This is a genomic window from Methylomonas rhizoryzae (assembly GCF_008632455.1).
Lineage (GTDB): Bacteria > Pseudomonadota > Gammaproteobacteria > Methylococcales > Methylomonadaceae > Methylomonas > Methylomonas rhizoryzae.
The window spans coordinates 2,593,135-2,649,854 of sequence record NZ_CP043929.1 but is presented as its reverse complement, the minus strand read 5'-3'; the positions used below and the strand labels follow the sequence as shown (position 1 = coordinate 2,649,854).

Below are 56,720 nucleotides of genomic sequence, written 5' to 3'. Positions count from 1 at the left end.
AGCACGGTGCTGAGTAAAATGCCGGCAATGGAATAGTTAGCGCGGGTTTTTAAGAATGGAATATTGGCGCTGACGTTTTTCATCGAGTGCCTCCGTTGGGTTTATACAGGTTCAAGACCAAGTGATGATAATCGTGGGAGCCGGTTTCTATCACGCGTTGTTTTAGATACTCCATGGATTTGTAGGGGGCGTCTTTGCGGTCGCTACTTTTTTCTATGGCGAGCATTTCGCGATACAAGGGTTCGATCACGTCCAAAGCCGAGCGCGGCGGGTTGCGCCGTACCGAGTAATAGCCCTGCAGTTGCCCGTTTTTATCCATATCCGGGGTGATGTTGGCGAATACCCAATAAAAGCTGCCGTCGGCACATAAATTTTTGACGAATCCGAAGAATTCATCGCCGGCTTTTAAGGCGTCCCACATATAGCGGAACACGCCTCTGGGCATGTCCGGGTGGCGAATCAGGTTATGTTGAACTCCCAATAACTCGCGCTCGGAGTAACCGGAAATTTGCATGAAAATGCGATTTGCGTAAGTGATAAGCCCGGTGGTGTCGGTTTTGGAGACGATAAAATCGTCGGGCGCCAATTGCTTTTCGTTATTATTAGGCGTGATTTTTGGTTTCATTTATCCATTCCGCATCAGATCCTTCGGGACCTCGTCCCTAACAGAGAAAAAGGTAAATTGAAAGAATTCGGCTAGCGCACCGGTAGCAATTCCGGCTAGGGCTAGTCGCTCAAAATTATGGACCGAAATCTTAGAATATGTTGGGATTCTAACGATCGATCACCAAGACAAGCAACCGGAACAGTGATGACGGTTTGATAGCCGCGAGGCTTTGTAAATCGCGGATAGGCAGTAATTCGAAGATGCTTGCCGGCTTGGTTCGTGTATTTGGCGGTTTACGATTGCCGCGGATTCATGGTTTTCGGTTAAAGCCTTCAACACAGAAAGGTCCGGGGTTGGAGCCGGGGTAAATCGAAGTCAATCAGGATGCTCGCGCACGTTGAAATTGACAGTCTGTCCGCTGTTCACGTATCATCCGCCATCTTTTTACCTGCTAGCAATTAGGCAAAAACTCATGAAAAGAACTTATCAACCCAGCAAACTCAAACGCGTCAGAACTCACGGTTTCCGTGCCAGAATGGCAACCGTAGGCGGCCGTAAAGTACTTAATGCGCGTAGAGCAAAAGGCCGCGCTTCTTTGACCGTCTAATTGGCGGCCGAAGAATTCTGTTTTCCCGATGCTTATCGGCTCAGGACGCCAGCCGATTACAAAAATGTCTTTACAAATCCGGTAAAGTCCAGCGACAGGTACTTTACCGTATTGGCCGTCAACAACCTTCTGGAGCATCCGCGCTTGGGTTTGGCGATTGCCAAAAAAGCCATCAAAAAAGCAGTCGCAAGGAACCGTATCAAAAGAACTGTCCGGGAAAGCTTTAGACTACAACGGCAACAAATCATCAATATCGATATTGTTGTTTTGGCACGCGGGGAAGCGGCCAACGCGGACCCGCACATTTTGAGGAAGTCATTGGAACGGCATTGGCTTAAATTGGTAGATCGATGCGATTCCTGCTCATAACCCTGATCAAGGTTTACAAATACTGCATTAGCCCCTTGCTGGGGCCGCGGTGCCGTTTTTACCCCAGTTGCTCAAGTTATGGCTTGGAAGCTATTCAACGCTTCGGCGCTGCGAAAGGCTCATATCTAACGCTAAGACGATTACTGAAATGCCACCCTTTTCACGAGGGCGGTATCGATCCTGTTCCGGAAAAACCGAGTAAATAACGATGGATAACATTAGATTTTTGCTGATCATGGCTCTGCTGATGATCTCTTATATGCTGTGGGAGTCGTGGCAGATCGATTATGGGCCGAAACCTCAAGCTATCGTCTCCGATAAGCCTTTGGTTGCCGATTCGCCCGAAGCAAGTTTAGCCATGGACGGTGGAGCCGCCGCTCAGGCCGCGGCACCGGCTAATGGCGCCGCCGTGCAAGCTAGCCGGAAAATCGTAAAAGTAGTCACCGACGTCGTCACGGTGGAAATCGATACCGAAGGCGGCACCCTGCTTAACTTGGATTTACTCAACTATCCGCAAGAGAAAGTCAATGGCTACGTGCAAAAAGCTTATCAGCTGATAGGCATGCAGGCACCGGAAAAAGACTTGTCCCCCATCCGGTTATTGAGCGCTGATCAAGACAAGATTTTTCTAGCCCAAAGCGGTTTGGTGTCCAGCGGAAATTCCGCTACGGCTCCGGACCATCACGCAGTGTTCGAAGCGCAACAAGCCGTTTATCAGCTTAAAGACGGCGAACAAGAGCTGGCGGTACCCTTGACTTGGAGCGATGCTAACGGTTTGCGCATCACCAAACTATTTACCTTCAAGCGCGGCAGCTATGCGGTCGAATTGACGCAAAAAGTCAGCAATCAATCCGGCACCGCTTGGACCGGGCGACAATATAACCAATTGCTGCGGCTGGAGCACAGCGATAAAAGCAACAACTTTATCAGAACTTTTTCCGGCGGCGCGCTTTATACGGATAAAGAAAAGTTCCAAAAAATCAATTTCGAGGACATGGCCAATAAAAACCTGGAGCTGACTGCGCCGGGCGGCTGGAGCGGTTTTATTCAACATTATTTCGCCAGCGCCTGGATTCCGGCGGCGGATCAAGAAAACCATTTTTATACCAAATCCTTGAATGACGCTCGCTTCGTAATCGGCTCTTATTCCCCGGATTTGACCGTTCCCGCCAACGGCGAGGGCGAATTTAGCGCGCAACTTTTTGCCGGCCCGAAAATACAACCTGTGATGGAAGCTTTGGCGCCGGGTCTGGAATTGACCGTCGATTACAGCTGGCTCACGGTCATCGCCAAGCCTATCTACTGGCTGTTGAACAAGATTCACGGCTACGTGGATAACTGGGGCGTGGCGATTCTAGGGGTCACCTTCTTCATCAAAGCGTTGTTTTTCAAGCTGTCTAAGGCCAGTTTCCAGTCCATGGCCAAGATGCGCAAAATTCAGCCTAAATTGAAGGAGTTACAAGAACGTTATGCCGATGACAGGCAACGTTTCAACACCGAAATGATGGCCATGTACAAGCGCGAAAAGGTCAATCCTTTGGGCGGCTGTTTGCCCATACTGGTGCAGATTCCGGTGTTCATTTCTTTGTACTGGGTGTTGATCGAAACCGTTGAGCTGCGTCAGGCCGAATTTGCCTTGTGGATTCAGGACCTGTCGGTGCAAGATCCGTTTTATCTGTTGCCGATTATCTACGGTATCACGATGAAAATTCAGCAAGGTTTGAACCCGGCACCGGTCGATCCGCTGCAAGCCCAAGTCATGAAAATGTTCCCCATCGTATTTACGGTGTTTTTCCTGTTCTTTCCATCGGGTTTGGTGCTTTACTGGATTTGCAATAACACCCTGTCCATTATTCAGCAGTGGTATATCACCAAGCATGTTTTAGAAGAAGACGCTCATCATCACCACTAAACATGCTGCAGGACGGCGACACCATAGCCGCCATCGCCACGCCGCCGGGTAACGGTGGCGTTGGCGTCATCCGCATTTCCGGCCCGCGAGCGGCCGAAATTGCTCGTCGACTGGCAGGTAAACTGCCTAAACCCCGATACGCCGTATTCCGGCATTTTCGCGACTCCGCTGCGGGCCTGATCGATTCCGGATTGATGTTGTATTTTCCGGGGCCTGCCTCGTTTACCGGCGAAGACGTGTTGGAGCTGCAAGCTCACGGCGGCCGGATCGTGCTCGACATGCTATTGCGGCGGGTATTGGAGTGTGGCGCACGCATGGCGGAACCGGGCGAATTCAGCAGACGGGCGTTTTTGAACAACAAAATCGATTTGGTGCAAGCCGAAGCGATAGCCGATTTGATCACCAGCAGTACCGAACAAGCCGTTCGCTCGGCCCAGCAATCCTTGCAGGGCGTATTTTCCCAACAGGTTAGCGAATTGGTCGACGAATTGATCGAACTGCGAGTGTTCATCGAAGCGGCGATCGATTTCGTCGACGAAGAAATCGATTTTCTGAGCGATGGGCTGGTTGCCGAGCGAATCAAGCGCTTGCGCGACCGGGTTCGGATCATTCAACTGAGTGCGCAGCAAGGACGCTTGTTACACGACGGCATTAGCGTAGTGTTGGCCGGGCGGCCCAATGCCGGCAAATCCAGTTTATTGAACGCGCTGGCCGGTTACGATGCGGCCATCGTGGCCGAGATGGCAGGTACCACCCGCGACGTGTTGCGCGAACGGATACAGGTCGACGGCATGCCGTTGCACATCATCGACACTGCTGGGTTGCGCGACAGCGACTGTACAATCGAGCAAGAAGGCGTGCGCCGTGCGCAACGCGAAATCCGGCAGGCCGACGTGGTATTGCAGTTGATCGATGCGAGTGACGATTCGGCTGTGCCCGGGGATTTAGGCTTGCCGGCCGGCGCAACCCTGGTCAAGGTATTCAATAAAATCGACTTAATCGGGCAAGCGCCCGGAATGCTCGAATCCGAGTACGGGGTAGAGATTCGGCTATCGGCAAAAACCGGGCAGGGCTTGGAGTTGTTGCGCGCCCATCTGAAACGTTGCGCCGGGTTTAGCGACGCAAGCGAAAATGCCTTCGTTGCCCGTCGCAGGCATGTGGCAGCTTTGCTTGGCGCGGAACAGGCGCTGGCGAACGCCGAGGCGCAGATGCAAGCTGCGGCGCCGGAATTGGTTGCCGAAGAGTTGCGGCAAGCTCAAACCGGTTTGGCGTCGATTACCGGCGAGTTCGGCGTCGACGATCTGTTGGGCGAAATCTTCTCCAGTTTTTGTATCGGAAAGTAAGTCGGTAATCAACTGAAAGCATCCGATAAACAAAGTAAAATATAACAATAGCTTAAGTAGGTAAAAAGCTATTTTGTTTTCCGTTTTTCTCCCTTTACTTTGCTAATTTTTACCCCTATATTACCCCTGAAGTGTTTTAGGGGGTAAACAGGGGTAAAAATGAAGATCACGATTGAGAAGCGGGCCAATAAGGACGGCGATAAGCAGTCACTCCGCCTGGTCTACTGGTACGGTAGCTTCACTGATAGCGCCGGCAAGGTTAAACATAACCGCAAGCGCGAACAGCTCGATCAATTCCTTTACACCAACCCCAAATCTAAGCCTGAAAAACAGCACAACAAGGAAACGCTGCAATTGGTCGAGGCCATCAAGGCTAAGCGATTGGTTGAGGCAGCTAGCGGACAGCATGGCTTTACCGATTCCAGCAAACTAAGCGCCAGCTTCTTCCGGTTTTTCGATCAGATAATGGAAACAAAAAACACTGTGACCGGCCGGGGTAACTACTCGGTTTGGCAAGGTTGCCGAGTTCAATTGAAGCGGCACTATCCGGACGAAAGTTTGACGTTTGAGCAGGTCACACCCGAGTGGCTGGATGGTGTACGCCATTACTTCGAGAACCAAGCCAAAACCAAAAGCGCCAACCAGATCAGCAAAGCCACCGCGTCGGCCTACTTCAACAAAGTGCGGGCAGTGGTCAATGCCGCCTATGCCAAGGGAATTATCAACCGCAACCCATTGGCGCAAGTCAAAGGCATTAAATCGGAATCGACCGAGCGTACCTATCTGACCATCGAAGAGGTGAGAGCACTGGTTAAAACCGAATGCCGTTACGACGTGTTGAAGCGGGCCTTTCTGTTTTCCTGCCTGACCGGCCTACGCTGGAGCGACATCAACAAATTGGATTGGGCGGAAGTGAGCCAACTCGATGGTGTGCATCGCTTGACTTTTAACCAGCAAAAAACCAAAACCCTGCAATATCTGGATATTACACAACAGGCTTTTGCGTTAATGGGCCAGCCGGAAAAACAAGGCCGCGTGTTCCAAGGGTTGAAGTATTCGGCATGGATGAATCTGGAGCTGTTGCGCTGGTGCATGGCGGCGGGGATCAGCAAACACGTAACGTTTCACGCTGGTCGGCATACCTTCGCTGTTTCCCTGCTATCTCGTGGCGTCGATATTTACACAGTTTCCAAGCTGCTAGGGCATAGCGAAGTTAAGACCACTCAGCTTTATGCAGACATCATTGACAGCGTGCGGAAAGAAGCTATGCACCGGATACCGGATATAGGATTATGACGGTTAGTTCGACTTGGACTTTTGATGAAGCGATGAGTGAGCAAAATAAATATGTCGCCGCAAACCCAAAAAGAGCACTAGACCCCTCAGGGCCACTGTTTCAGTGGTTTGCATTGAAGAATTTGGAAGATTATCAAAAGGGTTTTGAACAAGGGGACAAGCATCTTTTGATGGTGGCAATTAGTGAATGTGCGGTGCATGGTTTGGTTATGCCTGATTGGGTTGCAATGGGGTATTTGCGAGGATTTTATGCCGTATCTAACGCTAGATTGAAGTCTTGGGATGACGCTTTCGAACGACCATATCCTAAAGGGACTAATCTAAAAGCTGTAAGAAAAAAGAGAGAGTTGTCCATGGCGGTATTGAATTCCATAAATTCAATCTTGCAAAGCAATCCAAAGACACCAATCGATTCGGCCTTATTCGAACAAGTAGGGCAGGAATTTGATATCGGTAAAACACTGGCAGCTGATTATTACTACTACGCTAAGAAAATAGTCGAGAGTTGGTATCCAAGGCGTTCAGTTAATGATCCTTGACTTCCGCGAATTTTGAAAATTTAGCGGGAATACTAATCAACTATTGATAATTATATTTCGCCTTCCTTTTAACAAGTCTAAGGAAGTCGAAAAAATGCAAACAACCACGCTTCAAGACATCGCCGCGCGTCTTGATACCCTGACAGCGGCGGTTCTCTCCAATAAAACCGTTCTGACTATCGAAGAGGCTGCCGCTTATACTGGGTTGACGGTTTCGACGATTTATAAACTAACCAGCACTCAGCAAATTCCGCACAGTAAGCCGCGCGGCAAAATGTTGTATTTCGACCGCGCTGAACTGGATACCTGGCTCTTACAACGCCGAATTAAAACGGTCGACGAAATTGCTTCCGCTGCAGCGGATCACGTTGCCAAGATACAAGGCGGTGTGAAATGAAAACAAGCTCAGTCGCTAAGTGCGAAATCAATCGGATGAAGCAAACGCTTGTTGTAGCGGGGCTGGAAACCCCGGCTGAGCGTCGCTTGAAGTTGGAAATCGCCAATACCGCCGCGCGGTTTCGCGGTGCCACGCGCCTTCAGTATCCCGAAATCGCGGCCGCTCTGGTGCGTTTGATTGACGATTTGGAGATTGAGTCGAAAGTGCCGCCGAACTGCCCTGCATGCGGACGGATGTTAGACATTGAGGGCCACCACCATGACTAACGCCTTCGAGATAGTAGACCAATTCAAAGCCGCCATGCTTGACGCCGGTATCGAGCCGCCACCCTTGATTCAAGCCGATGGCGTGTTGCACCGTTTCTACATTGCGGGCCATAAAAAAGGCAGTCTGAACGGGGCCTATAAACTGCATTTGGACGGCGCCAAGCCGGCCGGATATTTCGAAGACTTCAAAAACGGCGTAAAGACCACTTGGAAGGCGGGCGGTCCGGTGTTGGCATTAACCCTGGCCGAACGTACCGAACTAGACGCCGCCCGCCGCCAGCGCGAAGCCGAACTTGCCGCCAAACGCGACCAAGTGGCCGCCATAGCCCGCCGAGAATACCGCAAGGCGCGGGCTTGGCCGTTCGAGCCGACCGGTTACATGGTTAGAAAGCAATTGCCAAGCGCCCACTGTGCCAAGCGCGGCCGCTTCGATAGGCGCGTTCGTTGCGTCGATGGCGTGGTTCGGCGGCTGGTGGTCGACGGCGTGTTGTTGGTGCCGGTGCTGGATCGGGCCGAGTGCATCCGGAATATTCAATACATCTTCGACCTCGCGCCGCCGCAAATCGGCCGGGATAAAACCTTTATCGCGGGCGGCGAGTTAGGTGAGTGCTTTTGCCGGATCGGCGCACCGAGCGACACGGTTTTTCTGGTTGAAGGCTTCGCCGACGCGGTGAGCTTGCATGCCGATACCGGTTGCCGGGTGTATATCGCGTTTTCCGCCGGTAATTTGCCGGCGGTGGCCTTGATCGTGCGCGAATTGCATCCGCAAGCCGCTGTTATCGTGTGCCGCGATAACGACGACGTAGGCGGCCGCAAGGCCGACGAGGCAGCGGCCTTAGTCGGCGGCAAGGTGTACGCACCGCCCTTTGGTAAAGATTACAGCGATTGGTTTGTCGAGCAAAGGAGGCTGGAACGTGAGCGAGGATAAGGAAAGCAAGGTGGTCGAAATTACCGCCGCATCCAAGCGCCCGGACGGTGGGAAGGTTAGCCGCAGTCATTCGGGGGCCAAATCCGGCGGCGGTGGCACAGGCAACGGTACGCCGGAACGGTTCGGCTGTTACGCGGTGAAAAACGGCTGTTTTGTGCAATTGAAGCCGACGACCAGCAAGGACGGCGGCTTTTCCGAAGTCGAAATCGTCCTAACCGACTTCACCTGCAAAATTTTAGAGGAAGTGAGCGCCGACGACGGGATAAACGAAGCCAATTTCTTGCGGATTGAAGGCCGGCGGGCGGACGGCCTGGCGCTGCCGGCGGTGGATGTGCCAAGCAAAAGCTTTTTCAGTGCTCAATCTAATTGGATCGGCGAATACTGGGGAACTCTGGCCTTTCTGTATCCGGGGCCGGCAAAAAAGGACAATTTGCGGGCGGCGGTTCAGTTGTATTCGTCTTTGAATGGCGATCCGCCGCGCCGCCGCGTGTATCGCTATACCGGCTGGAAGCGGATCGACGACCGTTGGCACTATCTGACCGGTTCCGGAGCAATCACCGCCGCCGGCTTGGCCGATACGGTCCAAGTAGACCTTGGCGCCGGTCATATGAGCCGCTATGCCTTGCCGCCGCCGTTAGCGGGAGCAGAACTTAAGCCAGCGGCGGAGGCTGCCTTGGGTTTGCTGGCGGTCACACCGGCCCGGCCGCACGTGGGCGCCGCCTTGCTGGCGGCCGTGGCTCGGGCGCCGCTAGGCGAATGCCAGCCGACCGATTTTGCCTTGTGGCTGCACGGCTTGACCGGTTCACGTAAGTCGGCGGTGGCGGCCATTGCGCAAGCCTTTTTTGGCGACTTCGGCAGCGGGCGAACCTTTCCCGCCAACTGGGCGGATTCGGCTAACGATGCTGAAATGAAGGGCCACCAAAGCAAGGACGCGATTTTCACGATTGACGATTACAAGCCGTCGGTTTCGCTGGCCGAGGCCGGGAAATTACACGCCATGGCCGAGCGCTTGATACGGGGCGTCGGCAACCAATCCGGCCGGGGCCGGCGCGATGCCAACATGAGCGCCAAGGCGGCGCCGCATTGTCGGGCGTTGATGCTGATTACGGGCGAAGACTTGCCGAAAGGTCAGTCGTTGTTAGGGCGCTTGCTGGTACTGGAATTGGGACGGGCCGACGTGGATAACGCGGTACTGTCTAAGCTGCAAGAGGCCGCCCGCTTAAGCTTATTTTCCGGCTTGATGAGCGCCTATGTGCAGTGGTTGGCTAGCCGTATGGACGAGTTTAAAACGGCATTCCCGGCGGCGGTACAGGCATTGCGCGACGGTGCGATTCGTGACGGTTTCGCCGCCTCGCACCCCAGAGCGCCGGAGATTTACGCAAATCTCGTGGCCGGGTTCGAAATGTTTTTAGACTTTCTGGAACAGGCCGGCGCCATGAGCTGCGAGCAGGGCGGCTCATGGCTAGACCAAGCGGAGACCGGCCTACGTGCGGCCTTTGCCGAACAAGGCAGCTATCAGCAAGAACAAGACGAATGCCGCCGCTTCTTTGAGCTGTTGCGGGCGGCACTCGCCTCGGGTAACGGTCACATTGCCAACCGGATCAACCAAGGCCCGCCCGCCACCAAGCCCTACGCTTACGGTTGGCGGGATGCAGGTTCGGACATCACCGGCGACCGCCAGTATAACCCAATGGGGGATTGTATTGGCTGGCACACCGACGGCACAGGCCACCAACCAGCCGAGGTTTGGCTACAGCCGGACGCGGCGTTTAAAGTGGCGCAAGACTTCGCCCGCCGCCAAGGCGATGCGTTTTTATTGTCTGCCCCGTCGTTATGGCGCCGGCTGTGCGACCGGGGGTTATTGCTGAAGACCGAGCCGGACGGCAAGACCGGCAAACCTCGGACCGCGATCAAGCGAGTGGTAAACAATGCGCAATCGGTCCGGGTATTAGTCGTCAATGCCGAATTACTGGTTGAGTCGTTTACGGCCGAACAATCTCAATCCAATGCCCGCTAACGCTGGAACCCGCGCCCGATGACCGACCGCCAAACGGTGGCTGTGGTATGGCGCTGGTCTGTTTGGGTTAGCGGTCGTTTGCTTAAATTTATAGGGGGATCATATTTGTAGTTGTGGATTTCGGGGAGATAGGCTTACAGCCCTTATTTATCAAGGCTTCCATGCTCCCCGAGCGATTAAAAAAGCTGGGGATTCTCCCAAAAAAATCGGGGGAGCAAATCTAATCCACGTTAAGGCGATTCATCGGCCGCGAGTAACTAAATAACCGTTCCCCGAGAAATATCCGGGGAGTTACCCGAAAATCCGAGGTGTCCGGGGAGCCTGTAGACCGCGCCAGATCTGGCCTAGAGGCCTATCTACCCAAATTCCCCGGTTTTCAGACATAAGAGAGGTAGAGAACTATTTTGTTACGGTTGCCGCAACGCATGTTTAGCGTTCGAAACGAACCAGTTAACGATTGCGCGGCTTGCCGCTCGGCTGAAGCGCGGCCGACGGTTATCCACAGCATTAGGGTTTTATGTGCTTAACAGCCACGCTATACACACCCGGCATAGGGGGGTGGTAAATCTCTACGGGCGGTTACGCTAGACCCGTCGCCCAGCTAAACATTTGCTGGAGTCATTTTTACAAATCCAAAAAGCCCCATTTAGCCTTGAAGTTATTCACAATATCAATTCGTTAGATTCATAGCCTAAACGTTATCAACACCCCCTGGGGGGCGGTCAATCTCTGGGGTTTCGATCCGCTAGACCCCTAGCAACTCGTTATTTTCTAGGGCGCGAGTTTTCATACCGGGGGTATTCCACAGTGGATAGGTTTTTATTGGTCGGCCTGTGGATAACTTGGATGGATGTTGACCGTCACGCCCCGACCGGATCAGCCCCCAGCCGCGCCTACCCCTTGGCGTGATTCAGTTCGGCGCGGGGATCGGCGTTCGACTGGGTTGTTTAGGTTTGAGTATCAGCGCTGTCGAGTGCAAAGGCCGGTTATGACCGCCCGCCACCGAGCATGGCGCTCAGAGCGGGCGCGGTGGCAAATATGGGGTTCGGGCTAGGTTTAGCGGAAATGGCCGGTATCCTTACCCCGTCTTCTACGTTCGTTTAACCCCCCTTTCGATAGAGGCCTACCTATGCCACCTTGGCAACTCGCCGGCTTTTTAAGCTATGCCGATTATTGGCGGTCCCGGCAACCAATCACCCGCCGCTTGCACCCCAAGCGAAAAAGCGTTGACACGCCGAACCCAGCACCCGCACAATAACGCCGCCAGTCCGCAGACTGGCCGGGCGTAGGAACCCGTTTCATTGCATCGGCGACAATCGCCACTTTAGCCAGTGGCTTTTTTATGCCCGACGTTCGGCACGGCTAAGCTGTGTGTTTCGTTATGACGGGCTTGCTTGGGCAGCTTTCGGGCTGGCCGCACCGATGCGCGGTATTTCCTACCCCACTCAAGCCCGTCGCCCAATGCTGTAGGAAGTATAGCGACGGTTTATCCAAACCAGCATCGGAGTAACCACTATGCCCAGCGCATCCCAATCCGCTCGTTTCGAGCATCATTGCCCCAACAAACCATCCGTATGTGGGCCGCTTGCCTCACCGGCGTTGTCAGCTATCGGCTTTTGCTGGGAGGTGTAACCATGGCGGCGCACATTCACGCTACAAATCCGCTGAAATTGCCGTATTTTGTGGCCGATGCCGGCGGCAAATACTCGGCGCGTCGCTCGCTGACCGAGGCGCAAATCATCAAGGCGGCAGCGCTGTTGCTCAACCAGCGGGTAGAGCGCGGCGACTTAATGAATACCCCGGAATTGGTTGGCACTTACTTTCAAACCCGTTTGCGCGAGCGGGATCGCGAAGTATTCGCGTGCTTGTACTTAAGCGCGCCGCTCCAAGTGATTCAATACGAAGAGTTGTTTAAAGGAACCGTCGATACTGCTGCGATTTATCCGCGCGAAGTGGTTAAACGCTGCGTACAACTCGGCGCATCGTCACTATTCATCGCCCACAATCACCCCAGCGGCGACTTATGGCCGAGCGATGCGGATAGAAACATTACCAACCTACTCAAGCAGGCGCTGCAATTGATCGACGTTAGGTTGTTGGACCACTTCATAATCGGCAACGGTGCGCCGTTTTCGTTTGCCCAGCGAGGCTTGATCTAACCGAAAGCGATAAAAAAAGCCGGCGGCCGGGATGGCTTGCCGGCTTTTGTTTTGTTGGGAGCTTAGGCGGCGAGTAGTTTGTATAAGGTCGGCCGGCTGATGCCGTAGGCTTTAGCGACGGCGCTTTTCTCTTCGCCGGCTTCGATCCTGGCTTTAATTTCGGCGGCTTGCTCGGTGCTCATTTTAGCCGGGGCGCCTAACTTTCTGCCTTGGGCCTTGGCGGCTTGTATGCCTTCCCGCTGGCGTTCCTTGATTAAGGTGCGCTCGAACTCGGCAAACGCGCCCAGCATTTGCAGCATAAGCGTTTGCATGGGCGACGCGGCGGCGGCTTCGAAGGTCAGATTTTCTTTGTAAAACTTCACCGACACGCCTTGGCCGGTCAGTTGCTCGATCAAGGTTTGCAAGTCTTTCAGGTTCCGCGCCAACCGGTCTATCGAATGCACGTGCAAGGTATCGCCTTGGCGTAAATGGTTTAAGCAGTTGCTCAACTCTGGCCGATTAACATCCTTGCCGCTCACCTTGTCGGTAAACACCCGATCAAGCGCTATGTCCGCCAATTGGCGTTCAGTGTTTTGAACCGTGGAACTCACCCGAACGTAACCGATGTTTTGACCTTTCATAAACCCGCCTATGTGTAAAATAAAGTCTTAGACTCATGATAGCACATGTAAATAAAGTGTAAAGTTAAGTTTTATTTACACGGTAGAATGCGGGTTTGAAGGGTGTGTGTAAAGTGTAAAAAAATGTATACATTAATTTGCGAAGTTTAATTGAAGTTAAGTGAGAAAATGTCGGCGAGGTTATATGCGTGCTATCGACCCGAAACGGGCATTGGTTTTTAAACTCCAACGCCCGCTAAGATTATATTGCGGCCATTTGATGCCGCACATAGGGTAAGTGTTTCCATCGGACTGTTCTAAAAGGACAATATAAGTGGCATGCACGTTAGATTGATAGCGGGCATGGCGTGTGTGATGATGTCGCCTTTTAGTGATAAAAATTTAGAGTTTTATGATTTGGCTAAAACGAATTTGGCGTTGGATTTCAGTCTCAAAAAATCAAAAAACACTGGCCTTCATCGGAAGTGGTTTAGCGGTGGCGATCGGTGGAATCTATGCGTACTTAAACGATTCGGATAAGGTTCCAGCACCCACGGGTAGCATGGTTATAACCGGCAACAATAACAACCAAGTCAATGGCAACCACAATATTATCAGCACAAACATCGATGGTGATAGCAACATCGTCACTACGGGCAATATCTATAAATCAGCGGATTATCTCGCTTTAAAGTCTGAACTTGAAAAAGCCGAACAGCATTTCAAATCCTATCCTGAAGACCCTAGTTTTAGACAAGAGTTAAAACAGGCGCAACAAAACATAGAAGATTTCAAGCGCGACGTATTAAAACTGGCCGAAGATTTCAACAAAATCCCGATCAACACCGAAAGATTACGTCTGGCTAAACAATATTTCGATACAGGAGATTATCAGAAAGCACGTACCATTTTAGACGCAGAAGGTATGAGCCAAGACCAAAGCGCATTATTAGTTAAAAAAAAACGGATGGAAACTGAGCAAGCCGAACTGGACAGACAATTAAATAACAACGCTACAGAGTTTTTACTGAAAGCTAAACTCACAGCGATTGATTATAGTCTGCCGGATCGGGTTGGCAAAACCAGCGAATATTATGAAAAAGCGCTGACATCCGCTCGCACCCCCGAAAATTTATTTGCTTACGCTCGTTTTTTACAAGACAACAATCAATTTAAGGCTTCGGAAAAAGTCTATCAAGAGGCGCTAGGCGATTACCGCAAGCTGGCCGCCGACAACCCGGCGGTCTATTTGCCGGATGTGGCAGGCACGCTGAATAATTTAGGCCTCTTGGTCAGTGCCGACAGCAGCCGGCGGAAAGAAGCGGAGGCCTTGTATCAAGAGGCGCTAGGCGTGTGTCGCAAGCTGGCCGCCGACAACCCGGCGGTCTACTTGCCTGATGTGGCCATGACGCTGAATAATTTAGGCCTCTTGGTCAGTGCCGACAGCAGCCGGCGGAAAGAAGCGGAGGCCTTGTATCAAGAGGCGTTAGACGTGTACCGCAAGCTGGCCGCCGACAACCCAGCGGTCTATTTACCGGATGTGGCCATGACGCTGAATAATTTAGGCAACTTGGTCAGTGCCGACAGCAGCCGGCGGAAAGAAGCGGAGGCCTTGTATCAAGAGGCGCTAGGCGTGTGTCGCAAGCTGGCCGCCGACAACCCGGCGGTCTACTTGCCTGATGTGGTCATGACGCTGAATAATTTAGGCCTCTTGGTCAGTGCCGACAGCAGCCGGCGGAAAGAAGCGGAGGCCTTGTATCAAGAGGCGTTAGACGTGTACCGCAAGCTGGCCGCCGACAACCCGGCGGTCTATTTGCCGTATGTCGCCATGACGCTGAATAATTTAGGCCTCTTGGTCAGTGCCGACAGCAGCCGGCGGAACGAAGCGGAGGCCTTGTATCAAGAGGCGCTAGGCGATTACCGCAAGCTGGCCGCCGACAACCCGGCGGTCTATTTGCCGTATGTCGCCACGACGCTGAATAATTTGGGCGCCTTGGTCAGTGACGACAGCAGCCGGCGGAACGAAGCGGAGGCCTTGTATCAAGAAGCGCTAGGCGTACGCCGTAAGCTGGCCGCTGACAACCCGGCGGTCTATTTGCCGGATGTGGCCACGACGCTGAATAATTTAGGCACCTTGGTCAGTGCTGACAGCCGCCGGCGGAACGAAGCGGAGGCCTTGTATCAAGAGGCGCTAGGCGTACGCCGTAAGCTGGCCGCCGACAACCCGGCGGTCTATTTACCGGATGTGGCAGGCACGCTGAATAATTTAGGCATCTTGGTCAGTGACGACAGCAGCCGGCGGAAAGAAGCGGAGGCCTTGTATCAAGAGGCGTTAGACGTGTACCGCAAGCTGGCCGCCGACAACCCGGCGGTCTATTTGCCGGATGTGGCCATGACGCTGAATAATTTGGGCGCCTTGGTCAGTGACGACAGCGGCCGGCGGAAAGAAGCGGAGGCCTTGTATCAAGAGGCGCTAGGCGTATGCCGTAAGCTGGCCGCCGACAACCCGGCGGTCTATTTGCCGTATGTCGCCACGACGCTGAATAATTTAGGCAACTTGGTCAAAGCCGACAGCAGCCGGCGGAAAGAAGCGGAGGCCTTGTATCAAGAGGCGCTAGGCGTACGCCGCAAGCTGGCCGCCGACAACCCGGCGGTCTATTTACCGGATGTGGCCATGACGCTGAATAATTTAGGCATCTTGGTCAGTGACGACAGCGGCCGGCGGAACGAAGCGGAGGCCTTGTATCAAGAGGCGCTAGGCGTACGCCGTAAGCTGGCCGCCGACAACCCGGCGGTCTATTTGCCGGGTGTCGCCACGACGCTGAATAATTTAGGCAACTTGGTCAAAGCCGACAGCAGCCGGCGGAAAGAAGCGGAGGCCTTGTATCAAGAGGCGCTAGGCGTACGCCGTAAGCTGGCCGCCGACAACCCGGCGGTCTATTTGCCGGGTGTGGCCATGACGCTGAATAATTTAGGCAACTTGGTCAAAGCCGACAGCAGCCGGCGGAACGAAGCGGAGGCCTTGTATCAAGAGGCGCTAGGCGTACGCCGTAAGCTGGCCGCCGACAACCCGGCGGTCTATTTGCCGGATGTGGCCATGTCGCTGAATAATTTAGGCATCTTGGTCAAAGCCGACAGCAGCCGGCGGAAAGAAGCGGAGGCCTTGTATCAAGAGGCGTTAGGCGATTACCGCAAGCTGGCCGCCGACAACCCGGCCGTCTATTTGCCGTATGTAGCCATGACGCTGAATAATTTAGGCATTTTGGTCAAAGCCGACAGCAGTCGCCGGAAAGAAGCGGACAGTCTATTTAGTGAAGCGTCGATAATTCGCCAGAAGTTACATTAGTCAAAATGCTTTTATAGAATTGCGCAAAGGGTAAGTAGTAAACGTTAGCTAAGGCTCATTACCAGGCATTCTCTAGAAAATCCATCCGTCCCCTTGTGTCCGATAGTTGACTTATGTTTCTTTCTGCATTGCATCAACTTACACTATATTTACCCAAAATAGTTCATAATATATTGATTATTATATAAACATTAGCTTTTGTATCGGGAAATAGCAGCGGTTCCGGACGGTTCCGAAGCAATCCATTAAATACCAGTTATTTAGCAAAAGCGTGTTTCGGATTGATCTTGCGAAATCCTGCCAAGTCTGTCCCAATCGGGCACGAACATCCTTGATGTAGGGTGAGAAAATCGATGTTATCAGGGCGCAAGCATAGGTAAGCGGGCATCTATTTTCGATTTTAAAAAAATCAATATGCGATGTGTCCGTCGTGTTAGGCTGTAACCATGATGAAGCTGTTGCATAGGCGCAAATTGACGGAAGCGGTATGTTTGTCGAGGTATTGGCGGACGGTGGAAAAGTGTGGCGCTTGGTTACCGGCTATTCGACAAGCAGAGAGCGGTCGACTTGGGCTAGCATCCGGCTTATAGCGTGGCTAAGCCCGCTAGCGGTGAGCGGGTTGTCTTAAATGACCGCGAAGCGCGGTGATGCCGTGCAATGACAGCATAAAGAACCGCCGTTGGGTTGCCGGACCGGATAATCAAATCAATGCGCTGGAGAAAAAACGGCTGGTGCTGAACGATCAACTGGTCGCAGCAAAGCAACCGCTACCCGGCTTCGACGAGATGTATCGAATCGCCCTGCACCTATTAGTTAACCCCTTGAAAATATAGCATTCCGGGCGATTTGAAGACCAGCGCGCCGTGCTCAAACTGGTGTTTTCGTAGCCGTTGAATTACACGCGAAACGGCGGATATAGAAAACCGAAATTATCATTACCGTTCAGTGTGTTAGGGGATTTTTGCGTGCGGAAAAATGGTGCCCAGGGGCGGAATCGAACCACCGACACGAGGATTTTCAGTCCTCTGCTCTACCGACTGAGCTACCTGGGCGCTGTGACAGCCGCGCATTAAACAGGAGTTTCATGCTTCAGTCAAGAAAAACCTCGCTTATTTTCCTGAAACTCATTATGAGAACTACTGCGGTGTTGTAAAAAATAGTTTTCTAAGCGCACGAGTGTGCTTTCAGCGTCAGCGCTTTTCATTGGCCGGATGATTGTCATCATGCGTCGCGTCTGTTGCACTCACGCGAAGGCGGTGGTGGGGTTCCGGGAGGCGCGAGGGCGGTATGAAACGGCTAGTCGGGGCGGGTGACTTGGCGATGCGCTCTGAAATTGGTACTTTGTGGCCTTGGCCGTACATATATTGAATGTAGGCGTTGTCGTATTTTGTTGGCTAGCGTAAGCCGAGCTGCGACCGTATCCGCTGCCGACGATGCTGCCGGTAACCATCCTGTCCGCGCCTATCGCCGCGCCGTCACCACTGCCTATTGCCGTTCCGTCCAGCGCGCCTAGGGGCGGAGTCGGCGACCGCGCTACCGAGTTGGCTGTTTGCGGCGGCTTGCGTAGGGCTTATGCCGGTCTAGTCGGCGGCATATCGGCGGCACATTTCGTCATCGTAGCGAAATGGGTCGAACCGCATGCTATTGCGGGTAGGGCCGTAATACTTGGGCCGCTAAGTATGGTGCGCGCAAGCGAATAGCGCTGAGCATGGGCTCAAGCAGAGAAAGGGTAAACGCGAGTTCATCGGATTTCTGTTATAAGCACAGTGCGGTTATTGGGGCGGAGTCGGTTCGACCGCTTGCCAGCCACCCGGGCAAGTCTGCACAACGGGGTAATATCCCTGTGGATCGAAGCAGTAATACCAGTAACCTTGCGGATAGGTGTGACCGGCGGCTGCGGCGGCGGGTTCGCGCTCGATGTAAACCGGCGGATCTTGCAAGACCGTGATGACCGGTGGGGCGTAGTCGTAATAGGGTGGGTAGAGGTAATAGGGCCGGGGCCAAAACGGTACGCCAACATAAAAGCCAAAGCCGGAATGGGCGTGAGCGTGGCGCCCGCCCGGCCAGGAGACGTTGCTAAAGCCTAATAAGCTCAGGCAGCTTAGGGTAAAAATCAATGGTCTAAACATCGTTGTCTCCTGTTGTCCTGAGGTGCTATAGAGTGCTTGGCATGTTTGCAACGGCGGCGAATGGGAGAGCTATATGAATGGCGCGGTTTGCGCCGACTTCAAAATTAGATTACGCCGGAAGCCATCGTAGCGGTAAAGGGTAATTCGATAGCGACTTGCAAGCCGCCTGTCGGCCGGTTGCGGGCACTGACGTTTCCGCCTAGTGCCGATACGGAACGTTGGGCAATGGTTAAGCCCAAGCCCACGCTATCCGGTCTGACGCGTTTCCCGCTCCGGAAGAATGGCATGAAAATGGCTTGCAAATCCGCTTCCGCTACTCCTGGACCTTGATCGTTTACCGTTATCTTTAAGCACTGTAGGGAAGGTTGATAATCTACGATCATTTCCACTTCGCCGTCTGCGCGGCAATGTTGTACCGCATTGCGCAAGACGTTTTCCACGGCTCGCAACAACAGTTCGGCGCGGATCGAGCCGTATAATTCGTCGGCAACACTGCGGTATGTCAAGCTAATCCCCTTGGATTCGGCTTCGAAACGGGCGTCTTCGGCTATGTCTTTCAGCAAGCAGCCGACATCGGCATCGACGCATGCATCGTCGCAGACCCCGGCTTCCAATCTGGACAGCATCAATAATTCGCCTACCAGTTCGTTAATTCGCTGGGATTCGCGTTCGATACGCTCCAAGCTGGCGGCAATTTTGTCCGGTTGCTGTTGAGCCAGACCAATCGCTACCTGCATGCGGGCCAACGGCGAACGCAATTCGTGAGATACGTCGTGCAACAAGCGTTGTTGCGCGTCTACCAAGTTTTCGATTTGTTCGGCCATATGGTCGAAAGCCAAGCCTAAGTCGACCAGTTCGTCTCTGCGTTTGCCCAATGAGCGGCCGACCCGGGTTTGCAGCTTGCCTTCCGCCACCGCTGCGAACGCTTGTCGTAAGCCGCGGATCGGCGTAGCGAAATACCAGGCCAACGCCATGCTGAACAATAGACTGGCGATAAGCCCGGTGGTAATAGGTAACCAAGGTGACGGTGGCTCGTGCGGTCTTGGGTGCGTCACCCCGGGCGGTTTGCCACCGAATTCTATCGGGCCGAATTCGCCGTGACCGGCATGCGGCGGCGGCCCGGGAGGAATGCCGCGTTGGACATCCTGCTCGTGCGGTGGATGAAAACCGTGTTCAGGTAACGCGGCGAACAGCAAGTAGCTATGGCCGTTCGCGGCCTGGATCAGTTGAATGGCCTTGGGAAAAGCGGCTCGCAAGTACAAGGCGCGGGCATGTTGTAGCGTTTCTGCGCTGACTTCTCTTCTAAGTAATTCGCGGTCTGTGTCGTCGACTGCATACACCGGAGGATTGTGCGGTTCGCCGAGTTCGGACAAATATTGGCTTAACGCATCGATGCCGCCGTGCCGCAATACATTGGCGGCAGCGGATACCCAGGCGTCGGCGTGCCGGTCTATATGCATCTCCGTCAGTTGCCGGGCATTCAGTTGTTCCCTATGTCGCCACCATACGGCGCTACCGACGCCGATGCCGGCCAGCAACACGGCTAGCCAAAACGAAAAGAAAAACTTCCAAAACAATCGCCCCATGCCTAGTCTCGGACCAGCTGATAGCCTTGGCCGCGAACCGTTTGAATGTAGGACCTGCCGTCGGCCTGGCTGCCGAGTTTGTGGCGTATGCTGCTCATATGCACGTCTATGCTACGGTCGAAGCGGGCCAGCGGCCGGCCTAGGCCTTTTTCGGACAGTTCCTGTTTGCTGACGATATGGCCGACGTTCAATGCCAAGGTTTGCAGCAAATTGAATTCGGTGCTGGTCAGTTCCAAGTCGTGCTCGAACCAGCGCGCTTTGCGTTTATCGCTCCAGATTTGCAGGGGGCCTGCTGTCAACGGGCCTTTGCTTTCGGTTTCTAAGGCTTCGGTGCGGCGTAGTATCGCTTTGATCCTCGCCACCAATTCGCGCGGCGAGCAAGGTTTGGGTACGTAATCGTCGGCGCCGGATTCCAAGCCGATAATTCTGTCGACGTCGTCGCCTTTGGCGGTAAACATCAGGATGGGCAAGCCGCTTTGTTGACGTATTCTGGTCAGAATTTCGGTGCCTTTGATGTCGGGCAGCATGATGTCCAGCACGCACAGGGCGAAGCGTCCGGAAAGCGCCATTTCCAAGCCGTTGCCGCCGTCATGGCATGCCGTCACTTGAAAGCCTTCTTGCGCCAAATACTCCTGAAAGAGTGCAGTCAGTTCGATGTCGTCGTCTATGATTAAGATTTGCGTGTTCGTCACGTGAGTCCCCTGGTTGTGTAAACGTTGTCATGATAATCGCCGGTAACCGAGAGACCAATCGCTTACTCCGGGATTTACCTAAATTTACACCGTAATAACAGCGTTTTACCGTGTAAAGACGATACTGTCCGCCGACGGTGAGCGCTACTAGCTGTCACTGAGTATTCGTAAAATTTCCAGGAGTGACCGATGAGAAAATTGATGTTGGCTGTATTGTTATGTTCGTCCGCCGTCTTTGCGATGCCACCCATGCCGGGAGAGCCGCCTTGTCCTCACGGCGCTATGAGTATGGAGGGTAAGGGCGGCATGGGAAAATCCGGTGCCGTCGGACCCGGCGAACACCTGCCGCCGTATTTAACAGGGATTGCGTTAAGCGACGAACAAAAAAACCAGCTGGCCGAGTTGCTGAAAAGCCGCCGGCAACCCATGCAAGATCTTGGCAAGCAAGAACACCAAGCCAAAGAAGCGTTGCTCGCCTTGAGTTTTTCCAACGATTACAGCAGCGATAAGGCTGCGCCCATGATTGCAAAGCTCGCGCAACTGCACTCGAACATGCTCGGCGAGATCAGTGCAACCGACAATGCCGTATTTAAATTATTGACCGCCGAACAATTGGCGGTTTTGAAGGGGCATCGGCAAGCTAACAAACCCTGAGCTAAGCCGGCGGCGGCGGAAAAGGCCGCCGTCGCAGGTGATGCCGTCAGCATTAGCCTTTTTTTTGTGCTTCCTGCTTTTCCAAAGTGAACTCTACGATACGTTGACGCAACGCCTCGTCTTTCAACATTAATTCGACCATTACGTCTATCGTGACGCGCAATTTCAGCGCATTCAAGCGGGTAAAAGTTTTCAATTCGTCGTACGTTGCTTGGTTTAAAGCAACTTTCTTTTTGTCGTCTCTATTATCGTTAGCCATGCGGTGTTCCTATTGCAATCGTAAACTTGGACAGCGGGAAAAATAAGCCGGCAATCTACCAGTTTTTTCGCGCCGATGTCACCGCGTTGTAAGAAACAATGCATGAGTCAAGCCTACGCAAATGTCGGTAAATTGCTTACGCAAAGCGAAACAGGATGAGTATGGCTTAGGATAGTCCGGACGTGAATGATGATGGGAATATTCAAATCGGCCAAGGGTTTTAGCCGAGTGGCTAAGGGATTATAATCCCAAGCGCAGACTACCCATTTTACCAGACGGCAAAATCACCATTGTCCATGGATTGCTTCAACTTTTACCGCGCCAAGACATTTGAAGACTAAGCTACCGTCCATCTCCTACGAATATTCTTGGCGCTATATATTCGCAATCGCCCTAAGACATAAAAAAAAGCTGATCACCGGCCACTTGATAGCGGTACTGGCCACTGCGGCCGCCGTGCCGGTACCTTTGATCATGCCTTTGTTGGTCGACGAAGTTTTACTCAACAAACCCGGTTTGATTTTAAACAGCGTCGATCCTTACCTGCCGGCCGATTGGCGTCAACCGACAGTCTATATCGCCGGCGTGTTGATCGTCAGTTTATTGTTGCGCTTGTTCGCTTTGGTGTTGAATATCGTGCAGACCCGGCAATTTTCGATGATAGCCAAGGACGTCATTTTTCGCATCCGGCAAAGCTTGATCCGGCACTTGCAGAGCATATCGATGTCCGAATACGAGAGCTTGGGCAGCGGTACCGTGACGGCCTATATGGTCACCGATCTGGACACTTTGGACAATTTCATCGGCAACACCATCAGTAAATTGTTGATTGCCATTCTCACGGTGTTGGGTACCGCGGTTATCTTGCTGTGGATGCACTGGCAATTAGGATTGTTCATCATCTTTTTGAACCCGGTAGTCATTTATTTGGCCAAAGCGGTCGGTTCCAGAATCAAAGATCTAAAAGCCAACGAAAACCGAGCCTACGGCGTGTTTCAACAGGCTTTAAGCGAAACCCTGGAAGCGATACACCAAATTCGCGCCAGCAATCGCGAGCAACATTACGGCTTGCAATTGATGGAAAGTGCGAGAGCCGTTAAAGAACATTCCATAGCGTTCGCCTGGAAGAGCGACGCGGCGGCCAGATTAAGTTTTTTAACGTTTTTATTCGGATTCGATATTTTTCGCGCCACGGCGATGCTGATGGTGTTGTATTCCGATTTGAGCATAGGGCAGATGCTGGCGGTATTCGGTTATTTGTGGTTTATGATGGCTCCGGTGCAAGAGATTTTGGGGATTCAGCAGGCATTCTACGCCGCTAAAGCAGCCCTGATTCGGGTTAATCAACTGACCCGCTTAAATCGCGAGCCGCACTATCCGCATGTGTTTAATCCGTTTCTTAACAAGAAAACGGTCGGCGTTACCGTTAAGGATTTGTATTTCAGTTACCGGGACGAACCGGTGCTGAACGGTATCAATTTGGCGATAGCAGCGGGTAGTAAAATTGCATTGGTCGGCGCCAGCGGCGGCGGTAAATCCACGTTGGCTCAAACCTTGATCGGTTTATATCCGCCGGCTAGCGGGATGATTTATTTCGATGGCGTGCCGATGTCCGGTATCGGCCTGGATGTGGTTAGAGAGCATGTCGCTACCGTTTTGCAACATCCGGCTTTGTTGAACGCCTCGATTCGGGATAATCTGACTTTGGGGCGGAATGTCGACGATGCCGAGCTCTGGCATGCGTTGGAGTTGGCGCAGATGGGCACGACGGTGATGGAGATGAAGCGTGGTTTGGATACGGTGGTAGGCAGGCAGGGCGTGCGCTTGTCGGGTGGGCAAAGACAGCGGTTGGCGATTGCACGCATGATCGTCAGCAAGCCGTCCGTAGTCATTTTGGACGAAGCGACTTCCGCGTTGGACAGCGAAACCGAATTCAAGCTGCACGCCGCGCTGGCCGGTTTTTTGGAAGGCCGCACCACCATTATTATCGCCCACCGCTTGAGTGCGGTGAAGCAAGCGGATCATGTTTACGTGTTCGAAGAAGGGCGTATTTGCGAACAGGGCAGGCATGAGGCTTTGATTCAACAAAACGGTTTATACGCCAAACTGTACGGCGAGTATCAGTAATGTCCCCGGTTTTCGATTTGCATTGTCACTCTACCGCGTCGGACGGCGCTTTGTCGCCGGCTGAATTGCTGATGCGTGCCAAAGACAAGGGGGTATCGGTGTTGGCGCTGACCGATCACGATACTACGTTCGGGTTGGAAGCAGCGGCGGCGTCCGCTGAACAGTTAGGCATTTGCCTGTTAAATGGCATCGAAGTTTCCGCTCTGTATGCCAATCAGTGTTTACACGTGATTGGTTTGGACATCGACCCCAAGCATCCGGTGTTGGCGGCAGGCTTAGCTCGGCAAAGCGAGCTTCGTGGGCAACGCGCGCGAAAAATGGCCGAGAAGCTGGCCAAAAAGGGCATCGCCGACGCGTATCCGGCGGTACGCGCGCTGGCAAGTACCGGGGAAATTACCCGCTCGCACTTTGCGAATTTTTTGGTGCAGGCCGGAAAGGCCAAAGATCAGCAGGATGCGTTCGACAAGTACTTAAGCAAGGGTAAGCCCGGTTACGTGCCTACCCAATGGGCCGAGTTGGACGAAGTTGTGGCGTGGATTAACGCGGCAGGCGGCGTCGCGGTGTTAGCCCACCCCTTGCGTTATAACTTGAGCCATAAGTGGATCGATCGGGTACTGGCGGCGTTCAAGCAAGTGGGCGGTGTCGGCGTAGAGGTGGTCACGGGCAGGTCGTCGCCGGACGATATTCGGCTTAGCGCCCAATTGGCCTTGAAACACGGCTTGTATGCGTCCCTAGGCTCGGATTTTCACAATCCCGACAACCCCTGGGTGGAATTGGGAAAATTAGCGCCGTTGCCGGCGGGCTTGCAGCCGATTTGGCAGTTGTTCGGCAGTGCGGTGCAATCGCTTTTGCCATAGCGCTAAGCGCGATTGGAGCGTAAAGGATTTTAGAAAGTCGCCGTTACGGCGACTTTCTAAGGGCGTTACAAAGGAATCAATAAGGGTTTGGCGAAACCGGGCCGTAGCCTTCGTCTTTCAATTCCTGAAATTTCAACACGTCGTCTTCCGGTACGTTGCCGTCGTTGACCAAGTAGTTGCGTTGGGTCAGGTAGGCGTTTTTGAAGAAATCGTAACGGTCGATAGCAGCTTCGCTGGCGATTTTTTCGATGCTCAACAAATCCGCGCGAGTGTCCACGGCTTTTAAACCACCCGCCCCGATAGATACGGCGGAACCTATCCAATTCGGGTTGAGATAAAAGCCGGCGTATGTAAAGGGATTCATGGCCGCATCGCCGACTAAACCGAAAATGCCGCGCGGGGAGCTTGGCCCAAAGAAAGGCAAGACCAAATAAGGACCGGTAGGCACCCCCCAAACTCCCAACGTTTGGTCGAAGTCTTCGTTGTGTTTGCCAAGGTCCAGCATGCCGGCAATGTCGACCAAGCCGCCTACACCGGCGGTGGTATTAATCAGGAAGCGGGCCGCATCCAGACCGGATTCGGCAAATTTGCCCTGCATCGCCTGATTGGCGAAGACGCCGATGTCGTCGATATTGCTGAAGAAATTGGTGACGCCCCGGTCGACGAACGACGGGGTAATCCATTGATAGCCATGTGCGACCGGTTTCATCACGTAGTCGTCCAAATGGTCGTTGAACGACTGGACGCTTCTATTCCAATTCTCGTAAGGATCTTTGCTGTCGTGCACGGCCGTTGTCGCACAACCGTTCAGAATCGTCGAAAGGCTAAGCACAATCAATGATCCTATTCTTTTGAATGGCATAAATGTAACCTCGTAACCTGTTTATTGTTTAAAGCGGCGAAAACTTAACGTAACATACCATATTACCTTCTTTTCTAGCCAATGTAGCAATATGGATAACTGCTTCACTCCACTGGGCGACCGTTTTCGCGGTTATTTACCCGTGGTAGTCGATATCGAGACTGCCGGTTTCAATGCCAAAAAAAATCCGCTGTTGGAAATGGCGGCCGTAATCGTCGAACAAGATCAAAACGGCTGGTTGCGCATTACCGAAAAGCATCATTGCAACATCGTTCCGTTCAAGAATTCCGAGCTGGACGAGGCGGCGCTCAAGTTTACCGGCATCGATCCGTATCATCCTTTTCGGATGGCTATTGAAGAAAAAGATGCTTTGCAAACATTGTTTTTGCCGATACGCGCCGCGGTAAAACGCAACGATTGTAAAAGAGCGATCTTGGTCGGACATAATCCGGCATTCGACATCAATTTTCTTAACGCTGCGATCGATAGGACCCAGTGCAAAAAAAGTCCGTTTCATCCCTTTAGCAGCTTCGATACCGCCACCTTAGGGGGGTTGGTGTTCGGGCAGACCGTATTGGCGAAAATTGCCGAAGCGGCCGGTTTGGAATGGGACAACCAGCGTGCGCACTCGGCGCTTTACGATGCCGAGCAAACTGCACAATTGTTTTGCATCATCTATAACCGGTGGAAAAAGTTGTCGGCCTTAGCAGCGGCTTGATGTGTGCGGCCCGCTCTCGCGAGCCGCCATTTGTTGCTTACTCCGGTTTTACCAGCATTTTTTCCAGCTCGCCGCGGTTGTATAGATCCATGACGATATCGCAACCGCCTACCAGTTCGCCGTTGATGTAAAGCTGCGGATAGGTCGGCCAATTGGAATAGCTTTTCAGTGCTTCGCGAACTTCGGGTTCCTCGAAAATGTTGATGGCCCGGTAATCGGCATTGCAGGCTTGCAACACCTGTACTACGCGGCCGGAAAAACCGCATTGCGGGAAATCCGGAGTGCCTTTCATATACAGCACCACCGGATAACTGGTGAGTTGTTCTTGTATTCTTTCGACTACGCTCATGACTTTCATCCGAATAAATTGAAAACCCAGCAATCCTATCAAGAATTGTCGGCTTTTGAAACGTCAAGCGGTTAAGACTGAATTACGTTTTCGGTATCGAATTGAGCTTGCAAGCGATCGGCGGATCAAACCGAGCCGACCGCATGGCAGCCCTAGGGTTGTCGTTTACTTGCGGTGATTGCATTTGCCTTTCTAAAATTTAGGCTGCGCCGACTCAATGTCTCGGTTTTGATTTCACAAAAAGTGCGGTAAGCTGCGCCTAGCGCCATAGCTGCGCCGATCGATTTGCTCGGCTTGTGACATGCAGTAACTCAGTGAGAGTCATGAACTTTTTACCCTTTGCTTACGACGAGTTTTCCGGTTTTTTGCCGCACGGCCATTGTTATTTGTGGCAAAGCGATTTGTTGTGGTTGCATGTCGTATCCGATGCGTTAATCGTCTGTTCCTATTATTCGATTCCGTTCGCGCTGTTTTATTTATTGATCAAGCGTAAAGACATACAGTTCGGCTGGATTTACGCGGGTTTCGGTTTGTTTATCTTTCTTTGCGGTACCACGCATTTGCTTAGCATATGGAATATATGGGTGCCGGATTATTGGCTTTCCGGCATAGTCAAGGCCGCGACGGCCGTCAGTTCCGTAGCAACCGCGCTGCTTATTTGGCCGTTGATTCCCCAAGCATTGGCGATACCCAGCCAAGCCGAATTGATGGCGGCGAATCGGGCTTTGGCCGACGAAGTTCAAAGTCATAGAATCACTCTGCACGAGTTGCGCAAGTTGTCGTCGGCGATTGAGTACAGCTCCGGAATGGTCGTGATAACAGACATAGACAGCCGTATCCAATATTGTAATCCGGCGTTTTTTTCTATCACAGGTTACCGGCGAGACGAAGTAATCGGGCAAAAAGTCAATCTGATTAAGTCGGATCTGACTTCGGCTGAAACCTACGAACAGCTATGGGCGACTTTACACTCCGGAAACGCTTGGCATGGCGAGTTTTTAAACCGCAAAAAAAACGGCGATTTGTTCTGGTGTCTGGAGTCGATAGCGCCGGTGTTGGATGAGCACGATAAGGTGACCAATTTCGTGTCGGTTATACACGATATCAGCGACCGTAAAGATTCGGAACAGCTTATCTGCCACATGGCTTATTTCGATCCGCTTACCGACTTGCCTAACCGGAGCTTATTCAGCGAGCGTCTGGATCAGGCGATTGCCTATGCCAAACGTAATCGGGGCTTGTTTTCGGTCATGTATTTAGACTTGGATAAATTTAAGCACGTCAACGACACCTTGGGGCATACGATAGGCGACAAGCTGTTGATCGAAGTCGGCCGGCGCATCAACGCGTGTTTGCGCGAGCAGGAGACCGTGGCCAGATTGGGCGGCGACGAATTCGCGATTATCAGTTTGCAATTGCACACGCCGGCAGACGCCGGAGACATTGCTCAGCGCATCATAGATGTCGTCAAACAAGCTTTGGTCATCGACAGCCATAGTGTATTCGTCAGCGCCAGTATCGGCATTAGCGTATACCCGGACGACGCTACCGATGCCCCTCAATTGATCAAACATGCGGACGACGCGCTTTACACCGCCAAACGCCACGGACGCAACAAATTCGAGTTTTACAATGCGGCGGCTAATGCCAAAGCGATGCGGCGCATGATGATAGAGAGTCATTTGCGCAAAGCGATGGACAGAGACGAATTTTCCTTGCATTATCAGCCGGAAATAGACTTAAAGACCGGCCGGATATGCGGGGCCGAAGCCTTGTTGCGTTGGAATTCGCAATTGGGGGCCATAGGCCCGGACGAATTTATCCTGATTGCCGAGCATAGCGGCATCATCGCGGAGCTGGGCGTTTGGGTGTTAAAAAAGGCCTGCCGGGATTTTTCCCGTCCGGAATTTAGCGGATTAAATCAATTAAAGATCGCCATTAATTTATCCGCCAGACAATTCAAGCATGCCGGTTTGTTTGCCGATGTGAAGCGGGTGTTGGAGGAAACCGGTTTTCCGAGTAACCGCTTGCAGTTGGAGCTGACCGAGACCGCTTTAATGGACGACGTCGAGAGTGCGATAGAACAAATGCAGATGCTGAAAGGCTTGGGGATCGAATTGGCTATAGATGACTTCGGTACCGGTTTTTCGTCTCTCAGTTATTTACGGCGCTTTCCGGTCGATACCTTAAAAATCGACAAATCCTTCGTTGGAGATTTGGTCGATGCGGACGACGCCTGTATCGTGCGTTCGATCATCGGCTTGGCGCACGGCTTGAAACTTAAGGTTATCGCGGAAGGGGTGGAAACGGCCGCTCAAGTACAATTGCTGGAAGAATACGGCTGCGACCAAGCCCAAGGCTACTGGTATGCGGCGCCGGCCAAGATAGAAGATTTTTGCCGATTGTTTCAATCGAAGACGCAGGTTTGAGAGTGGCTGCTTGATTGATGCGCTTGGTTAATGGTGCTGCAGCCCCAGATCGGGTCTACAGATGCCGACGCACAGTTGAAATAAGGCTTCCCAGCTATCTCCGGGCAGCTGGCCTTTAATGGTGCGGTCGATTTGGGCACAGGACGAAACGAGCCGTTGCAAATCTTCAGACCGCAGGCGTTTCATGGTTTCCAGCGTAGCCGGTTTGCGTTTGTCCCTAATCTGATATTTTCGGCAAACGCTGTCTACCGAGGCACCGGCTTCCAGTTCGCTTTTAGCGTTGCAAAGGATGCGCAGTTCTCTACTCAACGCCCACAGTACGATCGGTGCGGCGACGCCTTCGGCCTTCAAGCCGCCGAGTACTTTAGTCGCACGGTTTAGCCGTCCGGCCAGTAGATAGTCGGTCAATCTGAATACGTCGAAGCGAGCGCTGTCGGCAACGCCGTATTCGATTTTCGCAGGGTCTATCGAGTGCGTGCCGTACAGAATAAACAGTTTCTCGATTTCTTGGGCTGCGGCCAGTAAATTGCCCTCCACCCTAACAGCCAGATTTTTAAGGGCGTCGTGGCTAAGCGTCAAGCCTCTTTTTTCGCTACGTCGTTGCAGCCAATTTAACAACTCGCCGCCTTGCAAGGGCCATACCTGCACGATAACCCCGAGTTTGTCTATGGCTTGAAACCACTGCGCTTTCACTGCGTTTCCGTCCAATTTGCCGGAAGTTATCAGCAATATCGTATCCGGCGGCGGATTTTGGCAATAGGCGATCAGGGTTTTGCTGCCGTCTTGGCCCGGTTTGCCGGACGGCAAGCGCAGATCGATTAGCTTTCTATCGGAAAAAATCGACAGACTGTCGGCTGCAAAACTCAGCAACGGCCACTCATTGCCTTGTTCTATGCCGATGACTTCGCGGACGTCGTAGCCGGCTTGTTTGGCGGCTAATCTGACGGCGTCGGCAGCTTCGCCTGATTGCAGCGGCTCATCGCCGCTGATCAAATAGACCGGACTCGGTCCGCGCTGCAATTGCGCGTCCAACTGCTCGGGTTTTAAACGCATGGGCTTAGCGTTTAATGCTGTCGACCGCCGCTTGGGCGCGCAACATCAACATTCGGGCCGCTTGCCGGTAAATTTCTTTTTTGATGACCAGTTCCTCGTTGTCTTTAGCTAACAATGCGGTTTGATCGTTGAAGTAGTCGCGGCTGATTTCCAGGGTTTGCTCGTCCAACAGCGGCGCTTCCTGATTGTCGTAAAACTGAAAGCGCAAATAGTAATTCAGCTCCACCTCGCTGGATTTACCGGTGGAGCCGACCGATAACACCCGCCGGCGCAGGTCTTCTTTCAGTACTTTTACCACGACGCCCGCTTCGTTGGGCGAGGCGACGATTTTGCCGTCCGAAACCCGCAGCATGTTTTTGATTTCGTCTTTTAAAGCCGCGGAAGAGCCGAACAGAAATAATTGTTTCAGTTCGCTGGGTAGGGCCAGCGAACCGCGCAAATGAAATCCGCAGCCGCCTAGCCACAAGGCGGCTAAAACCAGCACGATGCCGCTGAGCTGTTGTGTTGCTTTGGTTGAACGCATGAACTTAAACAACGATGTTCACCAGTTTTTGCGGGACGACGATCAGTTTCTTGATGGGCTTGCCTTCGATGTAGCGCAGCACGTTGTCGTCCGCCAGTGCTAAAGCTTCGATCTCTTGCTTGGATGCGGAAATTGTTACCGACAGTTTGCCGCGCAACTTACCGTTAACTTGCACCACCATCTCTATGCTGTCTTGTACCAGTGCGGAAGGGTCCAGCGTAGGCCAGGCGCGCACAACGATGTCGTCGGCATGGCCGAGTTCGCGCCATAACGCTTGCGAGATATGAGGAACAATCGGCGACAGCATCAATACTACGGCTTCCAAGGCTTCTTGACGTACCGCTTGGCCGTTTGCGCTGTCGTCTTCGAACTTATTCAATGCGTTGACCAATTCCATATTCGCGGCGATGGCGGTATTGAAGGTGTGTCGGCGCGCCATGTCGTCGCTGACCTTTTGTAAAGTCTGGTGCAGTTGACGGCGTAAGGCTTTTTGTACGTCGCTGAAAGTGTTTTTGTCTGCCGCGCTTTGAGGCAAACCGGAAGCGACGTGCAGGTAAACCAAGCGCCACAAACGTTTTAAAAAGCGGGAGGCGCCTTCCACGCCGGCATCGTTCCATTCCAAGGATTGATCCGGTGGGGAGGTGAACATGGTGTAAAGCCGTACCGTATCGGCGCCGTACTTGTCGATCAACAATTGCGGGTCGACCCCGTTGTTTTTGGACTTGGACATTTTTTCGATGGCCCCTACCGTGACGGGCGAGCCGTCGTCCAGTAGTTTGGCCGCGACGATTTTGCCTTTGGCGTCGCGTTCGACTTCGATTTGGGTCAGGTTGAAATAGCGTTTATGGCCGTGTTCGTCCAGTTGATAGAAGGTTTCCGCGACTACCATTCCCTGAGTCAGCAAGTTTTTGAACGGCTCGTCGCAGCCAATCAGGCCTTGGTCGCGCAGCAACTTGGTGTAAAACCGCGCATACAGCAAATGCAAAATCGCGTGTTCGATGCCGCCGATGTAATGATCGACCGGTAACCAATAGTCGGCGCGTTGGTCCAGCATCGCCGTATGACAATCGCGGCTGGCGTAGCGGGCGAAATACCAGGATGACTCCATAAAGGTGTCGAAGGTATCGGTATCGCGCCGCGCGGGTTTGCCGCATTGGGGGCAAGCTACGTGTGGGAATTCGGGATGCGCGGCCAACGGCGACTGCGAACCGTCGAGCACGACGTCGCGCGGCAGCGTGACCGGCAGTTGCTCGTCCGGTACCGGCAGCATGCCGCAATCGCCGCAGTAGATGACGGGCACCGGTGCGCCCCAATAACGCTGGCGGGATACACCCCAATCGCGCAGGCGGAAGTTGGTTTTAGGTTCGCCTTTGCCCAAGGCGATGAGTTTGTCGGCAATCGCCTTGAAGGCGCCGCTAAAATCCAAGCCGTCGAATTCCCCGGAATTCTTCAGTACGCCTTTATCGGTAAAGGCTTTTTCGTGGGTGCTGTCGTCGGAACCGTCGGCAGCGGCTATGACCGGCTTAATGCTGATGCCGTATTTTCGGGCGAATTCGTAATCGCGTTGATCGTGGGCCGGTACCGACATCACCGCGCCGGTGCCGTAGCTCATCAATACGAAGTTGGCGATCCAGACCGGCACCTGCTCGCCGGTCAAGGGATGAGCAGCCGTGTAGCCGGAAGCGATGCCGCGTTTTTCCATGGTTTCCATCGCGGCTTCCGAGGTTTCCATTTGTTTGCACGATTCTATGAAGGCGGCAATCTGCGGATTGACGGCAGCGGCGTGCAGCGCGACCGGGTGTTCTGCGGCTACCGCTACGTAAGTAACCCCCATCACGGTATCCGGGCGGGTGGTGTAAATGCGGATGGGCTCGGCGAAACCTTCGACCGCGAAATCCATTTCCACGCCTTCGGAACGGCCTATCCAATTGGCTTGCATGGTGCGAACCTGTTCCGGCCAGCCGGGCAGTTTTTGCAAGTCGTCCAATAATTCTTGAGCATAAGCGGTGATTTTCAAAAACCACTGCGAAATTTCCTTCTTTTCGACCGGGGTGTCGCAACGCCAGCAGCAGCCGTCTATGACTTGCTCATTGGCCAGTACGGTTTGATCGTGCGGGCACCAATTGACCGGAGCGGTTTTTTTGTAAACCAGGCCTTTTTCTAACAGGCGCAGAAAGAACCACTGTTCCCAGCGGTAGTATTCCGGGTCGCAGGTAGCCAGCTCGCGGGTCCAGTCGTAGCCGAAACCCAAGCGTTTCAGCTGGTCGCGCATGTAGTCGATGTTGGAATAGGTCCAGTCTGCCGGGTGTACTTTATTCTGCATTGCGGCGTTTTCCGCCGGTAGCCCGAAGGCGTCCCAACCCATGGGTTGCAGCACGTGCTTGCCCTGCATGCGTTGGAAGCGGCTGATGACGTCGCCTATGGTGTAATTGCGCACGTGCCCCATATGCAGCTTGCCGCTGGGGTAGGGGAACATCGACAGGCAATAGTATTTTTCTTTGCCGGTATCTTCCGTCGCGGTAAAAACCCCCGATTTTTCCCATTCGGCTTGTATTTTTTGTTCGATTGCCGACGGTGTGTAGTGCTCTTCCATCCTAGTCGTCTTTTGCTGTAAAAAGGCGCTAGAATACCTTACGGACGCTTAAATCTGAAGCGTTCGGTCAATAAAACACCGGGAGACACCATGGGCGAAAATAAACTGACAAAAGCCTACGATCAGTTGATGGAACACCTTTACGAAGCATTGGACGATACCTTGCATTCCGTTGCCGACGCGCTGGAAAAAGCCAAAGAAAAAACCAGCGCAATAGGTGGGCATACTCAGGAAGAAATCAATAGAATCGCCGATTTTCTGATGCGCGATATTCAGCATGCTGCCACTGCGCCGGCTCCGAACAAAGAGCAGGACTCACTGTCCGAATGGCTGAAATTCGATATCGATTTGCTGGAGAATTTTGCGTTGGACGCATTTATGAGTTTGGCGGATAAAACCAAGCTCAAGCTGGCAGCCTTGGAAATGGAAGCCCGGCAATATCACCCCTACAAAAGCGGAGAAGTGGCGGGGCCGGGTACTTTTACCTGCGACGCATGCGGCAAGGAAATCGCTTTTAAATCCACCAGCATGATTCCTAAATGCCCGGCTTGTGGCGGCGACGCATTTACACGTTGTTGATATGGCAAGTATTAACCTTATAATGCGGCCTTTAATTATTATAACTTGAACATCGAGGGCGATTATGCGCAGGGTGATTTTTAATCAGAAAGGCGGGGTCGGCAAATCCACTATTACCTGTAATTTGGCTGCCATCAGCGCCATCGAAGGTAAAAAAACCCTGGTTATCGATTTGGATGTGCAGGGTAATTCCACGCAGTATCTGCTAGGTGCCAAGGTCACTGATTCGGAAAAAACCATTGCGCATTTTTTCAAGGACAGTCTCGGTTTGGGCTTGTTCGGCGGCAGCAAGGAAACTCTGGACGGCACTATCCATGAAACCCCGTTTCCCAATTTGTACGTATTACCTTCACATCCCGATTTGGAAGGCTTGCAAAGCCGTTTGGAATCCAGACATAAGATCTACAAACTAAGAGAAGCCTTGGAGCGTTTGGAAGGCTTCGACAGCGTTTATATCGATACGCCGCCCATCCTGAATTTTTACAGTTTGTCCGCATTAATCGCAGCGGAAAAATGCCTGATTCCCTTCGATTGCGATACCTTCGCCCGAGAGGCCTTATACACTTTGATGCGCTCGATAGCCGAAGTCAAAGCCGATCATAATCCCGGCCTGCACGTCGAAGGCGTAGTGGTCAATCAATACCAAAAGCAGGCCAATCTTCCGCGCCAATTGGTCGAAGACTTGGTGGCCGAAGGTTTGCCGGTATTGGATACTAAAATTTCGACGTCGGTAAAAGTCAGAGAGTCGCACAGCGATGCCAAGCCTTTGATTCATTTCGCACCGTCGCATAAATTGACCGACGAATATCGCGCCTTGCACGTTGAATTGCACCGTTGAGATGCCTGCCGGACGAATCCTTAATTGCCCGGTCGGATGTTGAAAGCGCTTTATAACCGAAGCCGACGGCTGTGTTCAGAATCGGCTGTCATCTTTTTGTTTTGCTCGTTGTCCCAGAGCTAGTCTTTCGTTCTTTGATGCCGGTGCGAGCTTTTTTCCTAATGATTGGCCTGTATGCATCCAAAAGGGTCGACGGCACGTAGTTCTCTATGATCGTTCTGCAACGCAGATACGAGGAGATCAAGACCTGAATCATTTGGAGAACAGATATGAAAGCTCAATTCGGACTAATTTCCGGCATGCTGGTAGTGCTATTACTGGGATATCAAACTAGCGCGCAGTCACGCAGTGCCCAGCCCAGATTCGAACCCGGCGAGATCCAGACCGCCTTCGTGTGCGATTCGACAACCCATACTTGTCGGTGCGATGCGGGTGGAACCGATGACTGTTTTAAATTAGGGGAGTCGCGGTTGTGCAAGGAAGGAACGTTGAAGAAAGACGAGGAAAACGCCCACACGTTAGTATGTGAGTTCAAGTATTAGCCGTTCCTATCGCGCACGGGGACTCAGCCGCCGTGCGCCATCGCCATCCCATTTGGCTGCCCGACCGGCAGCAGACTCGCGATGTCCGGGCCGCAGCTTGACCATGTCCGGCGGAGAGTTGTTAAACAGTGGTTTGAAACGCTTTTGCTTCAAACACGTCTACTTCGTCCTTCAAACCGCTGATGTCGTACCGAACGGCGCAGGGTTGGAACGGAATAGGGCGTAGTAGATTTCTTTTAGCAAAGCGTAATCGGGCGCATGTGTAAAACCGACAAAGCGCACGTTCCTGGAATCCGAACAAAACCGTAGCGCCACCGTTCAGCCTAATTCCACATGAACTTACGCGAGCTCAGTCAACAATTTTCCGCGGACGGCCGAGTCGAGGCCGTCATTTTGCGGCCTAGCCGCGCGGCGCCGGCAATCATGGTTGAACAAGCCGTCGCCGAACCCGGCCGCGGCTTGCTCGGCGACCGCCGTTCGGCCAATCTGCGCAGCGGCAAGCCAGCGACCAAGCGCGAGCTCAGCTTGTTTCAAGCCGAACATCTGCCCATCCTGGCCGCCTGGTGCGGCCTGGAGCATCTGCATCCCACCCGCTTGCGCCGCAATCTGCTGGTATCCGGGCTGAATTTGCTGGCGATGCGTTCGCCGTTTCCGGATACCGAGTTGGAATGGTCGATCGGCGACGAAGTGCGGATACACGTCACAGGTCCCTGTGATCCTTGCTCCAAACTGGCGGCGGAATTGGGATTCGGAAGCTATAACGCGCTACGCGGCCACGGCGGCATGACTGCGCGTATTTCGGCCGGTGGTTTGATACGCGTCGGCGACCCAATCCGCCTGCACGCCATTTTGGACAAGGCGGCAGCAGTCGGCTGATACCGGCAATTGCCGATTGCCCCGATCCTGCCCATTCTCTGCGAATCAAGCATAACCAAGCCGACTTTGTTGGTTGATTTTGTCCGTCTATACCTGAAACTGCAGTTACAGGTAAAGTTGCTTGCCATGGCCCGGCTCGCAACAAACCGACATAACACGTTAGAATTCTCCGCGTTCGATTACGGACGAACGTCGCAGGCGCTAGACTAGACGTTCGGCGACTAACCAAACCATCGCCCTTGACGCCTCCAGCAAGGACAGCCGCATGCAACACCTCGACAAAATCGTCAAACTCCACAACCTATTCAAACACCGCCGCACACCAATTCCCGGTCCGGAAATAGACCGCGAACTGGCTTGCTCCAAAGCCACCCGCCAACGTCTGGTAGACGAACTGCGCGACCGTTTGAATGCGCCGCTGCTCTGCGAACGCGGCACCGGCTATTACTATGATCGCGACGACCCGCGCCACCCGTTCGAACTGCCCGGCATCTGGCTCAGCGCTGCGGAATTGCAAGCCCTGGTCGCCTGCCAGCATCTGCTGGGCAATCTGGCGCCGGGCTCGCTTCGCAACGAAATCGGCCAACTCCGCGACCACCTGGAGAAACTGCTGGACCGCTCGCCGGGCGTCAAAACCCCGCAACTGGGCCGCATCAAAATCCTCAGCCAGGCTTACCGCAACCGCAACGACGACTTATTTCTGACCTTGGTCCAAGCCCTGTTTGAACAACAACGGCTGTTGATTGATTACCACGCCCGCAGCGACAACCAGACCAGCGAACGGCCGGTATCGCCGCAAAACCTGATCTTGTACAAAGATAACTGGTACTTGGACGCCTATTGCCACCAACGTCAGGAGCCGCGCACCTTCGCGCTGGACCGGATCAGATCGGCAACCGCCAGCGGCGAACCGGCGCAACTGCTGGACCCGGCCACCCTGCAACAACACTTCGGCTCGTCCTACGGCATCTTCGCCGGCACGCCTGAACACACCGCCGTTCTCAACTTCTCCGCCAAGGCCGGGCGCTGGGTATCCGACGAAACCTGGCACAGCCAACAACAATGCCAGTGGCTAACCGACGGCCGCTATCAACTGCGCATCCCCTTCAACCGCCACGAAGAACTGCTGATGGACGTTTTGAAATACGGCGCCGAGGTGGAAGTGGTGGCGCCGGGATTTTTGCGGGAATTGGTGCGCGAGCAGGCGGAGCGGATGCTGACGTTGTACCGGTGAAATGGCAAAGCACGGTGCGTGTTCAAGAGCGCTGCTTAGAAAATTCCGATTTTCAGATTCCGAATAACAGAATAATCTGCGGCTATGATTCATTCGTTTGCTTGCTCCGATACCCAAGCGCTTTTCAATAGCGAGTTGGTACTGCAATTTAAAAACATTGAGCGCGTCGCTCGGCGCAAGCTTTTGCAGCTGCATGCCGCTACCGACTTGGCCAGCTTACGCATTCCACCCGGAAACCGGCTCGAATCTTTAAAAGGCGATCGCAGTAGGCAGTACAGCATCCGTATCAACGAACAATGGCGGATTCGCTTTGCATGGCGAGAAGATGGTGCCTACTAGGTCGAAATTGTGGACTATCACTAGGTGAAACATGATTGAACTACTTGATGAAATACACCCCGGCGAAATCTTGCTGGAGGATTTTATGAAGCCGATGGGCATCTCCGCCCGTCAGCTCGCCGCGGATATTGACGTTCCCCCCAGTCGAATCAGCGAATTGGTCAATGGCAAACGCCCGATCACTGCCGATACCGCCCTCAGGCTGGGCTTGTTTTTCGGCATGGAACCACGGTTCTGGCTAAACCTGCAAAGCGAACACGACATGCGCATCGTCATCCGCACCCAACGCGAAACCATAGTACCGAGAATTCGGCCGTTTCAGCAGCCGGCTGTTTAAATTTACTTTGTCACATTAGCCTTACTTACCCTGGAAAGTTTTGCACGCCGTTTTGCACCGATTCTGGAAAATCCAAAAAAGTGTTCAGCTTGAAACCAGAATCGGTGTTCAGATTGCGCCAGGATGAATGTTCAACTTGGGCCAGAATATGCAACTGCTGCTGCCAATATCAAGACCGGCGCATTGGGGGGGCTGAATATCAATACTTTGGTGACGCGCATAGCCATGGGCAAATTCCTCAAGAGACTAAAAATAACCCTTCCAGCAATGGGACGTCATCATGCTCATTCTCTCAGCGGGATACCTTCGGTTCACCATTTTCGCCGACGTCGCCAGACCGCACTCAGAGAACGGGCACAGGACACCGTGCTTATTCGGCCTTCGCTGGAAAGGTCCCCACAGAATAAACTTTCAACAGCAGCCTTTCCCTGTTTCTTGTTAACGCCATGCGACCGAAGGGCGCTTACTTTGCTCAGTACGAACGGTTAGGCGGAAAAAGTCGTTTCGGGAAGTTATTTTTTGCGAAATCCTCAATAAGCCTTGTGCGCTGCCACCGCCAAATGATTAAAATGAACAAAATAATCATTTTTTTAGCCGGGAGACTTTTATGAAAACCGTCAATGCCACTCAAGCCAAACAGTTATTCGGCGAATTGCTGAACAATGCTCAACAGGAGCCGGTGGTAATTCAAAAACATCAAAAAGATTTCGCCATTTTAGTGTCGTCTTCCCGCTATCAGGAGTTGCTGGAGTTCGAAGACAAATGCCTGCACAGCCTGGCGCTAACCGCCGAACAAGAAGGCTATATCGGAACCGAAGCCGGCCGGAGCTTGTTGGATAGCATTTGATGCGCCAAATCGACTTCACCAAGAGCGCCGAGCGCAGCCTGCGCAAGCTGGCGGAAGCGGATCGGCGCATTGCCAAACAAATCAAAATCAAACTGTTGGCGTTGTTGCAGGAACCGCAACCGCCCGAATCCCTGAAAATGGTCGGCAACCCAGAATATCTGCGAATACGCGTCGGCAAGTACCGCATCATTTACCGCTACGACGCCGCCATGCTCTACGTGGTGCTGATCGCCAAGCGGGAAATCGTCTACGAGGAATTTGCCCGGCTGATAGCGCGGTAACGAGCGGCGTTGGCCGTAATGAGCAACAACAGGCATGCGCTAGCGTAGATTGCTTTAAGTGGGTAAATAGGCCTCATAGCGGTTAAATAGTAATTCTGAATATTCTCTTTGCTTAAAAAATTTTTGACTTTTTGTTTTTACGCCGCTACTGTGCACCTGACTTCACTTTTCTCGGGAGGTATGCATGCGGCATCTTTTGCAACAATTTTTTGTTCGCGCCATAAATAATTTTCTCAATTCGATTGCGGAGAACAAGCCACAAAGCTTGAGCGCTAAATCCAGTGGCGATGACATAGAAATCAATATCATTGTTCGGCGCAAGTAAATTTTTTGGGACACCCCGATACACATTTCCCAAGCTTTTAAAGATATGTGCAGCTTGGGCTTCATTGAAGTAAGCATAGTGATTATTCAAGTTACGCATGTTTATTTAAATTTCCGTGGCGTGAAAGCGCCACGGCCTCATAGGCGGAAATTTCAATAATAAAAATCTCGGTATCGGGTTTTGAGACCGAGACGTTGTAAGTTAGAGCCCAGAGCTCCCACCCTATAACCACCAAGCAAGGTAAGTTATGGCTATTGACGAAAAATTCGAGGCTTTTTTTCAGGAAATCACCGGCTTTCCGATGTTGCGTTGGCAACGTCGACTATTTCAGCAACTTTGCGAAAACCGCTTGCCGGATACGCTGGATTTACCAACCGGCCTGGGTAAAACCACGGTCATGGTGCTGTGGTTGCTGGCGCGCGCGGAAAATCCTTCACTACCAAAACGATTGGTTTATGTCGTGGATCGACGCGTTGTTGTTGACCAGGCTACGCAAGTTGCCGAGGAACTAAAAACAAACTTGCAAGAAATGCCGGAACTCAAGTCAATGCTTGGCTTGAGCGAACAAGAGTCTTTGCCGGTGTCGACTTTGCGCGGCCAATACGCCGACAACCGTCAATGGCTGGCCGACCCGACCAAGCCGGCGATCATCGTCGGCACCATCGACATGATCGGCTCGCGTTTGCTGTTCGAAGGTTACGGCGTGTCGCGCAACATGCGCCGCTACCATGCCGGATTTCTGGGAGCGGATAGTCTTTGCGTGCTGGACGAAGCCCATCTATGTTGGCCGTTCCAAGCTTTGCTACAGAGTATTGCCGCCGACAAATCGTTGCATCCAATCAACGGCAAACAGCTTCTGATTCCGCCCTTTAAATGCTTGTCGCTATCGGCTACCGGCAAGCAAACCGAAAATCAGGCCTTTGGCTTGGAAGCGGAAGATTACGATGATGCCCTGGTTGCCAAACGGTTCAATGCCGAAAAGCAATTGACGCTTGAAATCAAAAACGAAGGCGACGCGATAGTCGAACTGCTAAGCGAAAGCGCTTGGCAACTAAAAGACAGCGGCAAGCGGATTTTGATTTTCTGCAACAAGCGGGAGCACGCACAGAAAATCAAGGACGAACTGGATAAACGCATCAAGCAAGACAAAGCCCACCACCAAACCAATCTGCTGGTTGGTGGTCGCCGGGTTCAAGAGCGGCAGACGTTGGTCGAGTGGCTAACGGTTAACGGCTTCCTCGCCGGAGCTCAAACTCCGCCCAATAGCGTAGCCTTTTTAGTCGCCACTTCCGCCGGCGAAGTCGGTATCGATTTGGATGCCGACCACATGGTGTGCGATTTGGTGGCTTATGAGCGCATGGTGCAGCGTTTTGGTCGGGTGAATCGGCGTGGCGAGAAGCATGCGCAAATCAAGGTGATTGCCGTACCGCCGAAAATGCCCAAGATCCAGCGCCCGGTTGACCCTGGTTTAGCTGAGCCGCAACCGCCTGCAACCCCGCCGGAAAACTCAGACAAAGCGGTATTGAAACAATACAAGCAAGACCAAAAAGCTTTCGAGAAGGTGCAAAAAGAGTATGCGAAAGCGCACGAAGACAATGCGCAGCAACTCGCCGCTTACCAACAATCGACCAAGGCGTTTCAAAGTTATCAGGCGCAACTTGGCGTCATAAAACGATTGGGAGCTGATGCCAGCCCAAGCGCGATTGTCGCGTTAAAAAATGCCATCCCCGTTGACGAATTAAACCGCGCACTTTCGGAAGAACCTTTGAGACCTTCGTTAACCCGCCCGGTGGTCGATGCCTGGTCGATGACCTCGTTGGAACAACACTGCGCCCGCCCGGACATTCAACCCTGGCTGCGCGGCTGGCAACCCAACGATGAACCGGAAACCACCCTGGCTTGGCGAGAATGCTTACCCTGGCGCGATAACGATGCCTTACCGAATGCGGCTGAAGTGACAGCCTTTTTTGAAAACGCGCCGATTCATCTGAGTGAAACGTTGGAAATACCTGTTCGGGAGGCAATAAAAACGCTGCTCAAACGCGCACAAAAACTATGGCAGGAAAAACCGCAAGATTCGGATCAACCGGCACTGATAATCCTTAACCGATCCGGCGAATTGGTGCGTAACGGTGCCTTAATGCTCCGGCAACTAGCGGAACAAAGCAGCGACGATTTGAAAGCATTGCTGACAAATCGCCAAGCAGTCATCGCACGCTGGTTAGGCGGCCTTAAAGACGGCCTGCTGAACGATGCTGCCGACAGCGAAGAGTTAACGACGCTCGACTATCAATGGACAAGCGACTTGCAAACAACCATTGGTTATCGCATCCAAAACGATGCGGAAGCGGAACAGGACAACGCTGTTTGGCATACCGTTTACCGTTTTATCGCCAAAACCGACGCCGAAGACGAAGCAGCGGAAACCTGGCGAATCCAGGTTTATCGCGGCGCCAATTCGCAACGCCTGGGTGATCCGGCTGTTTCGCGGTTCACGCAAAGCCTAGAGAAACATCACGATTTGGCCGGACAGGAAATGGCGGCGATAGCGCAAGGCTTAAACCTCACAGCGGAATTTGTCGAGTTGATCGTCGCGGCCATGCGTCGCCATGACTTGGGCAAACAGCGGGGCCTTTGGCAAATCGCGATGAACGCTCCAGCAGACGGCCGCCCCTACGCTAAAACCTTGGGCGGCGGCAATCCGCGTTTGCTGGCCGGATACCGCCATGAATTCGGTTCATTGGCGGACGTGGCAAACGACGCGGCCATCAACCAGTTACCAACAGAGTTACAGGATTTAGCGCTGCATTTGATCGCCTCTCATCACGGTTACGCTTGCCCGGTGATTGCGCCAATCGATCCCGGCGCGCCGCCTTCAGTATTGGCCGAACGGGCGCAACAAGCCGCATTGCGTTTTGCCCGCCTGCAACGGCAATGGGGGCCTTGGGGTTTGGCCTGGTGGGAAGCGGTGTTTCGCGCCGCCGATCATCGCGCCTCGCAAATCAGCGACGAACAAGCGGAAATGGAGGGCAAGGCATGAATATCAGCGCAATCCCGGTCGATTTGACCAACCCCGGCCAAGTGTTGGCATGCATGGGTTTTTTGGAGGCATCCGAAGCCTTGTTGGGTTATGCCGAAGCGCGTTTCGATTGGCAACCGGCCACCGGTGCGCAGTTTCAGTTACGAACGGAAACGTCGGAAAATCCGTTTGCCGACTTGCTGGCTTTTTTGGCCGATGCCAAAGCCATTGCCATTGTTCCCGCAGATTGGCTGGTGCCAAGCAAAATAACCGAATTTACGATTGCCGATACCTTTCCCGCACCGGAGGCTGACGCAACTTCACTACCGATCCAACTACAAGATTCGACGGGGCGCAGTGTGTTGCTTAACCACTGGGCGGATGGCGGCGTGGATGAAACGTTCAAGCTATATGCCGGTAATCGTAGCGCGCAGAAGATCGCCAACGACATGTTGCGGGAAATTGTCGCTCTCTGGAACACGAGGCACGACGCACTGTTACTCGATCCGCTCAATGTGCTGTGCAGCATGGGCGGCAGTTTCAATTTCGATCCGAGAGGTGCGTGGATGGGGCTCGACGTGGGTTATTCGATCAACGATCTGAAAAGCAATAAGGAGTTGGAGCAAAAAGTCGTCGCTTCCCCGGTGGTTGAATTGCTGGCGGCATGGGGACTACAACACGCCCGTCCGTTTGAATTGGCGTTACGCCGATATCGCTATGCCGTTTGGAACGACTGGCTGCCGCCGCAATTGGCCCGACCGGCGTTGAGCGGGCAACTGCCTTTGGCGCACAAGCGCCAGTATCAATTCGCGCTCGATTTGTCGGGCAAAAACAAAATCGTCTGTTACGCCATTCAGGAGAATACGCCATGAGCCAAACCCAAGCACTCAGCCACGACATTATTAACCAATGGGCGGACAACCCCAAAGGTCCGGTGGCATTGATACTCAAGCAAAAACTGTTACCGGTGGACGGCGAAGGCGGCGTGATTTTTCCGCCCACCTACGCCGATATTGGGTACTCGATCGATACCCTGTCTGACGGCACAAAAGTGGCCCAAATCGACTCGGTGCCTTCGCAGGCCAACCGTAGCGAACCGGTTTTTATGGATGACGAGTACCGGGATTTGGTGCCGCAAATCGACATCAATTTGGGCAACAAGGACGACCCGGAACGTAAGGTGTCGATCTTGGAATTGGCGCACCGGGCCGGCGATGCGGTGGTAAGGTCTACCGACGAATTGGCCATGGAAATCGACGAGGCGTTTAAAACCCTTTTGAGAACTCATAACGCCGTGCCGTTGGCAAAACTGGCGCCGACTTCGTTGGTTTTCGGCGCTTGGGATTCCAGAGGTACACAAGTCAAACGACCCCGCTTGATTCGCTCGATTATCCGCGCCGAGGATGTGGAAGTGTTAAGTACAGCCGCCCAATACAACAGTGTTTGGAAGTTGTTGGACGACGACCAAAAAAAGGCGTTAACCGACGAAGCAAAAAAGCAAAAGGTAAAACTTTCCGTAAAAGGATTTAATGATGTGCCGGCCCCCAAAGGTTTGGGCGGCATCATCGCCCGTGGCCCCATTACCCGCCAAGTCACGATTAACTTGATTGCCCTGCAATCGATCAAGGGCGACAACGAAGAATCCACCGTGCGGCTAAAACGCTATTTGCTGGCCTTGGCATTGGTCGCCGCCACCGCCGAAACCGAACTGTATTTGCGCGAAGGCTGTTTATTGCGTTGCGCCGACGATGCGGACATTTGGGAGGCGGTGGCTAGACGCGGGGCTTCGCAGTTTTATAGCTTGTCGGCGGATCAAGAACGCTTGCTGATTAAAGACTATGCCCAGCAAGCGGCAACTGCTTTTGGCGTTAAGCAACCCGGGAAAACCTACCAATTCAACATCAAAAAAGCCAAGGAGTTACTCGCCAAAAAAGAAGAAGCCGATAGCGACGCCGAGGGGTGAGCCATGAACCAACAGGCTCTCGTTATTTCCGTTCGTTTACTGGATGACCGCTATCACGGCAACGGTACTTGGCCGCCGTCGCCATTTAGGTTGTTTCAAGCGTTAGTCGCAGCGGCTTACACAGGCTCCACCGCTTCCGACGCGGAAGCGGCGGCGTTGCGCTGGTTAGAGCAATTGCCGCCGCCGGTGGTGTTGAGCCCGGCCTGCAAACAATCGGCATTAACGACTTATTACGTGCCGCGTAACGGTGCCGATGCGCAACAAGGCAATTTAGCGGCGGCCGCGAAAAAACGTGACGCCAAATTAGCCAAGCCTTGGCTGTTCGACGGCCAGCAACCGCTGCATTACGTGTGGTTCTTTGCCGAACGCGCCGATGAAGCACAAACTCTGGCTGAACTGAGCGAACGACTCTATCAGCTGGGTCGCGGCGTGGATATGGCGTTTGCTTGGGCGGAGCAACTGAGTGCCGATCAAGCCAAGCAAATCATTGTTCAACATGCCGGCCCCGTGTTCCGGCCTACGCCGCTAGGCGTCAGCAATATGCTGGATTGTCCGAGTCCAAGTCGGTCTTTGGACTCGCTGTTGACCCGTTACCAAGGTCAATTAAAACGTCTGCGTAAAGGCGAATTCCACAAACCGCCACTACCGATATTTCAACCCACCGGTTATAACTGCCCATCGTCGTTGTTGTTGTTCGATATTCAAAATCAACACGGCGACGTTGCCGCGCAAACACTGACCGCTGCCGCTCAATTCACCCAACGTTTGGTTGAACTGGCAAAAAATCGCTTGAAACAACATTTTCCGGAGTACGCCGAACGTTACTTGGCCGGCATTGGCGCCAATGACGCGGACAAGGCGTTGCGCATTCGGGCAATCCCTTTGCCGTCGATCGGCTATCAACGCACCAACCCCGATATTCGCCGGGTGCTGGTTGAAGTGCCGGCCGATTGTCCGTTGCAATTGGCCGACGTGGAATGGGCATTCGCCGGCTGGCCGCTGGATGTCAATCTGGAAACCGGCGAAATCGACCCGCATACACCGGTTTTGGTCAAAGCGAACGATCATAAGATGTTGGAGCATTACGGCATAAGCGGACAAAAAGCCGCCCGCGTTTGGCATACCGTAACGCCGGTTGTCTTGCCTCTGGGTAAAAGCTTTCCTGCGCAGTCCGGCGCCGAACGGGTTTTGAAACAAGGCCAATTGCATCACGCCGCCCGCCAAGCCTTGCGGCATTGCGGCATTACCGCGCCGGTGCAAATCCTAAGCATTCAGCGAGAACCTTTCGATAGCACCGGCACCTTGGCTGAAGATTTTGCTTTCCAGCGCTTTGATCGTTCCCGGCTTTATCATTTGGAACTGGCATTTCCAGAGCCGATGACCGGCCCGTTGGTCATCGGTGACGGACGCTATCTTGGGCTGGGCCTGATGCGACCGGCGACCGAGTCACCCCGTTCCGTCATGCGCTTTGCCATCAATCCAAGCAATCGACCTACGTTGCAAAGTCGGTCGGATATGCTGCAAGCCGTTCGCAGAGCCTTGATGAGCTTGGATCGGCAATTATTCGGGCAGGCAAGCCGCTTGATTTCAGGCCATGAAGCGGACGGTTCCGCCGACCGTTCGGGAAATCACCAACATATCTTTTTGGCCGCCGACGATAACGACGGCGACGGTTTGCTGGATTGCCTGCTGGTGGCGGCGCCATGGGGATGTGACCGTAACGCAAAATACTCGAACGGCGACCGGGAGCGTTTCGAAATGGTGGTCAGCCGATTGATGACTGTTCGGGCCGGCGCGTTGGGGATCATTAGCTTGCAACTCCAGGACGACACGGCGAACCATGAAGATTCGCTGCTAAGTTCGGCAAAGCGTTGGAAAACTATTTCAGCCTACCGGCCCACCCGCTGCCCAAAAACGTTGGCTCAAGCGGACGACGCGATACGTGTCGATGTGGTTAACGAATGCCTGCGTCGTGGTTTACCGGAACCGAAGGTGGAAATTTTGAATATCCACCAAGGCCGCAAAGGCGGCATCAAAGCCCAGCTCAGCCTGAGTTTTGCGGTCGCAGTCGCCGGACCGTTGTTACTCGGTAAAGACAGCCACGAAGGCGGCGGCTTGTTCGGAGCGGAGTAATGCCCTCACCACAACCCCATCACCCCCCGCAAACTCTTCTCCACCGCCGCCAGTTCCTCGGCGGTGACGGTGGCGAGTGGGCCTTCGCCGAAGCGGTCTCTGTCGAGGGCGCGGGGTTGGTCGGTGATGACTTGGCAGGATTTAAGCAGGCGGCCGCGCGGCGGCAGGGTGACGCGCCAACGCTTAAACAGTGGGTAAACCTGCGTGGTCAACGGCAGCACGACCACCATCGGCGTAATGGTTTCGTTCAATTCGTCGGTCTGGATAATCAGCACCGGTCGTGCTTTGCCGATTTCGCGACCGCGGGGCGGGTTCAAATTGCCGACCCATATTTCTCCGCGCTTCATCATTCCCACCATTTTTCGTCAGGGTCGATGCCGGCGGCGCGTTCTTCGGCAATCAAACGATCCAGAGCGTCGTCGGCGGCATCGAATTCTTCGGCAATGGCCAAGGCTTCGCGGCGGATTTCCGGGTCGGCGTATGCCGTGCGCACTTCCGCCACCATTTCCGCCATAAACCGCTCCCGCTCGCGACGGGCCAGGTATTCGATGATCGCCAAGCGGGCGATTTCCGATTGGCTTTTGCCTTCCAGTTGGGCTTCGGCTTTGAGATTGGCTTCGACATCGTCGGGTAAACGCAGGCTGATAGCAGGCATGGCGGACTCCAGGTAATACGCTGATGATGACAAATTGTATTACAAAATGACTGACAACGAACGCCCGCCCGTCCAACTGGAATTGCCTTTGCCCTTCCCGGAATTGTCCGGCGACATGCCGTTGCTGCCGGCGCGGATGATCAACGAATACCAGTACTGCCCGCGTTTGGCCTATCTGGAATGGGTGCAAGGCGAATGGGCGGCGTCGGCGGACACCGTGGAAGGCGACCACGCCCACCGCCGGGTGGATAAGCCGTCCAAGCGTTTTCCGGAAGCCGACGAATTGGATGACACCGAGAAGTTGCACGGCCGCTCGATCACACTATCGTCCAATCGCTTGGGTTTGATCGCCAAGCTGGATTTGATCGAAGCCGAGGACGGCATCGTCACACCGATCGATTACAAGCGCGGCAAGCGCCCACACGTGGCGCGCGGCGCTTACGACCCGGAACGGGTGCAACTCTGCGTGCAGGCCATGGTGTTGCGCGAACACGGTTACGTCTGCGAGGAGGGCGCCTTGTACTTCGTGCAAAGCCGGGAACGGGTGCGGGTGGTGTTCGACGACGAGCTCGAGCAGCTCACCCAAAACGCCATCAACGGCCTGCGCCTGATTGCGGCTGGTGGTCACATTCCCGATCCGCTGCTGGACAGTCCCAAGTGCTCCGGTTGCTCGCTGGTGGGTATTTGCCTACCGGACGAAGTCAATTATCTGCGCCACGCCGACTTGGAACCCCGGCCGCTGGCGGTGATGCGCGACGAAGCGCTGCCGGTTTACGTGCAGGCCTACAAAGCCAAGATCGGCAAAAAGGGCGAGGAACTGGAGATCAGCATCGACGACGAAAAGGTGCAGACCGCGCGGCTGGTGGATGTTTCCCAAGTCGTAGTGATGGGCAACGTCTACATCACCACGCCGTGTTTGCAAGACTTGATGAAGCGCGAGATTCCGGTCAGTTGGCACAGTTACGGCGGCTGGTTTGTCGGCCACACCGTCGGCACCGGCCACAAGAACGTCGAGTTGCGCACCGCCCAGTACAAAGCCAGTTTCGACGACAAAACCTGTCTGGCGATTGCCCGCAATCTGGTGCGCGCCAAAATCCAGAACAGCCGCACTTTAGCGCGGCGCAACTGGCGCTCCGACGTACCGGTGGAACCCTTGCTGGACGCCCTGAAAAACCTGGCCGACAAAGCCTTGCGCGCCACCGACTTGCCGCAATTGCTGGGGATAGAAGGCGGGGCGGCTGCCCAATATTTCGCCGCCTTCGATCAATTGATCAAAAAACCGGACGACAGCAAGCAGCTGAGTTTTGACTTCAACACCCGCAACCGGCGACCGCCCACCGATCCGGTCAATGCCTTGCTGTCGTTTGCCTATGCCATGCTGACCCGCACCTGGACCATGAATTTGAGCGCGGTCGGCTTGGACCCGTATCGCGGCTTTTACCACCAGCCGCGCTATGGCCGGCCGGCGCTGGCATTGGATTTGATGGAACCGTTCCGGCCCATCATCGCCGATTCCACCGTACTGCAAGTCATCAACAACGGCGAGGTGCGTCCCACCGATTTCGTCAGCGCCGCCGGCAGCGTCAACTTGAACGACGGCGGCCGCAAGCGCTTCATCGCCGCCTTCGAACGCCGCATGAGCCAGGAGATTACCCATCCGCTGTTCGGTTACAAAGTCGATTACCGGCGCCTGTTCGAAATCCAGGCCCGCTTGTTCGGCCGCTATTTGCTCGGCGAACTCCCGGAATATCCCAATTTCACCACGCGCTGATGGCGGCCTACGAACATCTTTACATCATCACCTACGACATCCGCGACCCCAAGCGCTGGCGCCGGGTATTCCGGTTGATGAAAGGCTACGGCGAATGGCTGCAACTGTCGGTGTTCCAATGCCGGCTCAGCCGCAAGCGCCACGCCGAATTGATTGCGCTGTTGGACGGCATCATTCACCATAACGAAGACCACATCTTGATCGTCAACATCGGCCCGGCGGAAACCGTCAAGCCGTCGGTGGTCAGTTTGGGCAAGGATTTTGAGGTGGTGGCACGGCAGCCGGTGATCGTATGAGGTTACCGGGACGAGTGGCACATCGGTCATCCGTTAGTCGAAGTGAGGCCGGTTCAACCTGTAAAAACCGGCCGGTGGTTTTGGTTGGGTCTGGCGTACAGTCGCCCCGTCTCCTATCGCCACCCGTCGATTGTAAACGGATAAACCGTCTATGTATCGATGATTTCGATTCCGATATGGTCAATTGGAACGGCAAGCAGTCAGGCCGATGAACATAAAACGGTCGCAATATGCTGACTGGAGGCCAACGCTATTCGCGGGAATGGATCTCTGCCACAATGGTCGTCAAATCAAGATTACGACCGTTCGCCGCGATAGCGCGAGCGCTGCGGTGCCGCTCAATAGCCGGGCAGGTCTCGCAACCCGTCAGCTCTTTAACAATCAGCAACTTGGAAACTTCTGTTGGCGCTTTACAGACATTTCCGCTAGATTTGATCAGCGGTTGGGCACAGCCCTCGCAAACGCCCCCTGCAGGCCACGCCATCTAAGGCGTACAGCCCGCGCTGCCTTCCCCGGCCACCAGCCGGGGCCTCATTGAAGCTTAACCGAGCGCTGGCAGCGCTTTATCGCCTTCATTCGCCTTCCCCGGCCACCAGCCGGGGCCTCATTGAAGCCAGCTGGAGCTGCAAGACGGCGAGGTCGCACTCCACGCCTTCCCCGGCCACCAGCCGGGGCCTCATTGAAGCTACCGCCAACACATTGGATGCCATTACCAGAGCAACCAAGCCTTCCCCGGCCACCAGCCGGGGCCTCATTGAAGCATTGGTTTGCGACAAAATCGCGCCGCGCAAGTCATGCCTTCCCCGGCCACCAGCCGGGGCCTCATTGAAGCGATCAGGATTTCCAGCTGCTGCAGCCGGGCGTTGATTGCCTTCCCCGGCCACCAGCCGGGGCCTCATTGAAGCTCAGGGTTGTGCTTGAAAATTTTTTCACCAACTTCTGCCTTCCCCGGCCACCAGCCGGGGCCTCATTGAAGCCACTTTATCACCCACGCCCGCACGGTGCTCGCTCGGTGCCTTCCCCGGCCACCAGCCGGGGCCTCATTGAAGCTTTCATTTCCAGCACGGCTTTGAACGACTGGAATACTTGCCTTCCCCGGCCACCAGCCGGGGCCTCATTGAAGCAGGTACATCCACCACCATTTGCCCGCGGCTTTCGATGCCTTCCCCGGCCACCAGCCGGGGCCTCATTGAAGCAACAGCGGCGTCAGTCATCGGCGGGCGCTGCAGGTGAGCCTTCCCCGGCCACCAGCCGGGGCCTCATTGAAGCATGCTGCCGACCAGGCCGGTGAGTTGACTGGCCCAGGTGCCTTCCCCGGCCACCAGCCGGGGCCTCATTGAAGCAAGCCGGTTGATCGTGGACATACAGCGTTAATCAAAGCCTTCCCCGGCCACCAGCCGGGGCCTCATTGAAGCGCGCTTTAGGTCGTGAAAGGTAAATCTGATAAAGTCTAGCCTTCCCCGGCCACCAGCCGGGGCCTCATTGAAGCCGTGCCACATCATCACAGCTACGGGCTTTAAACAGTCGCCTTCCCCGGCCACCAGCCGGGGCCTCATTGAAGCTCCGCCTACGTGCTGCGCTACCTGCGAGCCGCCATGCCTTCCCCGGCCACCAGCCGGGGCCTCATTGAAGCTACACCTCGTAATTTCACCCCATCCGTTACCTGCGGCAGCCTTCCCCGGCCACCAGCCGGGGCCTCATTGAAGCCGGATGTGGTGGGTAGTTACGAAACCCATCGCCACAAGCCTTCCCCGGCCACCAGCCGGGGCCTCATTGAAGCTCATCGGATAATTTGCCCCGTTCCCGTCCGAAATAGCCTTCCCCGGCCACCAGCCGGGGCCTCATTGAAGCTAAGTCCTTATCGGCCATGTTTGCGTTTTTTGCGGCGGCCTTCCCCGGCCACCAGCCGGGGCCTCATTGAAGCACGTCAACCGCGTTATTCAGTTGATTTTGTCGGTGTCGCCTTCCCCGGCCACCAGCCGGGGCCTCATTGAAGCAGCCCGCTCAGGGTTTGCGAATATTGGCAGTCAATCGCCTTCCCCGGCCACCAGCCGGGGCCTCATTGAAGCTTCCTGGCGAATAAACGGCGCGACCGAACCGTCGGTGCCTTCCCCGGCCACCAGCCGGGGCCTCATTGAAGCAGGTCATCAGAATACATAGCAGGCCGGATTTAGCCGCCTTCCCCGGCCACCAGCCGGGGCCTCATTGAAGCATTGAGTTCTCGGGGCTAAGTAGGGTGGCTCGGTGTGCCTTCCCCGGCCACCAGCCGGGGCCTCATTGAAGCCTGACTATCCGAGAAGTGCCGTTCTTGTATTCCCTCGCCTTCCCCGGCCACCAGCCGGGGCCTCATTGAAGCGATAGATTGTAAGCGAAATTCAATCGCCGCTAATCTTGCCTTCCCCGGCCACCAGCCGGGGCCTCATTGAAGCCGGGTTAGCAGCTCAATCACAGGCGTTAGCGAAATCATGCCTTCCCCGGCCACCAGCCGGGGCCTCATTGAAGCGTAGTAATCGATGACTCGTATCTCTTTGCCAATAAGCCTTCCCCGGCCACCAGCCGGGGCCTCATTGAAGCATGAGTCTCGACGCGGCCGGCTTCACCGACAACCTGAAGCCTTCCCCGGCCACCCGCCGGTTTGATTTTTCGCTAGTGGATAGGTATCGTGACCACTCACCTTTCCCGGGAGACGGTTATGGAATTTAAAAGGCAATATATCGTTAACGAAGACAGCCAGAGAGTCGCGGTACAACTGGATATTGACACCTTCGAAAAGATTGAAAATGTTTTGGAAAATTATGCTCTGGTGCAATTAATAAATGCCGACGACAGCGAAACCTTAAATATCGAGGATGCTAAAAAGGACCGTAGGTACGATTAGCGAAGCGTAATCGGACGAATGTTTAAACCTAACAAACACTCAAACTCTTAAAACACTAAAAAACCATGCCCAATTACCGACGCGCTTTTATTCTGGGTGGCACATGGTTTTTTACGGTGAATTTGTTGGCGAGAAAGAATAACGATTTGTTGATCCGGGAAATCGATTTATTGCGAGACACGGTGCGTGCGGTGCGTAAGCGTTACTCTTTTCAAATCGATGTCTGGGTGGTATTACCGGAACACATGCATGCGGTTTGGACGTTACCGCCGGGTGATGCGGATTTCAGTAAACGCTGGCGATTAATCAAAAGTGGATTTTCTCGTGCATTGCCAAAAACCGAGTATCGGTCGAATGTTCGAAAGAAGGCTGGCGAACGTGGAATCTGGCAGCGACATTTCTGGGAACATTCAATACGCGACGAATCAGACTTTGAACGCCATATTGATTATGTGCATATCAATCCGGTTAAACATGGGCATGTCGCCAAAGCCGTCGAGTGGTCTTATTCGAGTTTCCATCGGTATGTGGAAAAGGGAGTTTATTCGCGTAATTGGGGTGGAGATTTGGATTTGATGGTGGAAGGGGATGATTAACATTCGTCCGATTACGCTTCGCTAATCGGACCTACCAAGTTTTATTTTCTAACTTTAAATTCCGGGATGGTTTTTCTCCCCTTTTGCCGCGCCGAGCACCGGAGGGTTTGGACGGACAAATCGGCAGGATAGCCGATTTGCATGCGCAGCACCCGCAGGGCGAGGTACATGGATGTTCCGAGTGAGCAGCCCGCAGGGGCGATGCAGGGATGCCCTTTCGAAAACCCCGTTCAAACCCTTCGGAGCGAAGGATCAAAGCGGCATGGGGCGGTCTTTCTTTTGGGTACTTTTCTTTGGCCGTCCAAAGAAAAGTACCTCGGCTGTCGGGCTGACAAATCGGCAGGATAGCCGATTTGCATGTGAAGCACCCGCAGGGCGAAACACATGGATGTATTTCGTGAAACCGACATTAAAATAACCGTCGCGGCAGCGACACAACCGAAACTCAATACTCATAATGAAACCGCAACTGCGCAATCAACAACGTATTCCCGGCAATCTTATAAACGATCCGATGCTCGTCGTTAATCCGCCGCGACCAATAGCCGGACAAGCCGTGTTTCAGAGGCTCCGGCTTGCCGATACCCTCGAACGGCTGGCGCTGGATTTCCTTGATCAATTGGTTGATACGTTTAAGAATGGCCTTGTCGGTGGCTTGCCAGTATAGGTAGCTGTCCCAGGCGTCGGAGGAAAACCTGATTTTCACTCGATCAACTCATGCTCCGCGCCTTGGCCGGATTCCAGCTCGGCGATGGATTCCAGCAAGCGGCGGGCGTTGGCGGGCGAACGCAGCAGGTAGGCGGTTTCCTCCATGGCTTGGAAATCTTCCAAAGACAGCATCACCACCGGAGATTCGCTTTTGCGGGTGATGATGATGGGGGCATGGTCGGCGCAAACCTTGTCCATGGTTTTGGCTAAATTGGCGCGAGCGGCGCTGTAACTGATGGCGTCCATTGATGCTCCTGTTGTACAAAAAAGTGTACGATAGCTTAACCCCCGACGGTTGGGGAGTGCAAATTGGAAAACAGGCTCAACCGCGCCTAACCTACACCGCATAAGAGCAATTAGCGATGACAACCATTCAGATCAAACTTAAAGACGTTTACGTGGATCGTTTATTGGCGATTATTTCCGAACACGACGAAATACCGATTGAGGCGATTGCTGTAGATGGCACCGCTGAAACGAGCAATTTAGACAAACAGAACAAGAAGCGGACCTTACTAAGAATCGCTAAAGCTTGCGCCGACTTGCCGACGCTGGATACCAGTTCAACGGACGCTATTTTGGGCTATGCAAGCAGCGAAAGCGGTTTATGGGGCAACGATTGATGGTCGTCGATTCATCCGCCTTGATCGCGGTGTTGCTGATGGAAGCAGATGCCGATCAACTGTTAAACCAACTCGTTGATGCCGAAGAACTCTATTTGAGCGCGGTCAGTTTGTTGGAAACGGCTATTGTCATCGAACACAAAAAAGGTCTGGCGGGTGCGGAAAAACTGGACGAATTACTCGCGGAACTGGCGGTTAACGTGGTCGGATTCGATCGAGGACAGGCCGCGCTGGCCAGATCGGCATGGCGCGAATTCGGCAAAGGTCGGCATCCGGCCAAACTAAACTTCGGCGATTGCTGCAGTTACGCATTGGCCAAGCAGCTTGGCAAACCTCTATTGTTCAAAGGCAACGATTTTGCGCAAACCGATATGGTTGGGTGCTCCGATTAAATTCGGCGTTAATACGTTAATCCCTAGCCAGCTTACAAAACTCTACTTTAACAACACAAAACCATGCAGCTAACCCCCAGAGAAAAAGACAAACTCCTCCTCTTCACTGCCGCCCTCCTCGCCGAGCGCCGCAAAGCCAGAGGCTTGAAACTCAACTACCCGGAAGCGGTGGCTTATATCTCCGCCGCAATCATGGAAGGCGCGCGCGACGGCCAGAGCGTGGCGGAGTTGATGAGTTACGGGCGCACCTTGTTGACCCGCGACGATGTGATGGACGGCGTGGCGGAAATGATTCCGGATGTGCAGGTGGAGGCGACGTTTCCGGATGGGACAAAGTTGGTGACGGTGCATGAGCCGATTGTTTGATTGTTTGTGTCGCTGGCGTGACAACTATTTTGAAGTCGGGGCTCGGCCCGACAGCCGAGTGACTTTTCTTTGTTTGGCCAAAGAAAAGTCACCAAAAGAAAGGCCACCCCATGCCGCTTGGTCCCTGCGCTCCAAAGGCTTTGAACGGGGTTTTCGGAAGGGCTTTCCTAGCCCTCCGAAAACGCGATGCATCCCTGCATCGCCCCTAACGGGCTATTCCGTCCAAAACCTTCGGTGCTCGGCGCGGCATCAGGGGAGAAAAACCTCCCGCTAACAAAACGATTTACAAAACGTAGCGTGGGCACGAGTTTCGAGCCCACGCGGAAAAACGATTAAAAGGAGCCCAATATGATCCCCGGAGAAATCTTCCCCGCCGCCGGCGATATCGAACTCAACGCCGGCCGCGCCACGGTCAAAGTCCTGGTCGCCAATAGCGGCGACCGGCCGATTCAGGTCGGCTCGCATTATCATTTTTACGAAACCAACCCGGCTTTGCATTTCGACCGCAGCGTAGCTTTGGGCTTTCGGCTGGATATTCCGGCCGGTACTGCGGTGCGCTTCGAGCCGGGTCAGCAGCGCGAGGTGCAGTTGGTGGCGTTTGCCGGCGAACGTAAAGTCTACGGCTTTCGCGGCGAAGTAATGGGTGCATTGGAGAAACACGCATGAGCAAAATCAGCAGACAAGCCTATGCCGACATGTTCGGCCCCACCACCGGCGACCGCCTGCGACTGGCCGACACCGATTTGATTCTGGAAGTGGAAGCCGATTACACCGTCTACGGCGACGAGGTGAAATTCGGCGGCGGCAAGGTGATCCGCGACGGCATGGGCCAAAGCCAGTTGGGCAACGATCAGGCCGTGGATTTGGTGATTACCAACGCGCTGATCATCGATTACTGGGGCATCGTCAAGGCCGACGTCGGCGTCAAGGACGGCCGGATTTGTAAAATCGGCAAGGCCGGTAATCCCGACATTCAACCGGGCGTGGATATCATCGTCGGCCCCGGCACCGAAGTCATCGCCGGCGAAGGCCAGATTCTGACCGCCGGCGGCATCGACGCCCACATCCATTTCATCTGCCCGCAACAAATTGAAGAAGCGCTGTGCTCCGGCGTCACCACGATGATAGGCGGCGGCACCGGCCCGGCCACCGGCACCAACGCCACCACTTGCACACCCGGCCCCTGGCATCTGCAACAAATGCTGACCGCGCTGGACGGTTTGCCGATGAACTTTGGTTTGCTGGGTAAAGGCAACGCCAGCCTGCCCGGCGCGTTGGCAGAACAAATCCAAGCCGGGGCCATGGGCCTGAAACTGCACGAAGACTGGGGCACCACCCCGGCGGCGATCGATTGCTGCCTAGGCGTGGCCGAGGAATACGACGTGCAGGTGGCGATACACACCGATACCTTGAACGAATCCGGCTTCGTCGAAGACACCTTCGCCGCCTTCAAAGGCCGCACCATCCACACCTACCACACCGAAGGCGCCGGTGGCGGCCATGCCCCGGACATTATCAAAGCCTGCGGCCTGAGCAACGTGTTGCCGTCGTCGACCAACCCGACCCGGCCTTACACGGTCAACACCGTCGACGAACACTTGGACATGTTGATGGTCTGCCATCATCTTGATCCCAGCATCCCGGAAGACGTGGCCTTTGCCGAATCGCGCATCCGCCGCGAAACCATCGCCGCCGAGGACATCCTGCACGACTTGGGCGCGTTTTCGATGATTTCTTCAGATTCGCAAGCCATGGGCCGGGTCGGCGAAGTGGTGATCCGTACCTGGCAAACCGCGCATAAAATGAAGGCGCAACGTGGCGCACTGGCCGGCGACCCGGCCAGCAGCGACAACCAGCGCATCAAGCGCTACATCGCCAAATACACCATCAACCCGGCGCTCAGTCA

General features: G+C 53.9%; 58 protein-coding genes, 1 tRNA gene and 1 CRISPR repeat array (2 of these 60 only partly in view). Of the genes, 41 read left to right on the top strand and 18 right to left on the bottom strand.

Translation table 11 applies throughout. From position 1 onward, the window contains the following. Both F1E05_RS11835 and F1E05_RS11830 read right to left on the bottom strand, forming a co-directional pair. Positions 1–83 carry the beginning of a methyl-accepting chemotaxis protein gene (locus F1E05_RS11835; protein WP_150048698.1) on the bottom strand. The gene continues 1,408 nt to the left of window position 1, outside the view, so 83 of the gene's 1,491 nt are visible here — the first part of the coding sequence; its start codon is at positions 81–83; its stop codon lies off the left edge, out of view. Next, positions 80–625, bottom strand: a complete 546-nt coding sequence (locus tag F1E05_RS11830) for a PAS domain-containing protein (RefSeq protein ID WP_150048696.1) — start codon at positions 623–625, stop codon at positions 80–82. Before F1E05_RS11830 ends, F1E05_RS11835 begins: the two co-directional genes overlap by 4 nt. Positions 626–1,079: 454 nt before the next feature. Here F1E05_RS11830 and rpmH point away from each other — a divergent pair, with 454 nt between their 5' ends. From rpmH to radC, 12 genes are all read left to right on the top strand, one after another. Further along, positions 1,080–1,214, top strand: coding sequence for a 50S ribosomal protein L34 (gene rpmH, locus F1E05_RS11825; RefSeq protein ID WP_150048694.1), 135 nt, complete (start codon positions 1,080–1,082; stop codon positions 1,212–1,214). Beyond that, positions 1,215–1,583, top strand: a complete 369-nt coding sequence (gene rnpA / locus F1E05_RS11820; RefSeq protein ID WP_150048692.1) for a ribonuclease P protein component — start codon at positions 1,215–1,217, stop codon at positions 1,581–1,583. Beyond that, on the top strand, positions 1,565–1,789 hold the full coding sequence (yidD, locus tag F1E05_RS11815) for a membrane protein insertion efficiency factor YidD (RefSeq protein WP_150048690.1): 225 nt from the start codon (positions 1,565–1,567) through the stop codon (positions 1,787–1,789). Before rnpA ends, yidD begins: the two co-directional genes overlap by 19 nt. Before the next feature lie 2 nt (positions 1,790–1,791). Continuing rightward, positions 1,792–3,495, top strand: a complete 1,704-nt coding sequence (gene yidC, locus F1E05_RS11810) for a membrane protein insertase YidC (RefSeq protein ID WP_150048688.1) — start codon at positions 1,792–1,794, stop codon at positions 3,493–3,495. A gap of 2 nt (positions 3,496–3,497) precedes the next feature. Beyond that, on the top strand, positions 3,498–4,838 hold the full coding sequence (gene mnmE, locus F1E05_RS11805; RefSeq protein WP_150048686.1) for a tRNA uridine-5-carboxymethylaminomethyl(34) synthesis GTPase MnmE: 1,341 nt from the start codon (positions 3,498–3,500) through the stop codon (positions 4,836–4,838). Positions 4,839–4,997: 159 nt separating this feature from the next. Next, entirely contained in the window at positions 4,998–6,134 is a 1,137-nt protein-coding gene (locus F1E05_RS11800; protein ID WP_150048684.1) for a site-specific integrase, read from the top strand. Next, positions 6,131–6,673: a hypothetical protein gene (locus F1E05_RS11795; protein ID WP_150048682.1), complete on the top strand. Its 543-nt coding sequence runs from the start codon at positions 6,131–6,133 to the stop codon at positions 6,671–6,673. Before F1E05_RS11800 ends, F1E05_RS11795 begins: the two co-directional genes overlap by 4 nt. A 94-nt stretch (positions 6,674–6,767) precedes the next feature. Next, a complete protein-coding gene (locus tag F1E05_RS11790; protein ID WP_150048680.1) occupies positions 6,768–7,070 on the top strand; it encodes a helix-turn-helix domain-containing protein in 303 nt (100 codons plus the stop codon). Beyond that, the gene (locus F1E05_RS11785; RefSeq protein ID WP_150048678.1) at positions 7,067–7,336 is read left to right on the top strand and encodes a hypothetical protein; all 270 of its coding nucleotides are present in this window, start codon (positions 7,067–7,069) and stop codon (positions 7,334–7,336) included. The genes F1E05_RS11790 and F1E05_RS11785 overlap by 4 nt, the downstream gene beginning before the upstream one ends. Then, positions 7,329–8,264: a toprim domain-containing protein gene (locus F1E05_RS11780; RefSeq protein WP_150048676.1), complete on the top strand. Its 936-nt coding sequence runs from the start codon at positions 7,329–7,331 to the stop codon at positions 8,262–8,264. Before F1E05_RS11785 ends, F1E05_RS11780 begins: the two co-directional genes overlap by 8 nt. Then, the gene (locus F1E05_RS11775; protein ID WP_150048674.1) at positions 8,251–10,281 is read left to right on the top strand and encodes a cell wall-binding protein; all 2,031 of its coding nucleotides are present in this window, start codon (positions 8,251–8,253) and stop codon (positions 10,279–10,281) included. Before F1E05_RS11780 ends, F1E05_RS11775 begins: the two co-directional genes overlap by 14 nt. 1,634 nt (positions 10,282–11,915) lie before the next feature. Continuing rightward, on the top strand, positions 11,916–12,440 hold the full coding sequence (gene radC / locus F1E05_RS11770; RefSeq protein WP_232056637.1) for a RadC family protein: 525 nt from the start codon (positions 11,916–11,918) through the stop codon (positions 12,438–12,440). Positions 12,441–12,502: 62 nt separating this feature from the next. Here the strand turns inward: radC and F1E05_RS11765 are convergent, their stop codons facing one another. Continuing rightward, positions 12,503–13,060: a recombinase family protein gene (locus F1E05_RS11765; protein WP_150048672.1), complete on the bottom strand. Its 558-nt coding sequence runs from the start codon at positions 13,058–13,060 to the stop codon at positions 12,503–12,505. A gap of 541 nt (positions 13,061–13,601) precedes the next feature. Between F1E05_RS11765 and F1E05_RS11760 the strand changes: the two genes are divergently transcribed. Then, entirely contained in the window at positions 13,602–16,385 is a 2,784-nt protein-coding gene (locus F1E05_RS11760; RefSeq protein ID WP_190303118.1) for a tetratricopeptide repeat protein, read from the top strand. Positions 16,386–17,029: 644 nt separating this feature from the next. After that, positions 17,030–17,218 carry a hypothetical protein gene (locus F1E05_RS11755; protein WP_150048668.1) on the top strand — a complete coding sequence of 63 codons (189 nt, stop codon included), beginning with the start codon at positions 17,030–17,032 and terminating at the stop codon, positions 17,216–17,218. Between the two features lie 143 nt (positions 17,219–17,361). Here F1E05_RS11755 and F1E05_RS11750 read toward each other — a convergent pair. Next, positions 17,362–17,437: transfer RNA gene (locus F1E05_RS11750), tRNA-Phe, on the bottom strand. A gap of 381 nt (positions 17,438–17,818) precedes the next feature. Here F1E05_RS11750 and F1E05_RS11745 point away from each other — a divergent pair. Then, a complete protein-coding gene (locus tag F1E05_RS11745; RefSeq protein ID WP_150048666.1) occupies positions 17,819–18,085 on the top strand; it encodes a hypothetical protein in 267 nt (88 codons plus the stop codon). Positions 18,086–18,157: 72 nt separating this feature from the next. On the opposite strand, the gene F1E05_RS11740 is transcribed toward F1E05_RS11745, so the two are convergent. The 3 genes from F1E05_RS11740 to F1E05_RS11730 form a co-directional block, all read right to left on the bottom strand. Further along, entirely contained in the window at positions 18,158–18,514 is a 357-nt protein-coding gene (locus F1E05_RS11740; protein ID WP_150048664.1) for a hypothetical protein, read from the bottom strand. 104 nt (positions 18,515–18,618) lie between these two features. Continuing rightward, on the bottom strand, positions 18,619–20,100 hold the full coding sequence (locus tag F1E05_RS11735) for an ATP-binding protein (protein WP_150048662.1): 1,482 nt from the start codon (positions 20,098–20,100) through the stop codon (positions 18,619–18,621). A 2-nt stretch (positions 20,101–20,102) separates the two neighbouring features. Continuing rightward, complete coding sequence (locus F1E05_RS11730; RefSeq protein ID WP_150048660.1) at positions 20,103–20,792, bottom strand: response regulator transcription factor; 690 nt, start codon at positions 20,790–20,792, stop codon at positions 20,103–20,105. Positions 20,793–20,981: 189 nt separating this feature from the next. On the opposite strand from F1E05_RS11730, the gene F1E05_RS11725 reads away from it, so the two are divergent. Further along, on the top strand, positions 20,982–21,446 hold the full coding sequence (locus F1E05_RS11725; protein WP_150048658.1) for a Spy/CpxP family protein refolding chaperone: 465 nt from the start codon (positions 20,982–20,984) through the stop codon (positions 21,444–21,446). A 52-nt stretch (positions 21,447–21,498) separates the two neighbouring features. On the opposite strand, the gene F1E05_RS11720 is transcribed toward F1E05_RS11725, so the two are convergent. Next, positions 21,499–21,705 (bottom strand): hypothetical protein, encoded by a 207-nt coding sequence (locus tag F1E05_RS11720; protein ID WP_150048656.1) that lies wholly within the window; start codon positions 21,703–21,705, stop codon positions 21,499–21,501. Positions 21,706–22,035: 330 nt separating this feature from the next. On the opposite strand from F1E05_RS11720, the gene F1E05_RS11715 reads away from it, so the two are divergent. Continuing rightward, positions 22,036–23,832 (top strand): ABC transporter ATP-binding protein, encoded by a 1,797-nt coding sequence (locus tag F1E05_RS11715; RefSeq protein WP_150048654.1) that lies wholly within the window; start codon positions 22,036–22,038, stop codon positions 23,830–23,832. Further along, a complete protein-coding gene (locus F1E05_RS11710) occupies positions 23,832–24,689 on the top strand; it encodes a PHP domain-containing protein (protein ID WP_150048652.1) in 858 nt (285 codons plus the stop codon). The genes F1E05_RS11715 and F1E05_RS11710 overlap by 1 nt, the downstream gene beginning before the upstream one ends. Before the next feature lie 76 nt (positions 24,690–24,765). Here the strand turns inward: F1E05_RS11710 and F1E05_RS11705 are convergent, their stop codons facing one another. Next, positions 24,766–25,551, bottom strand: a complete 786-nt coding sequence (locus F1E05_RS11705; protein ID WP_150048650.1) for an MlaA family lipoprotein — start codon at positions 25,549–25,551, stop codon at positions 24,766–24,768. 91 nt (positions 25,552–25,642) lie between these two features. Here F1E05_RS11705 and rnt point away from each other — a divergent pair, with 91 nt between their 5' ends. Then, positions 25,643–26,269 (top strand): ribonuclease T, encoded by a 627-nt coding sequence (gene rnt, locus F1E05_RS11700; protein ID WP_150048648.1) that lies wholly within the window; start codon positions 25,643–25,645, stop codon positions 26,267–26,269. A gap of 37 nt (positions 26,270–26,306) precedes the next feature. Here rnt and grxD read toward each other — a convergent pair whose 3' ends face one another. Then, complete coding sequence (gene grxD / locus F1E05_RS11695) at positions 26,307–26,618, bottom strand: Grx4 family monothiol glutaredoxin (RefSeq protein WP_150048647.1); 312 nt, start codon at positions 26,616–26,618, stop codon at positions 26,307–26,309. A gap of 323 nt (positions 26,619–26,941) precedes the next feature. On the opposite strand from grxD, the gene F1E05_RS11690 reads away from it, so the two are divergent. Continuing rightward, positions 26,942–29,047, top strand: coding sequence for a putative bifunctional diguanylate cyclase/phosphodiesterase (locus F1E05_RS11690; protein ID WP_150048645.1), 2,106 nt, complete (start codon positions 26,942–26,944; stop codon positions 29,045–29,047). Between the two features lie 27 nt (positions 29,048–29,074). Here the strand turns inward: F1E05_RS11690 and holA are convergent, their stop codons facing one another. From holA to leuS, 3 genes are read right to left on the bottom strand one after another with little or no spacing between them, the layout of a single operon-like run. Next, positions 29,075–30,100, bottom strand: coding sequence for a DNA polymerase III subunit delta (gene holA / locus F1E05_RS11685; RefSeq protein WP_150048643.1), 1,026 nt, complete (start codon positions 30,098–30,100; stop codon positions 29,075–29,077). A 4-nt stretch (positions 30,101–30,104) separates the two neighbouring features. Continuing rightward, entirely contained in the window at positions 30,105–30,623 is a 519-nt protein-coding gene (locus F1E05_RS11680) for an LPS-assembly lipoprotein LptE (RefSeq protein ID WP_150048641.1), read from the bottom strand. A gap of 4 nt (positions 30,624–30,627) precedes the next feature. After that, on the bottom strand, positions 30,628–33,216 hold the full coding sequence (gene leuS, locus F1E05_RS11675; protein ID WP_150048639.1) for a leucine--tRNA ligase: 2,589 nt from the start codon (positions 33,214–33,216) through the stop codon (positions 30,628–30,630). 90 nt (positions 33,217–33,306) lie between these two features. Here leuS and F1E05_RS11670 point away from each other — a divergent pair, with 90 nt between their 5' ends. The 8 genes from F1E05_RS11670 to F1E05_RS11635 all read left to right on the top strand — a co-directional run bounded on the left by F1E05_RS11670 (position 33,307) and on the right by F1E05_RS11635 (position 39,089). After that, positions 33,307–33,795 carry a zinc ribbon-containing protein gene (locus F1E05_RS11670; RefSeq protein ID WP_150048637.1) on the top strand — a complete coding sequence of 163 codons (489 nt, stop codon included), beginning with the start codon at positions 33,307–33,309 and terminating at the stop codon, positions 33,793–33,795. 64 nt (positions 33,796–33,859) lie between these two features. Next, positions 33,860–34,633: a ParA family protein gene (locus F1E05_RS11665; protein WP_150048635.1), complete on the top strand. Its 774-nt coding sequence runs from the start codon at positions 33,860–33,862 to the stop codon at positions 34,631–34,633. A gap of 875 nt (positions 34,634–35,508) precedes the next feature. Continuing rightward, entirely contained in the window at positions 35,509–36,051 is a 543-nt protein-coding gene (locus F1E05_RS11660; RefSeq protein WP_150048633.1) for an MOSC domain-containing protein, read from the top strand. Between the two features lie 265 nt (positions 36,052–36,316). Beyond that, positions 36,317–37,285, top strand: coding sequence for a helix-turn-helix transcriptional regulator (locus F1E05_RS11655; protein WP_150048631.1), 969 nt, complete (start codon positions 36,317–36,319; stop codon positions 37,283–37,285). 84 nt (positions 37,286–37,369) lie between these two features. Continuing rightward, entirely contained in the window at positions 37,370–37,624 is a 255-nt protein-coding gene (locus F1E05_RS11650) for a type II toxin-antitoxin system RelE/ParE family toxin (protein WP_150048629.1), read from the top strand. A 31-nt stretch (positions 37,625–37,655) separates the two neighbouring features. After that, a complete protein-coding gene (locus F1E05_RS11645; RefSeq protein ID WP_150048627.1) occupies positions 37,656–37,961 on the top strand; it encodes a HigA family addiction module antitoxin in 306 nt (101 codons plus the stop codon). Between the two features lie 607 nt (positions 37,962–38,568). Next, entirely contained in the window at positions 38,569–38,808 is a 240-nt protein-coding gene (locus tag F1E05_RS11640) for a type II toxin-antitoxin system Phd/YefM family antitoxin (RefSeq protein WP_150048625.1), read from the top strand. Next, entirely contained in the window at positions 38,808–39,089 is a 282-nt protein-coding gene (locus tag F1E05_RS11635) for a type II toxin-antitoxin system RelE family toxin (RefSeq protein ID WP_150048623.1), read from the top strand. The genes F1E05_RS11640 and F1E05_RS11635 overlap by 1 nt, the downstream gene beginning before the upstream one ends. Positions 39,090–39,234: 145 nt before the next feature. Here F1E05_RS11635 and F1E05_RS11630 read toward each other — a convergent pair whose 3' ends face one another. Next, positions 39,235–39,513, bottom strand: coding sequence for a hypothetical protein (locus F1E05_RS11630; RefSeq protein WP_150048622.1), 279 nt, complete (start codon positions 39,511–39,513; stop codon positions 39,235–39,237). A gap of 148 nt (positions 39,514–39,661) precedes the next feature. On the opposite strand from F1E05_RS11630, the gene cas3g reads away from it, so the two are divergent. Genes cas3g through csb2 form a run of 4 tightly spaced genes read left to right on the top strand, consistent with a single transcriptional unit; the run spans position 39,662 to position 46,529 of the window. Continuing rightward, positions 39,662–42,454 carry a type I-G CRISPR-associated helicase/endonuclease Cas3g gene (gene cas3g / locus F1E05_RS11625; protein WP_150048620.1) on the top strand — a complete coding sequence of 931 codons (2,793 nt, stop codon included), beginning with the start codon at positions 39,662–39,664 and terminating at the stop codon, positions 42,452–42,454. Beyond that, positions 42,451–43,305 (top strand): type I-G CRISPR-associated protein Cas8g2, encoded by an 855-nt coding sequence (gene cas8g2 / locus F1E05_RS11620; protein WP_190303117.1) that lies wholly within the window; start codon positions 42,451–42,453, stop codon positions 43,303–43,305. Before cas3g ends, cas8g2 begins: the two co-directional genes overlap by 4 nt. Continuing rightward, a complete protein-coding gene (gene cas7g / locus F1E05_RS11615) occupies positions 43,302–44,396 on the top strand; it encodes a type I-G CRISPR-associated RAMP protein Csb1/Cas7g (RefSeq protein ID WP_150048616.1) in 1,095 nt (364 codons plus the stop codon). Before cas8g2 ends, cas7g begins: the two co-directional genes overlap by 4 nt. A 3-nt stretch (positions 44,397–44,399) precedes the next feature. Then, positions 44,400–46,529: a type I-G CRISPR-associated protein Csb2 gene (gene csb2 / locus F1E05_RS11610; protein WP_150048614.1), complete on the top strand. Its 2,130-nt coding sequence runs from the start codon at positions 44,400–44,402 to the stop codon at positions 46,527–46,529. A 5-nt stretch (positions 46,530–46,534) separates the two neighbouring features. Here the strand turns inward: csb2 and F1E05_RS11605 are convergent, their stop codons facing one another. Continuing rightward, positions 46,535–46,876, bottom strand: a complete 342-nt coding sequence (locus tag F1E05_RS11605; protein WP_190303116.1) for a type II toxin-antitoxin system PemK/MazF family toxin — start codon at positions 46,874–46,876, stop codon at positions 46,535–46,537. Further along, positions 46,876–47,184 carry a ribbon-helix-helix protein, CopG family gene (locus tag F1E05_RS11600; protein WP_150048610.1) on the bottom strand — a complete coding sequence of 103 codons (309 nt, stop codon included), beginning with the start codon at positions 47,182–47,184 and terminating at the stop codon, positions 46,876–46,878. The genes F1E05_RS11605 and F1E05_RS11600 overlap by 1 nt, the downstream gene beginning before the upstream one ends. A gap of 46 nt (positions 47,185–47,230) precedes the next feature. On the opposite strand from F1E05_RS11600, the gene cas4g/cas1g reads away from it, so the two are divergent. From cas4g/cas1g to F1E05_RS11580, 4 genes are all read left to right on the top strand, one after another. Beyond that, positions 47,231–48,955, top strand: coding sequence for a CRISPR-associated endonuclease Cas4g/Cas1g (cas4g/cas1g, locus tag F1E05_RS11595; protein WP_150048608.1), 1,725 nt, complete (start codon positions 47,231–47,233; stop codon positions 48,953–48,955). Continuing rightward, positions 48,955–49,251 carry a CRISPR-associated endonuclease Cas2 gene (gene cas2 / locus F1E05_RS11590; protein ID WP_150048606.1) on the top strand — a complete coding sequence of 99 codons (297 nt, stop codon included), beginning with the start codon at positions 48,955–48,957 and terminating at the stop codon, positions 49,249–49,251. Before cas4g/cas1g ends, cas2 begins: the two co-directional genes overlap by 1 nt. Positions 49,252–49,756: 505 nt before the next feature. Beyond that, positions 49,757–51,825: direct repeats of the CRISPR family, unit length 36 nt; unit sequence GCCTTCCCCGGCCACCAGCCGGGGCCTCATTGAAGC. 88 nt (positions 51,826–51,913) lie between these two features. Beyond that, positions 51,914–52,129, top strand: a complete 216-nt coding sequence (locus F1E05_RS11585) for a hypothetical protein (protein ID WP_197737357.1) — start codon at positions 51,914–51,916, stop codon at positions 52,127–52,129. Positions 52,130–52,194: 65 nt separating this feature from the next. Further along, on the top strand, positions 52,195–52,725 hold the full coding sequence (locus tag F1E05_RS11580; RefSeq protein ID WP_150048604.1) for an REP-associated tyrosine transposase: 531 nt from the start codon (positions 52,195–52,197) through the stop codon (positions 52,723–52,725). Between the two features lie 445 nt (positions 52,726–53,170). Here the strand turns inward: F1E05_RS11580 and F1E05_RS11570 are convergent, their stop codons facing one another. Then, positions 53,171–53,431, bottom strand: coding sequence for a Txe/YoeB family addiction module toxin (locus F1E05_RS11570; RefSeq protein ID WP_150048602.1), 261 nt, complete (start codon positions 53,429–53,431; stop codon positions 53,171–53,173). Continuing rightward, entirely contained in the window at positions 53,428–53,679 is a 252-nt protein-coding gene (locus F1E05_RS11565) for a type II toxin-antitoxin system Phd/YefM family antitoxin (RefSeq protein WP_150048600.1), read from the bottom strand. Before F1E05_RS11565 ends, F1E05_RS11570 begins: the two co-directional genes overlap by 4 nt. A gap of 116 nt (positions 53,680–53,795) precedes the next feature. Between F1E05_RS11565 and F1E05_RS11560 the strand changes: the two genes are divergently transcribed. The 5 genes from F1E05_RS11560 to ureC all read left to right on the top strand — a co-directional run. Continuing rightward, a complete protein-coding gene (locus tag F1E05_RS11560; protein ID WP_150048598.1) occupies positions 53,796–54,056 on the top strand; it encodes a hypothetical protein in 261 nt (86 codons plus the stop codon). Beyond that, complete coding sequence (locus F1E05_RS11555; protein WP_232056636.1) at positions 54,041–54,448, top strand: type II toxin-antitoxin system VapC family toxin; 408 nt, start codon at positions 54,041–54,043, stop codon at positions 54,446–54,448. Before F1E05_RS11560 ends, F1E05_RS11555 begins: the two co-directional genes overlap by 16 nt. A 63-nt stretch (positions 54,449–54,511) precedes the next feature. Next, on the top strand, positions 54,512–54,814 hold the full coding sequence (ureA, locus tag F1E05_RS11550) for an urease subunit gamma (protein ID WP_150048596.1): 303 nt from the start codon (positions 54,512–54,514) through the stop codon (positions 54,812–54,814). A gap of 348 nt (positions 54,815–55,162) precedes the next feature. Beyond that, positions 55,163–55,480: an urease subunit beta gene (locus F1E05_RS11545; RefSeq protein ID WP_150048594.1), complete on the top strand. Its 318-nt coding sequence runs from the start codon at positions 55,163–55,165 to the stop codon at positions 55,478–55,480. Continuing rightward, positions 55,477–56,720: the 5' portion of an urease subunit alpha gene (gene ureC, locus F1E05_RS11540; protein WP_150048592.1), read on the top strand. It continues 460 nt past the right edge of the window; only the first 1,244 of its 1,704 coding nucleotides appear in the window; the start codon lies at positions 55,477–55,479; its stop codon lies off the right edge, out of view. Before F1E05_RS11545 ends, ureC begins: the two co-directional genes overlap by 4 nt.

Coding starts and splice junctions, on each gene's coding strand:
- F1E05_RS11830 (WP_150048696.1), bottom strand. CDS start 625: ATGAAACCAAAAATCACGCCTAATAATAACGAAAAGCAATTGGCGCCC.
- rpmH (WP_150048694.1), top strand. CDS start 1,080: ATGAAAAGAACTTATCAACCCAGCAAACTCAAACGCGTCAGAACTCAC.
- yidD (WP_150048690.1), top strand. CDS start 1,565: ATGCGATTCCTGCTCATAACCCTGATCAAGGTTTACAAATACTGCATT.
- yidC (WP_150048688.1), top strand. CDS start 1,792: ATGGATAACATTAGATTTTTGCTGATCATGGCTCTGCTGATGATCTCT.
- mnmE (WP_150048686.1), top strand. CDS start 3,498: ATGCTGCAGGACGGCGACACCATAGCCGCCATCGCCACGCCGCCGGGT.
- F1E05_RS11800 (WP_150048684.1), top strand. CDS start 4,998: ATGAAGATCACGATTGAGAAGCGGGCCAATAAGGACGGCGATAAGCAG.
- F1E05_RS11795 (WP_150048682.1), top strand. CDS start 6,131: ATGACGGTTAGTTCGACTTGGACTTTTGATGAAGCGATGAGTGAGCAA.
- F1E05_RS11790 (WP_150048680.1), top strand. CDS start 6,768: ATGCAAACAACCACGCTTCAAGACATCGCCGCGCGTCTTGATACCCTG.
- F1E05_RS11785 (WP_150048678.1), top strand. CDS start 7,067: ATGAAAACAAGCTCAGTCGCTAAGTGCGAAATCAATCGGATGAAGCAA.
- F1E05_RS11780 (WP_150048676.1), top strand. CDS start 7,329: ATGACTAACGCCTTCGAGATAGTAGACCAATTCAAAGCCGCCATGCTT.
- radC (WP_232056637.1), top strand. CDS start 11,916: ATGGCGGCGCACATTCACGCTACAAATCCGCTGAAATTGCCGTATTTT.
- F1E05_RS11765 (WP_150048672.1), bottom strand. CDS start 13,060: ATGAAAGGTCAAAACATCGGTTACGTTCGGGTGAGTTCCACGGTTCAA.
- F1E05_RS11760 (WP_190303118.1), top strand. CDS start 13,602: ATGGTTATAACCGGCAACAATAACAACCAAGTCAATGGCAACCACAAT.
- F1E05_RS11745 (WP_150048666.1), top strand. CDS start 17,819: ATGCTGCCGGTAACCATCCTGTCCGCGCCTATCGCCGCGCCGTCACCA.
- F1E05_RS11740 (WP_150048664.1), bottom strand. CDS start 18,514: ATGTTTAGACCATTGATTTTTACCCTAAGCTGCCTGAGCTTATTAGGC.
- F1E05_RS11735 (WP_150048662.1), bottom strand. CDS start 20,100: ATGGGGCGATTGTTTTGGAAGTTTTTCTTTTCGTTTTGGCTAGCCGTG.
- F1E05_RS11725 (WP_150048658.1), top strand. CDS start 20,982: ATGAGAAAATTGATGTTGGCTGTATTGTTATGTTCGTCCGCCGTCTTT.
- F1E05_RS11720 (WP_150048656.1), bottom strand. CDS start 21,705: ATGGCTAACGATAATAGAGACGACAAAAAGAAAGTTGCTTTAAACCAA.
- F1E05_RS11710 (WP_150048652.1), top strand. CDS start 23,832: ATGTCCCCGGTTTTCGATTTGCATTGTCACTCTACCGCGTCGGACGGC.
- F1E05_RS11705 (WP_150048650.1), bottom strand. CDS start 25,551: ATGCCATTCAAAAGAATAGGATCATTGATTGTGCTTAGCCTTTCGACG.
- rnt (WP_150048648.1), top strand. CDS start 25,643: ATGGATAACTGCTTCACTCCACTGGGCGACCGTTTTCGCGGTTATTTA.
- grxD (WP_150048647.1), bottom strand. CDS start 26,618: ATGAGCGTAGTCGAAAGAATACAAGAACAACTCACCAGTTATCCGGTG.
- F1E05_RS11690 (WP_150048645.1), top strand. CDS start 26,942: ATGAACTTTTTACCCTTTGCTTACGACGAGTTTTCCGGTTTTTTGCCG.
- holA (WP_150048643.1), bottom strand. CDS start 30,100: ATGCGTTTAAAACCCGAGCAGTTGGACGCGCAATTGCAGCGCGGACCG.
- F1E05_RS11680 (WP_150048641.1), bottom strand. CDS start 30,623: ATGCGTTCAACCAAAGCAACACAACAGCTCAGCGGCATCGTGCTGGTT.
- leuS (WP_150048639.1), bottom strand. CDS start 33,216: ATGGAAGAGCACTACACACCGTCGGCAATCGAACAAAAAATACAAGCC.
- F1E05_RS11670 (WP_150048637.1), top strand. CDS start 33,307: ATGGGCGAAAATAAACTGACAAAAGCCTACGATCAGTTGATGGAACAC.
- F1E05_RS11665 (WP_150048635.1), top strand. CDS start 33,860: ATGCGCAGGGTGATTTTTAATCAGAAAGGCGGGGTCGGCAAATCCACT.
- F1E05_RS11660 (WP_150048633.1), top strand. CDS start 35,509: ATGAACTTACGCGAGCTCAGTCAACAATTTTCCGCGGACGGCCGAGTC.
- F1E05_RS11655 (WP_150048631.1), top strand. CDS start 36,317: ATGCAACACCTCGACAAAATCGTCAAACTCCACAACCTATTCAAACAC.
- F1E05_RS11650 (WP_150048629.1), top strand. CDS start 37,370: ATGATTCATTCGTTTGCTTGCTCCGATACCCAAGCGCTTTTCAATAGC.
- F1E05_RS11645 (WP_150048627.1), top strand. CDS start 37,656: ATGATTGAACTACTTGATGAAATACACCCCGGCGAAATCTTGCTGGAG.
- F1E05_RS11640 (WP_150048625.1), top strand. CDS start 38,569: ATGAAAACCGTCAATGCCACTCAAGCCAAACAGTTATTCGGCGAATTG.
- F1E05_RS11635 (WP_150048623.1), top strand. CDS start 38,808: ATGCGCCAAATCGACTTCACCAAGAGCGCCGAGCGCAGCCTGCGCAAG.
- F1E05_RS11630 (WP_150048622.1), bottom strand. CDS start 39,513: ATGCGTAACTTGAATAATCACTATGCTTACTTCAATGAAGCCCAAGCT.
- cas3g (WP_150048620.1), top strand. CDS start 39,662: ATGGCTATTGACGAAAAATTCGAGGCTTTTTTTCAGGAAATCACCGGC.
- cas8g2 (WP_190303117.1), top strand. CDS start 42,451: ATGAATATCAGCGCAATCCCGGTCGATTTGACCAACCCCGGCCAAGTG.
- cas7g (WP_150048616.1), top strand. CDS start 43,302: ATGAGCCAAACCCAAGCACTCAGCCACGACATTATTAACCAATGGGCG.
- csb2 (WP_150048614.1), top strand. CDS start 44,400: ATGAACCAACAGGCTCTCGTTATTTCCGTTCGTTTACTGGATGACCGC.
- F1E05_RS11605 (WP_190303116.1), bottom strand. CDS start 46,876: ATGAAGCGCGGAGAAATATGGGTCGGCAATTTGAACCCGCCCCGCGGT.
- F1E05_RS11600 (WP_150048610.1), bottom strand. CDS start 47,184: ATGCCTGCTATCAGCCTGCGTTTACCCGACGATGTCGAAGCCAATCTC.
- cas4g/cas1g (WP_150048608.1), top strand. CDS start 47,231: ATGACTGACAACGAACGCCCGCCCGTCCAACTGGAATTGCCTTTGCCC.
- cas2 (WP_150048606.1), top strand. CDS start 48,955: ATGGCGGCCTACGAACATCTTTACATCATCACCTACGACATCCGCGAC.
- F1E05_RS11580 (WP_150048604.1), top strand. CDS start 52,195: ATGCCCAATTACCGACGCGCTTTTATTCTGGGTGGCACATGGTTTTTT.
- F1E05_RS11565 (WP_150048600.1), bottom strand. CDS start 53,679: ATGGACGCCATCAGTTACAGCGCCGCTCGCGCCAATTTAGCCAAAACC.
- F1E05_RS11560 (WP_150048598.1), top strand. CDS start 53,796: ATGACAACCATTCAGATCAAACTTAAAGACGTTTACGTGGATCGTTTA.
- F1E05_RS11555 (WP_232056636.1), top strand. CDS start 54,041: ATGGGGCAACGATTGATGGTCGTCGATTCATCCGCCTTGATCGCGGTG.
- ureA (WP_150048596.1), top strand. CDS start 54,512: ATGCAGCTAACCCCCAGAGAAAAAGACAAACTCCTCCTCTTCACTGCC.
- F1E05_RS11545 (WP_150048594.1), top strand. CDS start 55,163: ATGATCCCCGGAGAAATCTTCCCCGCCGCCGGCGATATCGAACTCAAC.